Below are 56798 nucleotides of genomic sequence, written 5' to 3' on the forward strand. Positions count from 1 at the left end.
GTACGGCCATGGCCGTACCGCCCGGAAAACGCCAGGAAGGCGAAAGGCGTTCTCAGCGGTTGCGGTGTGACTCGTAGCGCATGGTGCGCGAGACACCGATCCGCACGGTGGTGCCGGGCATGATCGTAACCGGCTCGTTCGGCGGGATGTCGTAGAAGTTGGGGTCACCGGGCGGCTGGATCTGGGTGCCGTTGACAGATCCCAGATCGACCAGGTTGACGTCCCAGCCGTCCAGCGCCACCCGCAGATGCCGGCGGGAGACCGAGCCGTCGGGGCTGGTGACCTTGGCCGGGCGCACAGAGCCGTCGGCCACCTCGGGTGCCCGCTCGGGGTCGCGGCCCACCAGATAGTCGGTGTCGAGCCGCAGCGTGAGGCCGTCGTCCAGGAGCAGGACCCCCAGCGGCGGACGCGGACCCTTGTAGGGAACGAGGGTGCGCTGGACCAGTGCGATACCGCAGACCGCGCAGTAGGGCACGCGAGGGTCATTGAAGTGGTCGTTCTTGCAGTCGACCCCATAGACCAGCGGCCGCGCCTCGGGTTCGGCCCCGGAGTTCGGCGCGGGCGCCGGAGACTCGGCCCCGGACTGTGAACCGCCGGGCGTCAGCAACTCGTACTCGAACGGCTGGTCGCGGACGTCGATGGGATCCCCGCCCATCCCGCTGGCCCTGGCCGTGTCGATGTCCTCGTGACGGACCTCTTCATGGTGGACCATCGCGGGGGCGGGTCCGGTGGAGGGCATCGGCCCCTGCGGGGAGGCCGCGGGGATCGGCTCGGAGTGCCACGCCTGCGGCTGTGGCTCCATCGGCGGCGGGGCGGTGACCGGCGGATAGGGATCCGCCGGGCCCATCGGATAGGGCTCGGCCGGGCCCAGGGGGTAGGGCGCCGGCGGGGCGCCCTCCGGAAGGGCCGACCACTCGGGGGAGGCCGGCCGCTCGGGTGGTGCGGGCATCGGGGTGGGCTCGGGGGCCACGGGCTCCATCCGGGGCGCCTGGTGGACCTGTGACGCGGCGGGCTCCATCCGCGGCATGGCCTGCGGGGCGGCCCCCACCTCCGTCAGGTCGCACCAGACACCGCCCGCGACGATCACTCCGGCGTCCAGCCGGGACAGCGGGTGCGCGGCCCCGGCGTCGGGCAGGCTCAGCTCCACCCGGGTCACCGGGCCGGGAACCAAGCGGTCGGACCAGGTGAGCGCGTCACGCCCGGCGAGCTGGATCTCACCGGCCGCGCCGGTCACCGCCGCGAACGCCGGGCCGCTGACCAGGACGGCCACTCCCCCGCTGACCGGACCGGCGACGGCACACGCCACCGGCTCACCGATCACGACGGCGAGGATCTGGGCGACCCGGCGGGCCAGCGCCCGGCCGTCGCCGCCCGAGGCCGCGGTCTCCCGCAGCGCCCCCAGCAGATCCTCAACGACGGCCTCGGCCGCGTCGCACACCAGCAGCAGGCCGCCCACATAGGCCACCAGCCCGTTGCCCGGAAGCGGACGCACCACCCCGAAGCCCTGGTCGGTCACAGAACTCTCCCTCCCCGGAAACGCCACCGGATGAACGGCACCCGCATGGGGCCGTTCGTCACCAGCCAGATGCATACCCAGACGACCGTGAAGTGCGTCCAGAAGGCGGCCGGCGGAACCGGATCGATAACATCGACTGCACCGGACCGTAGCAAAAAGTACAGCACAAGGCCTTCGGGCACGAGCGTCAGCAGGCCGAACAGGGTCGGCCAGTCCTTCTCCCATCTGAACTGCATCAGGAAGTGATATATCAGCTCCCAGACGATCCCCAGCACGGCTACCGCCGCGAGGACCAGGAACCCGTTGACGTAGCGCTCGGAGAGCGGCCCGGAGGAGCCGGGAAGCACCGGCACGATCAGCAGGGTGATGATCGCGCCAACGGTGGCGAGCATGAAGAGGCGCGTCTGAATACGGCCCCACAGAGTCGGAACCACGGGGGACTACTCCTTACACCGACGAGTTGAAGGCCCATTTGAACCACTGCGAGGTCGAGCGCAGCGGTCCCATCTTTTTGACGAACCCTCGTCTTGCCAGATCGTCGGCTATCTCCTGAGCCGCGATCTGCAGGCCGAGGAAGGTGTCGACACCCGGGAAGTAACCTCCGAGCGTGGCCGATCCCGAGGCGTAGAGGGCACCGTCACCATTGGCCGTCCCCTTCACCTCGAAGTGGCGCTCCACCTCGAGCCTGCCCACCGGATTGCGGAACGCCCCACCGTGCTGGAGCAGGTCCGCGAAGATCCGGTGCTCGGCGATGTCGGCCTCCAGGCCGGTGCAGTCGATGATGTAGTCGGAGACCGGCTCGCGGACGATGCCGTCGCTGCTGCGCACGTAGCTGACCAGTCGCCCGTCCTGGCTGTGCTCCACGCGGTCGACGGTGCCCTGCACAGGGTGGTAGTAACCGCCACTGCGCCCCGCGCGCATCTGCTCCTGCCAGTGCCGCCGGTAGGGGGTGTTGGTGCCGCCCATCTCCTTGTACTTCTTCGCCCGGTCGGTGCCCTCGAGCTTGCGCATCTGCGCCTTGAGCTGACCGCCCCACACCGACTTGGGGTAGTTGAAGCCCTGGTAGGCCCAGCCGTCCCCGCCCTTGCGGCGTGACCAGATGTGCGCGCCGTGGGAGCCGCTGACGAACGTGCGGAAGATGTGGATGATCTGGGTCTGCAGGCCGTACCGCGCCCGATCGTCGAACAGCCGCTGGAGCACCCGGGAGGCGACGATGCCACCGCCGCGAATGACCACGGTGCCCGGCCTGGTCTTCAGGAACTCGTAGACCTGCTCATGCGGCTCGTAGGCGTTGACGACGTGCTGGTAGTCACCGTGCTTGGTCCGGAACTCCTGCAGGTCGGGCAGGAACTTCAGGCCCGGGTAGCCGATCGCGATGTGCACGAAGCGCGAGCGGAAGATGATGCGCTTGGTCGCCGCCGCGCCGTCCGGCGGGGTGACCACCGTGAAGTAGCCGCCGCCGGCCCGGCGGCGGACCATCCGCACCTGTCCCTTGACCAGCATGTCCCAGTAGTTGATGCGTTTGGCCTCGCGCTCCAGGTTCTCGAAGACCGTGCCCGCGCGCGGGGTCCAGTAGTCGTTCATGATCGGCTCGGTGAGGATCTGCCACAGGTACGACGGCTTCTTCTCCTTCCACGCCTCTTCCAGGGCGTAGGAGGGGAACCCCCACAGGTTGTCCGGGCGAGAGGAGGAGTCGGAGCGGATCCGCTCCCCACGGGGGATCTGCGAGCACCTGGTGAGGAACTCGTAGGTCTGCCATGGGTGATCGATATTGGAGACCACCCGCATCTGCGAGGTGGGGACGCCGTAGATCCTCAGATAGTCGAGCGTCACGAAGGAGCCCATGCCGCCACCAACCGTGAGGAAGGGGATGTCGTACATGGGTATGCCCGCGGCGGCGACCATCTGGTCGGTCCATTCGGGCGCGCCGAGGAGATCCGGCGTCAGATCGCCGGCCGGAGCCGGCGTGTGGGGGGGTGCCAATTGACGTCCCTTAAGCTACATGGCCAGCCAGTTCACTAGCCAAAACCCTAGTCCTGGTACGAGCCGAAAACGAGTAGGACAAACAGGGATGATTTTCCCTGGTCGTCCTGTCTTCGGCGAGTATTCAGTGAGACGCCTGCAAGTGACATGTGGTTCGCTTAAACTCCGCTGAACACTCGATTCACGTCAGACGTCGCGAGCACACCGAAGATCTCGCCACCACGCTCCACCAGGAGATACTCACCCGCCGGGGATTCACGCATGGCGTCGATCAACGGCTCCCCCTCCAGGTCGGCGGCCAGCACCAGCGACGGTTCGAGGCTGCGCGAGAGCGAACCCGTCGTCACCCAGGGGCGGCGGCTCTCCGGAGTGGCCTCCACCGCGACCTCGTTGACGATGCCCGTGGGGTGGCCCTCATGGTCGACGACCACCATCGCCCCCGCCTGCGCCTCCGCCGCCCGGCGCAGGGCCTCGGCCAGCGGCACGTCACCGGTGACCGCGATGGCCCTCCTGGCCAGGGCGCGGGCGTTGACCTTGGGGATGCGGGCGCGCACCTGGGCACCGCGCAGCGCCTGGGTGGCACCGAACCAGATGAAGGCGGCCAGCAGCACCGACCAGGCGAACGTCATGTCCGGCGCCGACCTGGTCGCCAGCGCCAGCCCGATGGGGATCGCGACCAGGGCTACGGCCAGCCCCCGGCCCGCCCAGGCCGCGGCGATCGTGCCCGTACCGGGCTTGCGGGTGATCTTCCAGACGCCCGCGCGGAGCATGCGCCCCCCGTCGAGCGGCAACCCCGGCAGCATGTTGAAGACACCGACGATCAGGTTGGCGAACCAGAGCTGGAAGACCAGGACGCCAGGGATCGTTCCGGGGTCGATGATCCGGGAGGCGGCGAAACCGAGCCCGGCCAGGCCGAGCGAGAGCAGGGGGCCCGCGAAGGCCACCATGAACTCCCTGCCGGGCGTCTCCGGCTCGCGTTCGATCTCCGAGACGCCGCCGAGCAGGTAGAGCGTGATGCGCCGGACCGGCAGGCCGTACATCCTGGCGACCACGCAGTGCGCCAGCTCGTGCAGGAGCACCGAGACGTACAGCAGCACCGCGAAGACGAACGCGACGACGTACGTGATCGGGATGCTCAGTTCGGGCAGCCAGTAGGCCACCACGCCCTGGAACGAGTAGGTGATGAACGCCGCCACGATGAGCCAGGTCGGCGAGACGTAGACCGGAATGCCGAACGGCCGGCCCATCCGCAGCCCTGAACTGTCCCGGCGTGGGCTGTCGCTGCTCACCGCTGGCTCACCACTCCTCGTTCAACCCGTGTTCAATCCACCCTCAAGCCTCGATGGTACGCGCCGCCGGACCTCCGGCAGACGCCACGAGGGCACCTCGGGCGCAAACTGTCGTCACCGTGACCTACAGTGCGGTCATGTCGCTGACCGAGCCCACGATCATCGGAGCCCTGTCGCCGTCGCGGGCGGGTGACTTCATGACGTGCCCGCTGCTCTACCGTTTCCGGGTGATCGACAGGCTCCCCGAGCCTCCGTCGCCGGCCGCCGTGCGCGGCACGATGGTCCACTCCGTGCTGGAACGGCTGTACGACCTGCCCGCCCCCGATCGCACGGTCGCCGCGGCCCAGGACCTGCTGGAGCCGCAGTGGCACAGGCTGCAGCAGGAGGATCCTTCGTATGCCGGCATGTTCACCGGTGACGACGACCGCGCCGAGTGGCTGGCCCAGGCCCGCGTCATGCTGGAAAGTTACTTCACCCTTGAGGACCCCACCTGCCTGGAGCCCGCCGAGCGGGAACTCTACGTGGAGGCGGTGCTCGGCAGCGGCCTGATGCTGCGGGGCTACATCGACAGGCTGGACGTGGCGCCCAGCGGCGAGGTCCGCGTCGTCGACTACAAGACCGGCAGCGCCCCGGGGCCCGCCTTCGAGGCCAAGGCGCTGTTCCAGATGAAATTCTACGCGCTGGTGCTGTGGCGGCTGCGCGGCTCGGTGCCCCGCCTGCTCCAGCTGATGTATCTGGGAGGTGGCGGCGAGGTCCTGCGCTACGCACCCGACGAGGCCGACCTGCTGGCCACCGAGAGGAAGGTCCAGGCCCTGTGGCAGGCCATCGAGCGGGCGCTGGAGACGGGTGAGTGGCGGGCCAGGCCCAGCAGACTGTGCGGCTGGTGCAGCTACAAGGACCTGTGCCCGGAGTTCGGCGGCACTCCCCCACCGGTGCCCGAGCGCCAGCCAGGCGACACCGTCCGCAGCAACCGCCGTCCTGCCAAGACCTCAAGGGCCGCCACCGACGAGCTGTAGCGGCTGTGTCGATCGCGACACTGCGCGTCGCGGTAAGGACGCTTGAACCCGCCCAACGTCACAAGAGGCGCCGTTGACCCGCCCCAGGAAGCATCCCTGGGATGTGCCCGTGATCTGACCTTTAGGAACTTCCGTGAGGCCGCGCCGGGGACTGGACTGAGGAGCGAAGGAGCGAAGCGGATGAGCGACGAGGGAAGGAGCCGGATCCCAGCGGCCGAACCGCGACGCGCAGCGTCGCCAACAACAGGTGTCGCAATTGGCACAGTCCTACGTGTGGATGAGGGGGATATCCGCCTGTGGCAGGGTGGCTGGGCAGGAAGGGCACCTAAGTTGGTTGTGTGCGCAACACCATCGGTAGCCTGCGGGCCTGGTTCCGCGGGCATCCGCTGATCCCTGATCTGCTCCTCGGGGGGACGCTGGCGGCCGCTTCGGTTCCCTTCGCCCGCGTCGCCCAGGTTTTCGGCGATCCGGCCCGTCTCGGGGAGCCGGACGCGATGAGCCTCGGCCTGATCGTGACCGGTTGCCTGTCGGTGGCGCTGCGCCGCCACTGGCCTTTCCTGCTGCTCTGTCTGGTCTGCCTGATCGAGATCACGCTGGCCGCGGCGGGACGGAACCCCTCCCTGCTCTGGCTCGCCGCCCTGGTGCTGGTCTACACGATCGCCGTCCGGCGCGGCCTGGCGGTCAGCCTGTGCGCTCCCGCACTGGCCCTGGCCGGCCACTTCCTGTCTGCGGCGGCCGGCGGCGGGCTTGGTGAGTGGAGCACCCACCTGCTGATGGTCGTCTTCGCCGTCTCCCTGTGGATCGCCGGCCGGAACGTGCGGCTGCGCCGGGCCTACCAGGCGGAGCTGCACGACCGGGCACGGCGCATGGAGCACATCCGGGAGGCCGACACCCGGGCGGCCAGGGCCGAGGAGCGCTCCCGCATCGCCCGTGAGCTGCACGACGTGGTGGCCCATCACGTGAGCGTGATGACCGTCCAGGCCGCCGCGGCACGCCGGGTGCTGGCCGGAAACCCCGAGGGGGCCCGGGAGGCCCTGTCGGCGATCGAGGAGCTTGGCCGGACCGCGATGTCGGAGATGCGCAGCCTCGTGGGCGTGCTCAGAACCGACGCGGCGCCCGCCGAGCGCAATCCGCAGCCGGGGATGCGTGAGATTCCCGCCCTGGTCGACCAGATGCGCGAGGCGGGGCTGCGGACACAGCTGTGGATCGAGGACGAGCGCGGGATCACGGGGGCGCTGCCGCCCGGGGTCGACCTGGCCGCGTACAGGCTGGTGCAGGAGGCCCTGACCAACAGCCTGCGGCACGCGGGGCCGCAGGCACGAGCCTGGGTGACGGTGCGGCACGAGTCAGGCGAGCTGGCCGTGCGGGTCACCGACGACGGCCTCGGCCAGAAAACGGGCGAAACGAGCGAGGGGGCGACCGGTCACGGACTGGTGGGCATCCGCGAACGCGTTGCCCTCTATGGTGGACTTCTGAGGATCGGCCCACGTCCCGAGGGCGGATTCGAGGTTGATGCCCGGTTCCCCCTCAAGGACACATAATGACGATCAGAGTGCTGCTGGTGGACGACCAGCCACTCCTGCGCACCGGTTTCCGCCTGATCCTCGAGGCCGAACCCGACCTCACCGTGGTCGGTGAGGCGGGGGACGGCAAGGCCGCGCAGGACCAGTCGCGGGCACTGCTGCCCGACGTGGTGCTGATGGACATCCGGATGCCGGGCGTGGACGGCATCGAGGCGACCCGCCGGATCGTACGGGAGGCCGCCGGAGGTGCGCACGTGCCCCGGGTGCTGGTGCTGACCACCTTCGACCTGGACGAGTACATCGTGGAGGCGCTGCGCGCCGGAGCCAGCGGCTTCCTGCTGAAGGACGTCCCGCCGGAGGAACTGGTACAGGCCATCCGGGTGGTGGCGGCCGGCGACGCCATCGTCGCGCCGAGCATCACCAGGCGGCTGCTGGACAAGTTCGGCGCACACCTGCCGACCCACCGGCAGTCCACCCCCACTCGCCTGGAGCGGCTGACCGAGCGTGAGCTGGAGGTGCTCAAGCTGATCGCCAAGGGCATGTCCAACGCGGAGATCGCCGCCGAGCTGGTGGTGAGCGAGACGACGGTCAAGACCCATGTCGGCAACGTGCTCACCAAGCTGAGCCTGCGCGACCGCGTCCAGGCCGTCGTCCTCGCCTACGAGACCGGTCTGATCACCCCCGGCTCGCCTCCCTGACCCGGCACCCGGCGCGAACGGGTGCGCCCGCGCACCGACCGTCACCACGGCGAGTGCGCGGGCCTGGGCCGGGATCGGTCAGTCCGAGACGGCCTGCAGGGGCGGCTGCTCCTTGGAGGCGTTCTCCGGGAAGTGACAGGCCACCTGGTGGCCCGCCGCCAGCTCTGCCAGCGGCGGTTCCACGGTCTTGCAGATCTCCTGGGCCTTCCAGCACCGGGTGTGGAAGCGACAGGCCGGCGGGGGGTTGAGCGGGCTGGGCACGTCGCCCTGGAGGCGGATGCGCTCGCGCCCCTCACGCCGCTTGACGTCCGGGATGGGGACCGCGGACATCAGCGCGGTGGTGTAGGGGTGCATGGGCGACTCGTACAGGTTCTTACGGTCCGCCAGCTCGACGATCTTGCCGAGATACATGACCGCGACCCGGTCGCTGATGTGCCGGACCACCGACAGGTCGTGCGCGATGACCACGTAGGTCAGGTCGAGCTCGTTCTGCAGGTCTTCCAGAAGATTGACGACCTGGGCCTGGATCGACACGTCCAGCGCGGACACCGGCTCGTCGGCGACGATGAGCTTGGGCTTGAGCGCGAGCGTGCGGGCGATGCCGATGCGCTGGCGCTGGCCACCGGAGAACTCGTGCGGGTAACGGTTGTAGTGCTCGGGGTTGAGACCGACCAGGGCGAGGATGTCCTGGACTTCCTTCTTGATCCCCTGTTCGGTCTTGATCCCCTGGATACGGAACGGCGCACCGACGATGGCGCCGACCGTGTGGCGGGGGTTGAGCGAGGAGTAGGGATCCTGGAAGATGATCTGCATGTCGCGCCGGAGTGGCCTGATCTTGGGCTGCGACATGTGAGTGATGTCGTGGCCCTCGAAGACGACCTTCCCGCCGGTCGGCTCGATGAGCCTGGTGATCATGCGACCCGTCGTGGTCTTGCCACAGCCGGACTCGCCCACCAGGCCGAGGGTCTCCCCCTTGAGGACGTCGAAGCTGATCCCGTCAACCGCTTTGACCGCACCGACCTGGCGTTTGAGCAGGCCCTTGGTGACTGGGAAGTGCTTCTCCAGCCCTTGCACTGACAGAATTGGCTCGGTCACAGACTTTCCGTTCGTCGAACGCGCGTCTCGCTCGCTCACGAGGACTCCAGGTTCACTTTGATCTCGTTCTCCCAGATGTCCCGCCTGACCTCGTAGGGCAGGTGGCACCGGACCAGATGGCCGCCGTCACTCTCGAGCAGCTCGGGCACCTCGGTGCTCGACTTCCCTCCGGTGCGGCCGGCATAGGCACAGCGCGGGTGGAAGGCACACCCGGTGGGCAAGTTGATCAGCGAGGGGGGACTGCCCTTGATCGGCAGCAGCCGCTCGGTCCGCTCCCGGTCCAGACGTGGCATCGATCCCAGCAGGCCCCACGTGTAGGGATGTTCGGGCCGCTCGAAGATGTCCTCCGCCGTGCCGTACTCGATGCCCTTCCCGCCGTACATCACCAGGATGTCGTCCGACAGCTCCGCGACGACACCCAGGTCGTGGGTGATGACGATCAGCGCGGCGTTGAAGTCACGCTGCAGGTCACGCATCAGGTCCAGGATCTGTGCCTGGACCGTCACGTCCAGAGCCGTGGTCGGCTCGTCCGCGATCAGCAGTTCCGGATCGCAGGAGAGCGCCATGGCGATCATCGCGCGCTGGCGCATGCCGCCGGAGAACTCGTGCGGATAGCTGTCGACGCGCTTTTCCGGCTGCGGGATGCCCACCCGGCCCAGCATGTCGATGGCGTGCTTGCGCGCGACCTTCTTGCTGACCTGGTGGTGGATCCGGTACGCCTCCACGATCTGCGCACCCACCGTGTAGAAGGGGTGCATCGCCGAGAGCGGATCCTGGAAGATCATCGCCATCTTCTTGCCGCGCAACGTCCGGACGTGGTCGGCGGAGGCGGTGACGAGTTCCTCGCCGTCCAGCCAGATCTCACCGGAGATCTTCGCCCGGCCGCCCTTGTGCAGGCCGAGGATGCCCAGCGAGGTGACGCTCTTGCCGGATCCGGACTCGCCCACGATGCCGAGCGTCTTACCGCGCTCCAGCTGGAAGGAGAGCCCGTCGACGGACCTGACCAGGCCGTCGTCCGTCGGAAAGTGAATCCGCAGGTCCCTCAGTTCGAGAAAGCTCGACGGAGCGCTCATCCCAGCCTCACCCTCGGGTCGACCACCGCGTACAGCAGGTCGACGATCAGACTGGCCAGCACGACGAAGAGCGCCGCGACCATGGTGACACCCATGATCTTCGGAAGGTCGTTCGTCACGATGGCCTGGACGGCGTAGTCACCGATGCCCTTCAGCGAGAACGTGCTCTCGGTGAGCACCGCGCCACCGAGCAGCAGGCCGAGGTCCAGACCGAAGATCGTCAGGATGGGGGTCAGCGCGGCGCGCAGGCCGTGCCTGACGACCACCCTGGACTCCTGCATGCCCTTGGCCCTGGCCGTGCGAATGTAGTCCTCGCTCATGGTCTCCAGCATTCCCGCCCTGGTCAGACGCGCATAGGACGCGGCATTGAGGAATGCGAGGGTGATCCATGGCAGGAGGAGGTTGTAGGCCCATTCCGCCGGATTCTCCAGGAACGGCGTGAAGCTGCCGCCCGGCGCGGTGATGCCTAACCCGTAGCTGAAGACGACGAGGGAGACGATGCCGGTGAAGAAGATCGGCAGGGAGACCCCGGCGAGCGCGATGCTCATCGCCGCCCGGTCGAAGATCGTGCCTTTTCGCAGCGCGGACAGCACGCCTATCGCGACGCCACTGAGCAACCAGATGACCGACGCGCCCAGGGCGAGCGAGAAGGTCACCGGGATGCGATCCACCAGGTCGGGCCAGACCGGCTGCCTCTTGATGAAGGAGTAGCCGAAACAGGGAGCGGGGCACTCCTCGATGGCGGCGCCGGTGTCGAACTCCGAGCCGACGAAGACACCTGAGATCCAGCGGCCGTACTGCACGGGAATCGGATCGTTGAATCCGAGTTTTTCCGCCGTGACCGCGATCATCTCCGCGTCGGCGGATCTGCCCATGTAACGGCTGGCGAAGTCCTCAGCCGTGGCACCCGCGATACGGGGAACCACGAAGAAGATCGAGAACGTGACCATGCTCACGATGACGAGCATGAGCACCGCGCCGATCAGGCGCCGGATGATGTAAGTGACCACAGTCCCCCCGGCTCCAGGGGCCGGCCTTGTGGGCCGGCCCCTTCAAGCCTCGACTAACTGAACAGGATTTCCGACGGTTACTGGACGCCCAGGTTCAGGTAGTCGTACATGTCGAACGCACCGGTGACGAAGACGTTCGTCGCGCCCTGGGGACGGACGAGGACGCTCTTGGACCAGACCGAGGGCAGCACGTAGGCCTGCTCCATGACCCTCTGGTCGATCTCGCCCCAGAGCACGTCACGCTTGGCGACATCGGTCTCCGTGAAGATCTGGTCGATCTTCGCGTCGATTTCCTTGTCCTTGATGCTCATGTTGTAGTTACCACCCGACGCGCGGATGGTGCGGCTGTCGACGATCTGCGACATGAAGCCGAAGCCGTCGTTCCAGTCGGCGCCCCAGCCGTTGGTGGCCAGGCCGATGCCGTTCTTCTGCACGAAGTCCGGCTTGCCGGCGTAGAGCGCGAAGTAGTCACCGGTGGGGTAACCCTTGAGCTCCAGCTTGATGCCGACCTTGGCCAGCGCCTGCTGGAGCGACTCGGCGGTCGCCTTCTCCTTGGGACGGTCGGCGCGGTAGGCCATGACGGTCTCGAAGCCGTCAGGCTTGCCACAGGCGGCGAGCGCGGCCTTGGCCTTCTCCACGTCGCCGGTGCCGGACGGGTAGAGGTCCAGCTTCTTCCAGCCGCCGATCGACGGCGGCAACAGACCGGTCGCGATCTCACCGCCGGCGAACTCGCCGCCGTAGGCGTTCTGCAGACCCACCCGGTCGGCGCCGTAGATGATCGCCTTGCGGCACTCCACGTTGTCCAGCGGGGCCACGTCGGAGATGATCGAGGTGTACCAGGTGCGGGCGCCGGTGGGGTTGTCCGCCCGGGCCTTCAGCGCCGGGTCGCTCAGCACGCGACCGAGCGCGGCGGGCTGGACGCCCGAGCCGGCGAGGTCGATGTGCAGGTCGCCGGAGAGGATCCGGTTGTCCAGGTCGTCGGCGTTGACACCCAGGGAGACCTCGTAGCTGTCCGGCAGCGCCTTGCGGATCGGGTCGGTCGCCGGGTCCCAGTGCTCGTTGCGGACCAGGGTGTACTGCTTGCCGGCCTCGACCTTGTCGAACTTGTAGGGGCCGGAGGCCACCACGTGCTCGCGGTACTTGACGCCGGTGTCCTTGTCCTTGGGAACCGGGATCGTGCCGGGCAGGGCCGCGAAGTTGTCGAAGCCGCCGTAGGCCTTCTTCAGGTGGAAGATGATCGTCTGGTCGTCCGGCGTCTCGATCGCGGAGTCGGTGTTGACGTCCGGGGTCTTGTAGACGCTCTTGAAGTCCTTCGGCAGGTCCAGCCAGTCGTTGAAGTACGTCGGGCCGTTGACCAGCGTCTCCTTGTCCATGGAGCGCAGGACCGCGTACTTCACGTCCTTGGACGTGATCGGCGTGCCGTCCTCGAACTTCAGACCGGCGCGGAGCTTGTAGGTCCAGGTCTTGCCGCCGTCACTCGACTCGCCCAGGTTCTCGGCCAGGTCGGGGGAGAGCTTTCGGCCCTCGGCACCGGGAGCCGGGGTGTAGGTCACCAGCGAACGACCGTAGATCCGGACAAAGTTCCAGGAGAGCGCGTAGTAGGTGTCACCGGGGTCCACCGAGTCCCAGTCCTCGGAGATGGCCAGCTTCAGGACGCCCCCCTTCTTGTCAGAAGGGTTGAACACCGCCTCGAGTCCGGCGTTGAACGCGTCCGCGGCCGCCGGCGCGGCCGACGAACCATCGGCCGGCTTCGTCTCGCTGCCGCCGCCGCCACAGGCGGAGAGCCCCAGTGAGAGAGCGGCACCCGCGGCCGCGAAGGCCAGTGCGGATCTCTTGTTCATTTACTTGCACCCCTTGTTAATTCCAGGAGAACGGGAGGTTGAGGGTCAGCGGGACGATTTCGGGTCGAGGGCATCGCGCAGCCCGTCGCCGAAGAGATTGAAGGCCAGCACCGTGATGAAAATCGCCATACCGGGGAAGAACATGAAATGCGGCACGTTGTAGAACTTCACCGCCTGCGAGAGCATGCCTCCCCAGGTCGCCGTGGGCGCCTGGATACCGACTCCCAGGAACGAGAGTGCCGCCTCGAACAGGACATTCGTCGGAATGAGCAACGTCGCGTAGATGAGAATCGGCGCGATCAGATTCGGCAGGATCTCACGGAACAGGATGTACGGTCCGCGGGCGCCCAGGCTACGGGCGGCGTCGACGAATTCGCGTTCCCGCAGTGACAGCGTCTGGCCTCGGATGATCCTGCCGATGTACGGCCAGTTGAAGAAACCGATCACGAAGATCAGCAGGCCGATACGCAGCGTGTCGCCCTTCACCCCGAGGCTCTGCTCGAACTGGCCGAGGACACCGACCAGGGCCATCGCGAAGACGAGGAGGGGGAAGGCCAGGAAGACGTCCATCGTGCGGCTGATCAGGGTGTCGGCCCAGCCACCGAAGTAACCGGCCATCACGCCCATGACGGTGCCGATGACCACCGAGAGCAGGGTGGCGAGGACCGCGATCAGCAGCGAGATCCGCGCTCCGTAGATAACCCTGCTGAAAAGGTCGCGACCGTTGACCGGTTCCACCCCGAACAGGAACTCCCCGCCGATGCCCGTGCCGCCCTTGGGCGTCATGGTGGAGGTGTCGATCATCTCCTGGTGGAACTCGTTCGGCGGGTGACCGAACAGGCCCACGATCAGCGGAGCGAAGATCGCAATGACGATCAGCAGAACGACCACGCCGGCACCGACGAGCGCGACCTTGTCGCGTTTCAGATGCATCCACGCGATCTGCCCGAGCGAGCGGCCTTGGACGGCCTTCACGCCCGCTCCCGCGAGCACTGCCTCCGGCGAGACCTCGGTGGTCTTACCGGGGGCGTCGAGCGGTGCGGTCATACAGTTGGCCCCCTGGATCCCAGACGACGTTGTCCGTCAACGCGTTTCCCGGGTCGGGTAGCGCGCCGTAAGTCTACGGGCCAGTAGTTCGTGGCCCCGTGCGCAGAATCTATGGGCTGAACTGCGCTGACCAGTCCTCTGGGGCGCTATGTGGCTTAACTGTGATTCACGTGAAATTCATTCGTTCTGATCTTGGAGCTAATGTCCGGAAGCCGTTCCGCTTCTGTCTTGGATTCGTGACATGGGAATGAGCCGATTACTCAGCGTCACCCGATCCCGCGACGCTTGAGGATGTCCTCGATATCGGAGAAGTCGTCGTCGGCGGCCGGCTTCGCGGCGGGCCCGGAGGCGGGCGCGGGCGCGGGCTTGTGCTTGGGCAACGGCTGCGTGGCGGCCGTCGCGGCCCCGCCCCGCCCGCCGGGGCCCGCCGCTGCCACAGCGGGCACAGCGGACGCGGAGGACACCGGGGGCGCTGAGGACGCCGGGGACGCCGCGCCCCTGAGGCGGCGGCCACGCAGGAACCCGGAGACCAGGAAGAGCACCACGGCGAGTCCGGTCACCGCCACCCCGGACCACACCACGGGGTTGAACACCAGACCTGTGAGGAAACCGATGATCGCCGTGCCGATCTGCCACAGGGTGGGAAGCGCGCCGGTCAGAAAGGCGGCGACGGGTAGCAGTGACCAGGCCGCGGCGCGTAACCCCGCCGCGACGCCACGGCGCCGCATCAGCAGGAAACTCAGCACCAGCCCCACACCGGTGACCCCGGCGCAGAGCGGCAACCACGCGATCTGATTGAACGACACAGCGGACCGCCCCTCATGTTGACCTATCCGACATCCATCCTGGCACGTCGGATCGGGACGAGCCCTCCTTCTCAAGGAGGGATCATCCCCTAGGGGGTGCGGCCAGGATCGCATGAAAGATCAGGGAGGGGCCCCAACAGGCGCTCTCCCGAAAGGAGCGCACCGGCCGTCCTCATGCCATCCGCCGGACGACAGGGCCGCTCAGCGGGCACCGGCGGACAGTGAGCGCAGGACCTCCACATCGACCTCATGCAGCGACCCGACGACAAGACGGCCCGGCGCACCGGGAATCGGCAGCACGCTCGGCACCGCCACCACCCGGCAGCCCGCCGCGGTAGCCGATGTCACCCCATTCGGGGAATCCTCCAGCGCGACGCAGCGGGCCGGGTCCACGCCCAGCAGACGGGCCGCCGTCAGGTAGGGCTCGGGATCGGGCTTGGTCCTCGCGACATCGTCACCGGTGACCACGTGGTCGAAGTGATGCCTGCCGATGCTCCGCAGGCACGCCTCGGCGATCGGCTGTGCCGAGGAGGTGACCAGGGCGGCGGCCAGGCCCTCCCCGTGCACCCCCGCCAGTAGCTCGGCGGCGCCCGGCATCATCTCCACACCACCGGCGAGCCTGGAGATCATGCCTTCCACCATCCAGCTCTCCACCTCCTCGGGGGCGGCGCTCCCGCCGGAGACCCGGAGCATGTACGCCACGGCCGCCGACATCGAGCCGCCCACCATGTTCTCCTGGTGGGCGGCCCCCCACTCGCCGCCGAGCCGCTCCATCACCTCGGTCTCGACCTGGAACCAGATCTTCTCGCTGTCGACGAGAAGCCCGTCCATGTCAAAGAGAACCGCTTCCATACCCTTGTAGCCCTTCCGGCAGACGGTCACACGTTGAAGTAGTTGGCCTCAGGGTGATGGACGATCAGCGCGGACGTCGACTGTTCGGGGTGGAGCTGGAACTCCTCGGACAGCTCGACGCCGATCCTGGACGGGTCGAGCAACCCCATCAGCTGGACCTGATCCTCCAGATTGGGGCAGGCCGGGTAGCCGAAGGAGTAGCGGCAGCCCATGACGTTGACCTTGAGCATGTCCTCCAGGGACTCGTCACCGCCGATGCCCAGTTCGGTGCGCACCCGCGCGTGCCAGTACTCGGCCAGGGCCTCGGTCAGCTGCACCGACAGACCGTGCAGCTCCAGGTAGTCGCGGTAGGCGTCCTTGGCGAACAGCTCGGCCGCCGCCTCGGAGACCCGGTTGCCCATCGTCGCGACCTGGAAGGCGACGACGTCGACCTCACCGGAGTCCTTGGAGCGGAAGAAGTCGGACAGGCACAGGTGCCGGTCGCGGCGCTGGCGCGGGAAGGTGAACCGGGTGCGCTCGTTGCCCCCCTCGTCCAGGATGATCAGCGAGTCGCCGTCGCTGACGCACGGGAAGTAGCCGTAGACGACCGCCGCCTCCAGCAGGCCCTCGGTCTGCATCCGCTCCAGCCACATCCGCAGGCGCGGCCTGCCCTCGGTCTCGACCAGTTCCTCGTAAGAGGGCCCGTCACCACCGCGGGCGGCCTTGAGGCCCCACTGACCCATGAACGTCGCCCGCTCGTCAAGGAACGCGGCGTACTCCGCGAGCGGTACGCCCTTGATGACGCGCTCGCCGAGGAAGGGCGCCGCCGGCACCGCGTTGTCGACGGCCACGTCGGAGCGGGCCGGCAGCTCCTCCACCGGCGTCCTGACCAGCGTGGCTCCGGTCTTGACCCGGCGCTCGCGCAGCGGCGGCAGGCTCGCGCCCTTCTCGCCGCGCTTGACCGCCATGAAGGCGTCCATCAGGCGCAGTCCCTCGAAGGCGTCGCGGGCATAGCGGACCTCGCCCTGGAAGAGTTCCGCGAGGTCCTGCTCGACGTAGGCACGGGTCAGCGCGGCCCCGCCGAGCAGCACGGGGAACCTGTCGGAGATGCCCCTGGAGTTCATCTCCTCCAGGTTCTCCTTCATGACCACCGTGGACTTCACCAGCAGCCCGGACATGCCGATGACATCGGCCTTCTTCTCCTCCGCGGCCTCCAGGATGACCGACACCGGCTGCTTGATGCCGAGATTGACGACCTCGTAGCCATTGTTGGAGAGGATGATGTCGACCAGGTTCTTGCCGATGTCGTGCACGTCACCCTTGACCGTGGCGAGCACGATGCGGCCCTTGGTCTCGCCCTCGACCCGGTCCATGTGCGGCTCCAGGTAGGCGACCGAGGTCTTCATCACCTCGGCCGACTGGAGCACGAACGGCAGCTGCATCTGGCCGGAGCCGAACAGCTCGCCGACGGTCTTCATGCCGTCGAGCAGCACGTCGTTGACGATCTCCAGGGCGGGGCGCTGGGCGAGGGCCTCGCCGAGGTCGGCCTCCAGGCCCTTGCGCTCACCGTCGACGATGCGGCGCTTGAGCCGCTCCCACAGCGGCAGCGCGGCGAGTTCCTCGGCCTTGCTCGCTTTGAGAGCCGCGGCGTCGACGCCGTCGAACAGCTCCATGAACCGCTGCAGCGGGTCGTAACCCTCCCTGCGCCGGTCGTAGACCATGTCCAGGGCGACCTGGCGCTGCTCCTCGGGGATGCGCGCCATCGGCAGGATCTTGGAGGCGTGCACGATCGCCGCGTCGAGGCCGGCGTTGACGCACTCGTTGAGGAAGACCGAGTTGAGCACGATGCGGGCAGCGGGATTGAGACCGAACGACACGTTCGACAGGCCCAGTACCGTCTGCACTCCGGGGTGGTGCCGCTTGATTTCCTTGATCGCCTCGATCGACTCCAGCGCGTCGCGCCTGGTCTCCTCCTGGCCGGTGGCGATGGGGAAGGTGAGCACGTCGACGAGGATGTCCTCGACGTTCATGCCCCACTTCGTGGTCAGGTCCTCGATGAGGCGCAGCGCGATCCGGACCTTCCAGTCGGCGGTGCGCGCCTGGCCCTCCTCGTCGATGGTCAGCGCCACCACGGCCGCGCCGTACTCGCGTACCAGCGTCATGTTCTTGTGGAAGCGCGACTCGACGCCGTCGCCCTCCTCGTAGTTGACCGAGTTGACGACCGCGCGCCCGCCGAGCATCTGCAGCCCGGCCTCCAGCACGGCGGGCTCGGTGGAGTCGAGGACGATCGGCAGCGTGGAGGCGGTGGCGAAGCGGAAGGCCAGCTCCTTCATGTCGGCCACGCCGTCGCGCCCCACGTAGTCGACGCAGAGGTCGAGCATGTGCGCGCCGTCGCGGGCCTGCGCCCGCGCGATCTCCACGCACTCCTCCCAGTCCTGGGCGAGCATCGCCTCCCGGAATGCCTTGGAACCGACGGCGTTGGTGCGCTCGCCGATGGCCATGTACGAGATGTCCTGGCGGAAGGGGACGCTCTGGTAGAGAGAGGAGGCACCGGCCTCGGGGCGTGGCCGGCGCGGGGCCGTCTCCTGCCCGCGTACCCTCTCGACGACCCGGCGCAGGTGCTCGGGCGTGGTACCGCAGCAGCCGCCGACGAGGGAGAGGCCGTAGTCGCGGGTGAAGTTCTCGTGCGCCGAGGCCAGTTCCTCGGGGCTCAGCGGGTAGTAGGCGCCATCGGAGGTCAGCACGGGCAGTCCGGCGTTGGGCATGCACGAGAGGCGGATCCGGGCGTGGCGGGCCAGGTAGCGGAGGTGCTCGCTCATCTCGGCGGGACCGGTCGCGCAGTTCAGGCCGATCACATCGACGCCGAGCGGCTCGATCGCGGTCAGTGCCGCGCCGATCTCCGAGCCCAGCAGCATCGCGCCGTTGGTCTCGATGGTCACCTGGGCGATGATCGGCACGTCCCGGCCGGCGTCGGCGATGGCCCGGCGTGCGCCGATCACCGCCGCCTTGACCTGGAGCAGATCCTGGGAGGTCTCGATGATCAGGGCGTCGGCGCCACCGCCGACCAGCCCCGCGGCGTTGTCGTAGTAGGCGTCGCGCAGCACGGCGTACGGCTTGTGCCCGAGAGTCGGGAGCTTGGTGCCGGGGCCGATGGAGCCGAGCACGAAGCGCGGCCGCTCGGGGGTGGACCAGGCGTCGGCCGCCTGCCGGGCGACGCGGGCACCGGCCTCCGAGTACTCGAATACCCGTTCGGAGATGTCGTATTCACCGAGAGCCGAAAGGTTGGCCCCGAAGGTGTTGGTCTCGACGCAGTCGACCCCCACCTCGAAGTAGGCCTCGTGCACGGCGCGGACGATGTCGGGGCGGGTGACATTGAGCACCTCGTTGCAGCCCTCGTGGCCCTGGAAGTCGTCCAGGGTGACGTCGTGGGCCTGAAGCATCGTCCCCATGGCCCCGTCGGCGACCATCACGCGCTCGGCCAGGACTTCACGGAAGGACGGGGTGCTTGTCATGAGACAAGAGTACTGGGGTCCACATGGCCGTTATTGTTGTTGACAGCAATTGAACTTCTTGTCCAATTAACACGGCCACCCCTGTGAGGCACCGATGGCGACCTACCGCACCATCCTTGTCGGCACCGACGGCTCCACCTCCTCCTTCGGCGCGGTCTCCTCGGCCGCCTCCCTCGCCGCCGCCACCGGCGCCGACCTGATCCTGGCCTGCGCCTACTCCCCCATGCGCGAGCGCGACCGCAACGCCGCCGCCGACGTCCTCGGCGACCTCTCCTACAAGGTGACCGGCTCCACCCCGGCGGACGACGCCCTGCGCGCCGCCCGGGAGCGCGCGGCCGCCGCGGGCGCCCGGACGATCGAACTGGCCGCCGAGGAGGGTGACGCGGTGGACGTGCTGGTATCGCTCGCCGGCAGGCGCGGGGCCGATCTCGTGGTCGTCGGCAACCGGGGGCTCAACAGCCTGGCGGGGCGGCTGCTCGGCTCGGTGCCGTCCGGCGTGTCCCAGCGCGCGGGCTGTGACGTCCTGATCGTCCACACCACATCCGGAAGGTGACGTGAAGGCCCCCTCACGGCATAGGCTTAGCCGGATAGGACGGTGCGGTGAGAAGGAGGGGCGCGTGATCGAGATCGAAGGTCTGCCCGAGCTCGTCGACCCGGTGATGATCGCCGCGTTCGAGGGGTGGAACGACGCGGGCGAGGCCTCGAGCGGAGTGATCGCGCACCTCGAGGGCGAGTGGAAGGCGACCCCGCTGCTCTCCCTGGACCCCGAGGAGTACTACGACTTCCAGGTGACCCGCCCGATCGTCGAGATGGGCGAGGGGCTGACGCGCTCCATCACCTGGCCGACCACGAAGCTGTCGGTGGCCAGGCCGCCGGGCGTCGACCGCGACGTGGTGCTGCTCCGCGGTATCGAGCCCAACATGCGCTGGCGCGCTTTCTGCGAGGAGATCGTCCTGGTCTGCCGGGAGCTGGGGGTCGAGCTGGCGGTTCTGCTCGGCGCGCTGCTCAACGACTCGCCGCACACCCGTCCGGTGCCGATCGTGGGATCGGCGACCGACGAGGGGCTGGCCAGGGCGATCAACCTGGAGCTGAGCCGCTACGAGGGACCGACCGGCATCGTCGGCGTGCTCCAGCAGTCCCTGGGCGCGGCCGGGCTGCACGCCGTGTCGCTGTGGGCCTCGGTGCCGCACTACGTGGCCCAGCCCCCCAACCCGAAGGCCACCATGGCACTGCTCAGCCGGATGGAGGACCTGCTCGACATCCCGATGCCGCTGGGCGAGCTGGCCGAGGAGTCCCGGGCCTGGGAGCACGGCGTCGACGAGCTGGCCTCTCAGGACAGCGAGGTCGCCGAGTACGTCAAGGAGCTGGAGGAGCGCAAGGACGCCGCCGAGCTGCCCGAGGCCAGTGGTGACGCCATCGCCGCCGAGTTCGAGCGCTACCTGCGCCGGCGCGACCGCGACTCCGACGGCTGAGCCCGCGGCCGGCGGTCACCACCGGCCGTTCCCCTCCGCCAGGACCGGACGCGCGGAGACCAGGCGCCTCCGGTCCGAGTCCAAGGTCACCGGCGCCGGGCACGCCTGGTCGAACCGGGCCCACACCAGCGCGGCCAGATCGGCGTCCACCCCCAGGGGGGCGGCGACCAGGTCGGCACCGGACGTCTCCAGACGGTCCTGGAAGAAGCCCGGGGCCAGGAGGTAGGAGGCGAGCGCGATCCGCGGCGCGGGTCCTGAGCGCAGCCGCTCCAGGGCCTCGGCGATCGAGGGGGTGCCCGTCGCGGCGAAGGCCGCGGTGACGGGGCGGGAGAGCCGGACCGAAAGCAGCCGGGCCGCCGCCCGCACGTCGGCCAGCGCCGCGGGGTCGGACGACCCCGCGGCTCCCAGGATCACCGAGTCCGCCGCCCTCAGCCCCGCGGCGGCCAGTCGTCTGGCGAGCACGGCCGCGAGCAGCGGATGCGGCCCCAGCGGGGCCGTCACCGTGGCGTCCGGCCTGGCCGCGGCCACCACCGCGGGCAGGTCGATGTGGGCGTGGTAGCCGCCCGCCAGCAGCAGCGGGACCACCACGACAGGGCCGGGCACCTCGACGAGCACGTCGGCCAGCGGGGGTGAGCTGATCTCCAGGAACGCCTGCTCGACGCGCGTTCCCCGGCGGCCCTCGCGTACCAGGTCACGCAGACCGGCCAGGGTCTCCTCCCCCCTCGCGCTGCGCGTCCCGTGCCCGGCGAGGACCAGCGTCGTCACAGGCCTTCGCCTCGGTCGCAGGCCAGGCGGTAACCGCGTTTGACGACCGTCTCGACGATTCCCGAGGGGCCGAGCGCCCGGCGCAGGCGGGTGATGGCCATCTCGACCGCGTGCTCGGCCGAGTCCCGCGACGGGCCGCCGGGGAGCACTGTCCGCAGGTCGGAGCGGGCCACCACGTGCCCGGGTTTGTCGGCCAGACGCTTGAGCACCGCCATCGGCGCCGGCGGCAGCGGCTTCAGCTCGCCGTCCACCGCGACGGCGTGACCGCGGATCTCCAGCCGGTGGCCGCCCGCGACCAGGCGGGTGACACTGTGCTCGGGCAGGTGCCTGGCGAGGGTACGGGCCAGCGTGCCCAGGCGGGAGCGCTCGGGCTGCACGGTGGGCACCCCGCGTGCCTCCAGGGGCCCGGCGGTGACCGGGCCCACACAGGCGGCGACGACCGGCCCCGCGAAGGCCGCGACCAGTGCGTCCTCCAGGCCGTCCGCGCGGGCCGAGTTGAGCATGGCCAGCACGGCCGGGGCACTGGTAAAGGCCACCGCGTCCACCCCGCCGGAGATCGCCTGGCTGACCAGGCGGCGCAGCGGCGACACGTCCCTGTAGGGCAGCCACCGGTAGACCGGCACCTCGATGACCTCCGCGCCGGCTTCGCGCAGTGCGGCCACGAAGCCGGTCAGCGGCTCCCCGTGCAGCTGCACGGCGATGCGGCGGCCGCGCAGGTCCTGGGCCAGGAGGTGCTGCTTGACCTCCTCGCACGACTCCGTGGACGGGGTCCAGTGGTCGTTCAGCCCGGCGGCCCTGACCGCGCCGCGGGCCTTGGGCCCGCGGGTCAGCAGCCGTGCGGAGGTCAGGTGCTCGGCGAGGTCGCCCGCCAGCCCCCAGCCCTCGGCGGCGGCCATCCATCCCCGGAAGCCGACGCCGGTGGTGACCACCACGTCGTCGATCGGGGCGGACAGGCCGGCGCGCGTCGCGGCCAGCAGGTCGGCGTCCTCGGCCAGGGGTACCAGGCGGATCGCGGGGGCGCGCACCACCCTGGCGCCCCTGCGTTCCAGCAGCGCGCAGAACTCCTCGCGCCGCCGGGTGGCGGTGACCCCGATCGTGAACCCGGCCAGCGCGTCGGGCGCGGTCTCGGGAGAGTCGACGGGGCTGTCCAGAACGGCGATGCTCATCTGTCGTTCACCACTCCTCGCTTGATCTTCTTCAGGTATCCGGCCGCCTGCGGGCTCACCCCGTGCCCACCTCCACCGTTTCGCCGGTGAGGCGGACCGGGTAGGTCGGCACGGCCGTCGCGGGGTCGTCCAGGCACACCCCCGTCGCAAGGGAGAAAGCCTGCTTGTGCATGGGGGAGACCACCACCGGCTCGCCGGCCCTGGTGCCCATGATCCCGCGGGACAGGACGTGGGCACCGCTGAACGGGTCACGGTTGCCGATCGCGAACAGGGTGCCGTCGAAGGCGCGGAAGAGCGCGATCTGGCGACCACCGACGAGCGCGCACACGCCACGCTCGGGCAGCAGGTCCGGGTAGGAGCAGACCGGCGTCCAGCCGGCCTGCTCCAGCTCTTCGCTCAGGGCGGTCATCGGTGAGTGCCTCTTCTCGGGATGTCGGCGGTGGCGGGCCGGAGCGGGCCTCCCACCGCGCCGGCGGGGGATGTGGGACATGGGGGCGGCTGGTCAGGAACGGACCACCTCCAGTGGGATGAGGACCGGTTTCACCTGGTCACGCTGGGATTCGAAGGCGATCGAGGGGTCCGGCGTGCCGGGGGCGTTGATGAAGGAGACGAACCGCCGTAACCTCTCCGGGTCCTCGATCGTGGCGCGCCACTCGTCGGCGTAGCCGGCCACGTGCCGCTCCATCTGCGCCTCCAGGTCGGCGCAGATCCCGAGGGAGTCCTCCAGGACGACCTCCCTGACGTAGGCCGGCCCCTGTGCCTCCAGCCAGGCGGAGGTGCGCTGCAGGCGGTCGGCGGTACGGATGTAGAACATCAGGAACCGGTCGATGGCGCGGACCAGTTCCTCGGTGCCCAGATCGGAGGCGAACAGGTCGGCGTGGCGCGGGCTGAAGCCGCCGTTGCCGCCCACGTAGAGGTTCCAGCCCCGCTCGGTGGCGATGACGCCGAAGTCCTTGCCCCTGGCCTCGGCGCACTCGCGGGCGCAGCCGGAGACCGCCGACTTCAGCTTGTGCGGCGAGCGCAGCCCCCGGTAGCGCAGCTCCAGCGCGATGGCCAGGCCGACGGCGTCCTGCACGCCGTACCGGCACCAGGCCGAGCCCACGCAGGACTTCACGGTGCGCAGTGCCTTGCCGTACGCGTGCCCGGACTCGAAGCCCGCGTCCACCAGGCGCTTCCAGATCAGCGGAAGTTGCTCCACGCGGGCCCCGAGCAGGTCGATCCGCTGCCCGCCAGTGATCTTGGTGTACAGGCCGAAGTCGCGGGCCACCTCGCCGATCACAATGAGCCCGTCCGGGGTGATCTCCCCACCGGGGACGCGCGGCACCACCGAGTAGGTGCCGTTGCGCTGGATGTTGGCCAGGAAGTGATCGTTGGTGTCCTGCAGGGCGGCCTGCTCTCCGTCGAGGATGTGGCCGCCGCCGAGCGAGGCGAGGATCGAGGCGACCACCGGCTTGCACACGTCACAACCGCGCCCGGTGCCGTGCTCGGCGATCAGCTGGGAGAACGTCGTGATGGCGCGCACCCGGACGATGTCGAACAGCTCCGCCCTGCTGTACGCGAAGTGCTCGCACAGAGCCTTGGAGGGTTCGACGCCCGATTTGACGAGAATCTGGTTGAGCATCGGGACGCAGCTGCCGCAGGTGGTGCCCGCGCGGGTGCAGCCCTTGATCCCGGCGACGTCGGTGAGGCCGTGGTCGGCGATGGCGGCACGCACCTGGCCCTTGGTGACGTTGTTGCAGGAGCAGACCTGCGCGTCGTCGGGAAGCTCCACGCTCGCCGGGCCACCGCTGAACAACAGCTCGCTCGGCGATCCCGGCAGATCGCGGCCGACGAAGGGCTTCAGGGTGTTGTACGGGGTGGCGTCGCCGACGCAGATCCCGCCGAGCAGGGTGCGCGCGTCGTCGCTGACGAACAGCTTCTGGTAGACCCCGCCCACCGGATCCATGAAGGTCACGTCCAGCGCGCCGTCCATGGCGCCGAACTGGGCGACCTCCACACCGAGCAGTTTGAGCTTGGTGGAGAGATCCGCACGGGTGAAGACCGCCCCGCCGCCGAGGATGCGGTCGGCGGCGACCTCGGCCATCGTGAAGCAGGGGCCGACCAGCCCGTAGACCACGCCCTCGTGCGACGCGCACTCGCCGATCGCGTAGATCGCCGGGTCGGCGGTGCGCATCCGGTCGTCCACGACGATCCCACCGCGCCCGCCAACCTCCAGCCCGGCCTGCCTGGCCAGTTCGTCACGGGGCCTGACCCCGGCGGAGAAGACCACGATCTGCGCCTCGACGGTCTCCCCGTCCGGCTTGACCAGGCCCGCCACCCGCCCGTCCGGGCCCGCGACGATCTCCTGCACACCCGCCTCGGTGTGCACCCTCAGGCCGAGCCCCTCCACGTGACCGCGCAGCACCGCGCCGCCGCCCTCGTCGACCTGGCGGGGCATGAGCCAGCCGCCCATCTCCACCACGTGCGTCGACAGGCCCAGGCCACGCAGGGCGTCGGCGGCCTCCAGCCCCAGCAGCCCGCCGCCGACCACGACGCCGCTCGTGGCGGCCGAGGCGGCCTCCCTGATCGCGTCGAGATCGTCGATCGTGCGGTAGGTGAAGCAGCCGTCCAGTTCCCTGCCCGGCACCGGCGGCACGAACGGGCTGGACCCGGTGGCCAGCACCAGCACGTCGTACGGCTCGCGACGGCCGTCCGCGGTGGTGACCTCCTTCGTCCGCCTGTCGATGTCGACGACCCTGGACGACAGGCGCGGCACGACTCCCTCCGGCACCGGGTAGGTGAGATCCTCAACGCTTCTGCCCGCCAGGTAGGAGGTCAGCGCCACCCGGTCGTAGGCCGGTCTGGGCTCCTCCCCCAGCACCGTGATCCGGCCCGTGAACCCCTTGGCGACCAGGGCCTCGACCAGCCGGTGCGATGTCGGTCCGTTTCCCACCACGACAAGTCGTGACATGATCGCGCTCGCCCTTCCGTCCGCTTCGTCTGCCCGTCCCCGATGGATCGCCCCGCTCACCGGGCGGGGCGGCTCCGTGTCCGTCCGGCGCCCGGCCGTTCCCTCGCCTCCAGCGCCGGTCACGCCGAGACTCCTTCCTGCTCGCAGAGCCAGCCGACGATGCCCTCGACCGCGTCGCGGCAGCCACCGCAGCCGGTGGTGGCGCGGGTGGCGGCGGCCACGGCCGTGACGTCCCTGGCGCCCGACTCCCAGCAGGCCCTGATCTGCCCCTTGGTCACGTCGTTGCACTGGCAGACCTTCGCCGCGTCCGGCATCCTGACCGGGCTCTCGGCTACCGCGTTGCCCTGCAGACCGGGGAAGAGCAGACCGGCCCGGTCTCCCGGCAGTGGCCCGCCCCGGTCGAACAACTGGGTGAGGTTGCCCACCGCCGACGTCTCACCGAGGAGGATCACGCCGACCAGGCGGCCGTCGCGGATGACGAGCTTGCGGTAGGTTCCCGCCGCCCGGTGGCTGAACCGCACGACCTCTGCGTCGTCCTCGGTCAGGTGCGTCTCGCCCATCGCGGCCAGTTCCACGCTCCTGGCCTTCAACCGGGTCACCAACCGCGATCCCCGGTATCGGGCGGCCTTGTCGGCCCCCGTGACGATGTCGGCGACCACCGCGGCCTGCTCCCAGGCGGGCGCGACCAGCCCGTAGACCCTGCCCCGGTGCTCGGCGCACTCGCCGATCGCGAAGATCGACGGGTCGTCGGTGCGCATCTCGTCGTCGACGACGATCCCACGCGCCACCTCCAGCCCGGCCTCGCGAGCCAGCCCGGTCACCGGGCGGACCCCGCAGGCGAGCACCACCAGATCGGCCTCGACCGTCTCGTCTCCCGCGAGCCGCACACCGTCGTCGAGGATCTCCTCGACCACGACGCCGGTCCTGGTCCTCACCCCCAGCCCGCCCAGGGTCTGGCCGAGCACCAGCCCGGCCTCGGCGTCCAGCTGACGGTCCATCAGGTGCCCCGCCAGGTGCAGCAGCGTCACCGGCAGGCCGCGCCCGGCCAGGCCACGCGCCGCCTCGACTCCGAGCAGACCACCTCCGATCACCACGGCGTGCCGCGCCGCGCCGGCGGCCCGCAGGATCCTCCTGCAGTCGTCCATCGTGCGGAACGTGACGGCCCTGCCCGCCGCACCCGGTACCGGCGGCACGACCGCCGCGCTGCCTGTCGCCAGCACGAGGACGTCGTACGGCTCGCGCCTGCCCGTGGCGGTGAGCACGGCCCGGTTCTCCCGGTCCACGGCGGTCACCTCGACCCCGGACAGCGCCGTCACCGAATGATCGGCGTACCAGGCCGGGTCGAGTAATCGCACCTGGTCGGGCGGCATCGTCCCGGCCACGACGTTCGACAGCAGCACGCGGTTGTAGGGCTGCGACTCCTCGGCCCCGAACACGGTCAGCCCGACGTGCCGGTCACGGGCACGGATCTCGCTCACCAGACGGGCGCCCGCCATCCCGTTGCCCACGACCACGATCCGGGTCATCCGGCACGCTCCACTCTGACCGCGCAGACCTTGAACTCCGGCATCCTCGACACCGGGTCCAGCGCGGGGTTGGTGAGCAGGTTGACGCCCGGCCAGTGGAACGGCATGAACACGGTGTCCTGCCGGATCGCCGGATTGACCCTGGCCGGCGCCTCGGTCGCGCCGCGCCGGCTGACCACCCGCAGCATCTCCCCCGGGGCCACGTCCAGGTGCTCGGCGAGGTCGGGGTGGAGTTCCACGAACGCCTCGGGTGCCGCCATGTTCAGTGTGGCGATCCGCCGGGTCTGCGCACCGCTCTGGTAGTGCGCGAGCACCCGTCCCGTCGTGAGATGGAGCGGATACTCCGGGTCGACGTCCTCCTCGGGCGGACGGTGCTCGACCGGTACGAACCGGGCGCGCCCGTCGGGCGTGGCGAAGCCGTCCAGGAAAGGCCGGGGAGTACCCGGGTGATCCTCGGCCGGGCAGGGCCAGAACACCCCGGTCTCGGCGGCGATCCGCTCATAGGTGATGCCGGCGTAGTCGGCGATCCCACCTGCCGAGGCCCGGCGGAGCTCATCAAAGACCTCGCGCGGATCGGTGGGGAAACCCTCGGCTCCGGCTGTCCCGCGCAGTCTCGTGGCGAGCCCCCGGAGAATCTCAAGGTCGCTCCGCACCCCTGACGGCGGGGCGGCCGCCTGGCGGCGGAGCAGCACCCGGCCTTCCAGATTCGTCATGGTGCCGCTCTCCTCGGCCCACTGGGTGGTGGGCAGCACGACGTCGGCCGTCGCGGCGGTCTCCGACAGGACCAGGTCCGAGACCACGAGCAGATCCAGTGAGCCGAGCCGCTCGGCGACGTGCCCGGCACGCGGCGCGGAGACCAGCGGGTTGGAGCCGAACAGCAGCAGCGCCCGGGGGCCGCCGCCGGTGCCGAGCGCGTCCAGCAGCTCGTAGGCGGAGCGGCCGGGTCCCGGCAGGTCACCGGGGTCGACGCCCCACACGGCGGCGACGTGGGCGCGGGCCGCCGGATCATCGATCCTGCGGTAGCCGGGGAGCTGATCGGCCTTCTGCCCGTGCTCGCGGCCTCCCTGCCCGTTGCCCTGCCCGGTGACGCAGCCGTAACCCGACCCCTCGCGCCCCGGCAGCCCGAGGGCGAGCGCGAGGTTGACGAACGCGCTGACGGTGTCGGTGCCCTTGGCGTGCTGCTCGGCGCCGCGCCCGGTGAGGATCGCCGCCCGGCTCGCGCCCGCGAGGATCGCGACCGCGTCGCGCATCCGGGCGACCGGCACACCGGTGATCCGTTCCACTCGCTCGGGCCACCAGGCCGCGACCGAGGTGCGGACCGCGTCGAACCCGCTCGTCCTGGCGGCCACGTACGCCTCGTCGACATCACCTTCGGCGACCACGATGTGCAGCAGGCCCAGGGCCAGCGCCAGGTCGGTGCCGGGGGTCGGCTGCAGGTGCAGGTCGGCCTGCCGGGCGGTCGCGGTGACCCGCGGATCGATGACGATCAGCCGGCCGCCCGCCGCGCGCATCGCGGTGAGGTGACGGACGAACGGCGGCATGGTCTCGGCCACGTTTCCGCCCGCGATCAGGACCGCGTCGGCACGGGCGAGGTCGGTGATCGGGAAGGGCAGACCACGGTCCATCCCGAAGGCTCGGTTGGTGGCCGCGGCGGCCGAGGACATGCAGAACCGGCCGTTGTAGTCGATCTGGCTGGTCCGCAACACCACCCGGGCGAACTTGCCGAGCAGGTACGCCTTCTCGTTGGTGAGGCCGCCGCCGCCGAACACGGCCACGCCGTCGGGGCCGTGTTCGGCCTGGACGGCACGTATCCGGTCGGCGACAAAGCCGAGCGCCTCGTCCCAGCCAACCTCCTCACCGTGCAACAGCGGGGTGGTCAGCCGCTCGCCGGTGAGGAGCTCACCGGCGGTCCAGCCCTTCTGGCACAGTCCTCCCGCATTGGCCGGGACGTCGTGACGCGGAGTGATCGTGACGGTCTCGTCCACCGCGACGTTCATGCCGCACTGCAGAGCGCAGTAGGGGCAGTGCGTCGCCGTCCCACCCTTCACAGGTGTCTGGGGGGGAAGTGAGACCGGCATGGGTCCGATGGTGCTTTCAGGCGGTTTCACCGTGAGGTCTCCCCTGTTACCGATGTGCTACAAGCCACTAACCGTGTTCACATTCGCAATGAGGTGGATGTGAGTTATCCGTCGGCCAGGCCGGTGCCGGATGTGAGCACGGCGGGTGCCGGGCCTGGCCGGCGCTCACACCCGGGCCGCCGCCAGGCTCGGCACACTGCCTGCGGCACGCAGGTAACAGGCCCAGGTGATGACCGCGCACACCAGGTAGAAGGAGGCGAAGGAGGCCAGTGCGGCCCCCGCCCCGCCGGTCGCGGCGATGGAGCTGCCGAATCCGCGGTTGATGAAGAACCCGCCGAAGGCACCGATCGCGGAGATGATTCCGATGGCCGCGGAGGCGTCCCGCTTCCCGACGGCCACGGCGGCGTCGTGAGCGGCCGTGCCCGGGGTGACGCCCTCGACCGCCTTGGCCCGGAAGATCGCCGGAATCATCCGGTAGGTGGAGCCGTTGCCGATACCGGTGGTGGCGACCAGGAGCATGTAGGCACAGAAGAACAGCGCGAAGCCGCGCTGGGACAGCCCCTGCCAGACCAGCACCGCCGCGCCCGCCATCGCGGCGAAGTTGACGAACGTCACCCGCGCCCCGCCGAGCCGGTCCGACAGCCAGCCGCCCGCCGGGCGGACCAGGGAGCCGAGCAGCGGACCGAGGAAGGCCAGCCAGACCAGCGAGGCCTGCTCGGGAAACTGGCTCTTGATGAGCAGCGGGAACGCGGTGGAGTAGCCGATGAAGGAGCCGAACGTACCGATGTACAGGACTGACATGATCCAGGTCTGGACCCGGCCGACGACCTTCAACTGGTCCGCGGGACTGGCCTTGGCCGAGGTCAGGTTGTCCATGAAGAAGTAGGCGCCCACCGCGGCGGCCAGGATGAAGGGAATCCAGAACAACCCCGCGGCGGCCAGCCCGAACGCCCCGATCACCAACGGCATGAGGAGTTGGACGGAACTGACCCCGATGTTGCCGCCGGCCGCGTTGAGCCCGAGCGCGGCCCCCTGCCTGTCCCGGGGATAGAAGTGGGTGATGTTGGCCATGCTGGAGGCGAAGTTGCCACCGCCCAGCCCCGCCGTGGCCGCGATGGCGAGGAACACCCAGTAGGGGGTGCCGGGGTCGCCGACCGCGACGGCCAGCAGCACCGCGGGCACGAGCAGGAGCAGGGCGCTGACCACCGTGAAGTTCCGGCCGCCGAACCTAGCCGGGGCGAAGGTGTACGGGATGCGCAGCGCCGAGCCGACCAGGTTGGGCAGGGCGACGATCCAGAAGAGCTGGTCGGTGGAGAAGTCGTAGGAGCCGAGTTGCACGGCCACGATGCTCCAGACGGTCCACAGCGTGAACCCGAGGTGCTCGGCGAAGATGGAGAAGACCAGGTTCCGCCTGGCCACCTTCCGGCCGTGCTCCTGCCAGAAATCCGGATCGTCGGGCCGCCAGTCGCTGATCCAGGGCCTCATCGTCTGTCCTCCTGTGGTTTCGGGGGGCTTCGATCTCCGAAACTAGGAGGGCGGCGTTACGCACATTCACTGTCTGTGATGGTGCACCGGTTACACGTAACTAACCCTGGAAATACGCAATGCACACGCCGCACACTCGCAACACTCCGGAAACCCAGGGGGGTGCGGGAAGCCGGCGACCGTTCGGTCACGAACACGCTCTGTCACGATCCCGCGCCCCCAGGGTAGCGGCGCGGCCGGCTCCTGGAGTGTGATCGCGCTCACGCTCACGCCGCCCAGAGATGCGGGGAGAGGCCGAACGCTCGTGGAGCCGATGTGGCCTGAAGCGAGAGAACGCTCATGCCGTAAGGCGTGGGCCGGTCGGAGCGCGCCTACCGAAGCACACTCACAAGTAACGGCAATGGTTGAGCCGGCGCGACAACGGGAACCGTCACCGGTGCCGATTCATCCGCCTCGGGGAGTGCGCGTGGCCGTCCAGCCAATCCGACTGTTCGACGATCCCGTGCTGCGCACGGTGGCCGAGCCCGTGACCACCTTCGACCGCGCGTTGCGCGTCCTGGTGAAGTCGCTCCAGGCCACGATGCGTGCCGGCACGGGCCGCGCGGGACTCGCCGCCCCGCAGATCGGCGTCCCGCTCAGGGTCGTCGTCTACGAGTTGGACGGCAAGTCCGGCCACCTGGTCAACCCGCGCCTGGAACTGTCCGAGCGGAGGATCGTGGCCGACGAGGCGTGCCTGTCCGCCCCCGGCCACTGGTGGCCACTGGAACGCTCCTACATGGTCACGGCCCGCGGTCGTGACATGTTCGGCAAACCCGTCACCGTCCGGGCCCTGGGCATGCTGGCCCGCGTTCTCCAGCACGAGGCCGATCACCTCGACGGCACCCTCTTCATCGACCGCCTCCCCGAGGAGGAGCGGGAACGCTTCCTCGCCTCGATCTCTTGACTTGCACACCTCACAACTGTCCGATAGAGTATTGCAGTTGCAGTCGTAGTTCTCAGCTTAGCCTTATCATCTCAAGTGCTTATGAGAAGTCCGCCGACAGCGGACGTTACAGTTTCTCCGGATGGTTTCCGCGGGTGCATGGTAGGGTCCGCAACGCAGCCCCGTGCCGCCGACCTGGTGGTTCGGTGAGGCTCCCAATGAGGAGAAGTAGTTTTGTCTGAGGGCACCGTTAAGTGGTTCAACGCCGAAAAGGGCTTCGGATTCATCGCACCGGATGACGGCACCGCCGATGTCTTCGTGCACTACTCGGCTATCAACTCCAGCGGCTACCGCAGCCTGGAGGAGAACCAGCGTGTCAGCTTCGTCACCACGCAGGGCCAGAAGGGCCCGCAGGCCGACAAGGTCGAGCTCATCTGACCTGGTTTGACCTCAAAGGCTTCGGGCTGAGCCCGCACCGCGCAAGCGGTGCGGGCTCAGTCGTTTTTCCGGCCCCTGCTCCCCCGCCGGGGAGTGCCCTCCAGGCGGCCGCCCGAAGAGCACTGACCTCAGAGCGGGCAGGGCGGCTCTCAACGCGGCTCTCAACGCCGCCGAGAGCCCCGGGCAGCGCCAGAGAGGGCCGGACACCCCGCCTTCAGAGCGCGACTCCGAGCAGCGCGTCCGCGATCCGCCCGACAAGGAGCGGCGCGCCCGGGTCGCTGCCGCCCTCCGACAGGGCACGCTCGGCCCAGTCGTCGATGACCGCGAGGGCGCCGGGAGCATCCAGGTCGTCGACCATCCGGGCACGGACCCTGTCGAGCACGACACCGGCGTCGGGGCCGGTCTGCAGGCCCGCCGCCGAGCGCCAGCGCGCCAGCCGCACCTCCGCCAAGGCAAGCTGGTCGGAGGTCCACTCCCAGTCGGAGCGGTAGTGATGCGCCAGCAGGGCCAGCCGGATGGCCATCGGATCGGTCTCCCCGCGCAGGCGGGAGACGAAGACCAGGTTGCCCTTCGACTTGGACATCTTCTCGCCATCCAGGGCGACCATGCCCGCGTGCACGTAGGCCTTGGCGAAAGGCCACTCGCCACACGCCACGTGGCCCTCGTGGGCGCCGCACTCGTGGTGCGGGAAGATCAGGTCGGAGCCCCCACCGGCGACGTCGAAACCACTGGACAGGTTCGCCAGAGCGATCGCGGTGCACTCGATGTGCCAGCCGGGCCTTCCCTGACCGAACGGCGAGGGCCAGGACGGCTCCCCCGGGCGCTCCGCACGCCAGAGCAGCCAGTCGAGCGGGTGCTTCTTGCCTGGGCGGTCCGGGTCCCCTCCGCGCTCGCCGAACAGGGCGAGCATCTGCTCCTCCGGGTAACCGGAGACGGCACCGAACTTGGGGGCCGCGGCCACGTCGAAGTAGACGTCACCCTCCAGGTCGTAGGTGGCGCCCTTGTCACGCAACAACTCGATCAGGGCCGCGACCTGGTCGATCACCTCGGTCACGGCGACGTAGTCGCGCGGCGGGAGGATGCGCAGCGCCTCCATGTCCGACCGGAACAGCTCAATCTCGCGCTCGGCGAGGTCACGCCAGTCGATGCCGGTCTGCTCCGCGCGTTCCAGCAGGGGGTCGTCGACATCCGTGGCGTTCTGGGTGAAGTGCACCTCGTGCCCGGCATCTCGCCAGGCCCGGTTGACCAGGTCGAAGGCGAGGTAGGTGTTGGCGTGGCCCAGATGGGTGGCGTCGTAGGGCGTGATGCCGCAGACGTACATCCGTGCCGTGGGACCCGGCTTTGTCGGGACGACATCTCGCACGGCGGTGTCGAAAAGCCGCAGCGGGACACCGGCACCGGGAAGCCGAGGAACCTTCGGCGCAGACCACGATCTCATAAAGTGAGCCTATCGAGCAGACAGACCACCCCGATCAGCTCGGGGTGGCGGATACAGAGGCATTCGTCTCAACTCCGCGAGGCACCCAGATCATTCCGTGCGGACTTCGCGGAAGGCACCCGGATCACGGGGGGCGGCGGTGAAGTCGTAGCGGACGCCGCCCGGCGCCAGGGCGAGCAGGGTGACGGAGAGAGAGCCGAAGATCCGCCCGTCGGGCAGCTCATGATGAATGATCATGGACCGGAGGTCCTCGGAGGGAATCCCCGCCCCGGTGGCGAGTTCCCGCCACTCCTCCCAGGGGCCGTCGAGTTCCGTGGGACGGCCGGCCTTTGCGAACAGGGGGCGGAAGAACGCGACGCGCTCGTTCTCCTCACCGCGTTCCCAGCCGCTGTTGACGATCATGTGGGTTCCCGGAGGAAGGACGTCTCGCTCCAGCGCGGTCCCATCCCAGTGCCACAGGCAGGCCCCGGTGGGATCGGCGCGCAGCAGGTGGAAGGGGTCATAGCGGTCAAGGTCGCTCTCCACCGGCCGGCCTCCGGCGGCCGCCAGGAGCGGGAGGTCACCGCGTGAGCGGCGCGTCTCCTCCGGGGCGAGCACGCCGTGCCCGTTGAGAAGGGCCCCGACCCTCCTGGCCCGGGGGTCGACGGCCAGCCAGGTGCCGCCGCCCTGAAGGTCTCGACCGCCGATCAGGCCGGGCCGGTCCTTGTGCCAGTGTCCCGCCGGCGGAGCCCAGGGACGGCCGGTGAACTCATCACGCACCCCGACCACGATCAGGGGGATCTCGGCGCTCGGATCGATGCTGACGACAACCGTGCACATGCCCGGAGGCTACGCCTCCGCCACGAGCGGGCGCGGAGCGGGGTCCTTCGCCGGCAAGGAGTCCGAGGTCACGGCACCTGCCATCCGGGGCTCAGATCGGCGGCCACGGGATCGCCGGCCACTCCTTGGAGGGGAGGGGGTGCAGGCCGGTGTCGAGAAGCCTGCGGACCCGCGACCAGGTCGCCTCGACCTCGGGGAGGGTGAGGAGTTCTCGGAGGCGGCGGCCGAGCCGCCCTTGCTCCAGGTCGCGTTCGAGGCGGGTCAGGACGTTCATGGCCTCGCGGGACAGGGGCTTGCCGCGCCACTGCCAGAGCACGGTGCGGAGCTTGTCCTCGGCGGAGAAGGAGACCCCGTGATCGACCCCGTAGACATGGCCGTCGGCGAGCGGCAGCAGGTGGCCACCCTTGCGGTCGGCGTTGTTGACGACGGCGTCGAAGACGGCCATCCGCCGCAGCGAGGGCTGGCGACTGCGGATCAGCACCATCAGGTCGATCTCGGGGTCGGTGTCGATCCAGAGCTGGCACATTCCCGGGCCGAACGGGCCGTCCCGGTAGACGGTGGGCGGCACGATCCGCCAGCCGATCGCCGCGGAGACCTCGTAGGCGGCGACCTCGCGGGCGGCCAGGGTCCCGTCGGGGAAGTCCCAGAGCGGGCGCTCCCCCCGTACCGGCTTGTACACACAGGCCGCCGCGAGCCCGCCGAGCCGGACCGAGCAGTAAAGCGTCATGTTGGTCGCCTCGACCAGGCGACCCGCCACATCCAGCCGTCCGTCACGGAGCAGACGCATCGCGGTCTCGTCATCCAGCCCCGCGGCCGGCGCCGTACTCAGCGTCGGCTCGCTCTCAGCGCTCATTCGCCTCCTCCACCAGATGAAGCGCTACTACCCCGGTAACCGTTGAGCCGCACACAAATATGCCCTTCGGCATCGAGAGGCTGGGCGCAGAGCGGGCAGGGCGGACGCCCGGCGGCGACGAGTGCCATGGCCCGCTTGGTGAAGGCCCTGGCGGCGCTTGGGCTGATGTGCACGCGCAGCACCGTGAGATCGGCGGGCGAGGACGGCTCGAACTCCTCCTCGACCCCGGCCTCCTGGGCCTCGATGACCACCTGGTCGGCCTCGGGGTCCCAGGCCAGGGCCATGGTGCCGACGCGGAAGTCCTCACTGATCGGCACGTCGAGAGGGGCGTTGTCGGCCAGCGCGGCCGGAGCGGCGGCGGGCACCGGGACACCGGCCTCGCCGCGCCGCAACACCTCGTCGAGCAGTTGGTCGAGGCGGTCGGCCAGCGCGGCCACCTGGAACTTCTCCAGCGCCACGGTGGTCAGCCTGCCCTGTCCCCGCGCCTGCAGGAAGAAGGTTCGTGAACCCGGTTGCCCCACGGCACCGGCCACGAATCTCTCGGGTGGATCGTAGTCGAAGACCGGCATAGCCCGACCTTACGTGGTCCCGGATCCGCCGCCGACTGCGGCATCACTCCCGGTGGGATTTTCTCCCCCGTCCTCGCCTTCCGAACCCTCCGCGAGGCGCAATCCAGCCATATCCCCACCCGTGTCGTTGAGCCTGAGCACGAAGGGGCGCAAGGGGGTGTAGCGAATGACGGTGAGCGAGGCCGGATCAGCGGTTATCCGTTGGAACTGGTCCAGATGCAGCCCCATGGCGTCGGCCACGATGGCCTTGATCACGTCTCCGTGGCTACAGACGAGGTAGACCGCCTTCGGGCCGAGGCGCTCGTTCCATTCCCTGACCGCCGCCACGGCGCGGTACTGGACGGCCGGCAGGGATTCTCCCCCGGGGAACGTCACCGCGCTCGGATGGGCCTGCACCACCGGCCAGAGGGGGTCCTTGACGAGTTCGGCGATCGGGCGGCCCGTCCAGTCACCGTAACGGCACTCGCCGAAGCGCTCATCGGTCAGTACCTCCGCCCCCTGTCGCCCCTCGGCGACCGCCTGCGCGGTCTCCTGACAGCGTTCCAGCGGGCTGGAGACGATCGCGTCGAGCTCCAGCGAGGTCAGCCGGGTGGCGAGGGCCTTCGCCTGGGCCTGTCCCGCGTCGCTGAGGTGAACATCCGGGGTCCATCCCGCGAGGACCGGACCGGTGAGGTGGGTAAGGCCGTGTCTGGCCAGCAACAAGGTCGTCACGCGGGCAAGTCTTGCAGCCCTCACTCCACTACTTTTAAGTGGCCGAGCGGTAATCTGGCCGGATCATGGAGCAGCGCTATGTGGGCCGGAGCGGCTTGTCGGTGTCCCGCCTGGGACTGGGGACGATGACGTGGGGGCGTGACACCGGCGCCGAGGAGGCCGCGGCGCAGCTCCGCATGTTCGCCGAGGCCGGCGGCACGCTCATCGACACCGCCGACGTCTACACGGGCGGCGACGCCGAACGGCTGCTCGGGCGGCTGCTGCGCGACTCGGTACCGCGTTCGGAGCTGGTGCTGTCCACCAAGGCCGTGCTCACCCCCGCCGGGCGCAGACCCCGCGACGCCTCAAGGAAGCACCTGGTCGCCGCGATCGACGCCTCCCTGACCCGCCTGGGCGTCAACGAGGTCGACCTGTGGCAGCTGCACGCCTTTGATCCCGACGTCCCGCTGGAGGAGACCCTGGCCGCCGTGGACGCGATCGTGTCCTCCGGGCGGGCCGCGTACGCCGGGGTGTGTGACTACGCGGGCTGGCAGCTGGCGACCGCCGCCGTGGGGCAACGGGCGGTTCCAGGGCGGGTGCCGATCGTCGCGGCCCAGGTCGAGTACTCGCTCCTGGCCAGAGAGGCCGAGCGTGAGCTGATCCCCGCCGCCGAGCATGTCGGCGCCGGGGTGCTCGCCTGGTCACCGCTCGGGCGCGGGGTCCTCACCGGCAAGTACCGCACGGGTATCCCCGCCGACTCTCGGGCCGCCACCCCGCACTTCGCCGATTTCGTCACGCCCTACCTCGACGAGCGGTGCCGCCGGGTCGTGGAGTCGGTGACGACCGCCGCCGAAGGGCTTGGCGTCTCGCCGCTGTCGGTGGCCCTGTCGTGGGTACGCGACCAGCCGGGGGTGGCCTCCGCCATCGTCGGCGCCCGCACCCACACGCAGCTGTCCGGGGTGCTCCAGGCCGAGGACCTGGCGTTGCCCGTGGAGATAAGGGAAGCACTCGACGACGTGTCGGCCGACTGAGACGCCCAGGACGGAAACCGAACGAGAATTCGCCTCGCGTATCACTAGTCGATACCGAATAGCAACTTTCCGTGAAAAAACCGGGCCCCCCCACAAGACTGTCGAACAGGTGGCGGGGGCACCCGGATGTCGGCAGCACATCACGGCCGATATCCGACCCGGGGGAAGGGAGACGAGTGCGAACCGCGATGTCGGCAGGCGCACTGGCGCTGGTGCTGGGCAGCGGGATCCCGGCGGTCTCGTCGGTGGACACCGCCCGGGAGGACACCGTCACGCAGGTGGACGACTGCGATCACGGAGGGCTGCTGGGCACCGTGACGGGCGGGATCTGCCGGACCGTGGACAACGTGGTGAGCGGCATCACGGGCGACACCTCCCCGCTCGCACCCCTGCTGGCCCCGCTCTCGTCCTCGCCCGCCGGTGACGACACCGCCGGCACCACGGCTCAGACGCCCGCCGCCGAGAAGACGTCCCCCATCGGGGAGGAGGCACCGGCCACCTCGGCCGGCGAAACCCGACCCGCAGAGGGCAAGGAGACCCCCTCCGGCAACGGGCCGCGCCCCGAGGATCCCACCGGCACCTGCCGGCCCACGGCGGCCTCCCCCAAATGCCCGGACCCGTCGGAGAGTCCCCTCTCTCAGGAGGCGGCCCGGCCCAAGCCGTCGCCGAGCCCCTCGCGCGACCACGGCCACCGGCCCGCGCGGAAGGAACCGGTGCCGGTGCCGACCGGCCGGACGCGACAGCCCTCACGGTCGCCGTATCCGGAGGCCGACACACCCACGATCGACGTGGACGCACCGGTGACCTCCGAACCGTCACCCGTGGTCGACGCCGAGGCACCCCGGGTGGAACTGCTCTGGCCGGCCCCGCTGATGCAGGAGTTGCAGCGGCAGATGTCAAACGAACGGCCGGTGACGCCCAGCCGGTCATCCGACACGGCGGGCACCGTGCTCACCACCGCGGTGCTCATTCTGGCCATCCTCGCGGTCCGCCTGCTGTACAGCAGGCGGAAGGTCAAGGAGTCGATCCCCTTCGAGCCGGTGCCGCCGGGCCATCACCGGGTGGCCTAGCCCCCTGCTCTCTGGATCTCTTGCCCACCTCGGTCACGGGCGCCACCTGACCCGCGAGACAGGATCTAGGCTCCGATGGCGTGCACGCCGCCGTCGACATGGACGATCTCACCGGTCGTGGCGGGGAACCAGTCCGACAGCAGGGCGACACACGCCTTGGCCGCCGGAATCGGGTCGTTGATGTCCCAGCCGATCGGGGCCTTGGCGGGCCAGCTGTCCTCGAACTCGCCGAAGCCGGGGATGCTCTTGGCGGCCATGGTCCGGAGCGGACCCGCCGCGACAAGGTTGACCCGGATGCCGTGCTTGCCCAGATCGCGGGCCAGGTAGCGGGAGCAGGACTCCAGGCCGGCCTTGGCCACCCCCATCCAGTCGTACACCGGCCAGGCCTTGGTGGCGTCGAAGTCGAGGCCGACGATCGCGCCGCCCTCCTTCATGAGCGGGAGCGCGGCCACCGCGAGCGACTTGAACGAGTAGGTGGAGACCTGGACGGCGGTCGCCACGTCCTCCCACGAGGTGTTCAGGAAGTTGCCGCCCAGGGCGGTCTGGGGGGCGAACCCGATGGCGTGCACCACGCCGTCCAGGCCGCCGAGGTGTTCGCCGACCCGGTCGGCCAGGGAGTCGAGGTGCTCGGTGCTGGTGACGTCGAGTTCCAGCACCGGCGGCGGCTCCGGCAGGCGCTTGGCGATGCGCTCGACCAGGCTGAGCCGGCCGAAGCCGGTGAGCACGATCTGGGCGCCCTCCTGCTGGGCCAGTTTGGCCACCGAGAAGGCGATGGAGGAGTCGGTGAGCACCCCGGTGACGAGAAGCCGCTTGCCTTCGAGAATTCCCACGTCAGTGCCCCATTCCAAGGCCACCGTCAACGGGGATGACAGCCCCCGTGATGTAGGCGGCGTCCTCGCCGGCCAGGAATCTGACCACGCGTGCGATCTCCTCAGGGCTGGCATAGCGGCCCAGGGGGATGTTCTTCCTGATCTGCTCTTGGTAGGACTCGTCGAGCTCGGCCGTCATGTCGGTCTCCACGAAACCGGGGGCGACCACGTTGACCGTGATGTTGCGCGAGCCCAGCTCCCTGGCCGCCGACCGGGCGAAACCGATCATCCCGGCCTTGGAGGCGGCGTAGTTGCTCTGCCCCGCGGAGCCGAGCATGGCCACCACCGAGGAGATCAGCACGATCCGCCCGCGCTTGAGCCGCAGCATGCCGCGGGTGGCGCGCTTGGCGACCCGGTAGGCGCCGGTCAGGTTGGCGTCGATGACATCGGTGAAGGTCTCCTCCTTCATCATCGGCAGCAGCGTGTCCTTGGCGATGCCCGCGTTGGCGACGAGCACCTCGACCGGGCCGTACTCGGCCTCGACCTTCGCGAACGCGGCGTCCACGTCGGCCGTGCTGGTCACGTCGCAGCGCACGCCGAACAGCCCCTCGGGGGGCTGTCCGGAACGGTAGGTCACGGCGACGGCGTCGCCGGCCTGGGCGAGTTCGCGGGCGATCGCGAGGCCGATGCCGCGATTGCCGCCGGTTACGAGAACAGATCGAGCCATGGTCAGACGGTATCGGCTACTTGGGGGTAACCCTCTTGTCCGGGAAGGACAAGATCACGGGGTTAGGATCGTTGACATGCGCCAGATCGACTCCGACTTTCTCGCCCTGCCGCTGCGGCGGCTGGCGGACGCGGCCCTGCAACGCGCCCGGGACCTGGGCGCCGAGCACGCCGACTTCCGGCTGGAACGCATCCGCGGAGAGACCGTACGCCTGTCCGACGCCGCACTTGAGGGCTCCATCGACGCCGACACCCTCGGCTATGCCGTGCGGGTCGTCAAGAACGGCACCTGGGGCTTCGCCGGAGGCATCGAGCTCACCCCCGAGGCGGCCGTCCGCGTCGCCGAGCAGGCGGTGGAGGTGGCGCTCGTCTCGGCGGCGATCAACCGCGAGCCCGTCGAGCTGGCGCCCGAGCCGGTTCACTCCGACGTCACCTGGGTCTCCTCCTACGAACTCGACCCGTTCGAGGTGCCGATGCGCGACAAGGCGGAGTTGCTCGCCGGCTGGTCGCGCGGCCTGCTGACAGATCCCAGGGTGGACCACGTCCAGGCGTCGCTGATGCAGGTCAAGGAGCAGAAGTTCTACGCCGACACGGCGGGGACCTCCACCACGCAGCAGCGGGTGCGCGTCCACCCCCAGCTGGAGGCGATGAGGGTGCTGGACGGCCGCTTCGACTCGATGCGGACGCTCGCCCCGCCCGCGGGCCGGGGGTACGAGTACCTCACCGGCACCGGCTGGGACTTCCCCGGCGAGCTGGCGCGCATTCCCGAACTCCTTGAAGAGAAGCTCAAGGCCCCCTCCGTCGAGGCCGGCCCCTACGACCTGGTGATCGACCCGTCGAACCTGTGGCTGACGATCCACGAGTCGGTCGGGCACGCCACCGAACTCGACCGCGCCCTCGGCTACGAGGCGGCGTACGCCGGGACGAGCTTTGCCACCTTCGACCAGCTCGGCAAGCTGGTGTACGGCTCGCAGGTGATGAACGTGGTCGGCGACCGCACCGTCGAGCACGGCCTGGCCACGATCGGCTACGACGACGAGGGCGTGGCGACCAGGGAGTTCGACATCGTCTCCGGCGGCGTACTGGTCGGCTACCAGCTCGACCGGCGGATGGCGCTGCTGAAGGGCCTGGGCGCTTCCAACGGCTGCGCCTTCGCCGACTCCCCCGGCAACACCCCGATCCAGCGCATGGCGAACGTGTCGCTGCGACCGGCGCCCGACGGTCCCACCACCGAGGAGCTGATCTCCGGCGTCGACCGGGGCATCTACGTGGTGGGCGACAAGAGCTGGTCCATCGACATGCAGCGTTACAATTTCCAGTTCACCGGTCAGCGGTTTTATCTGATCAAGAACGGCAGGCTCGCCGGGCAGTTGCGCGACGTCGCCTACCAGGCCACGACCACCGACTTCTGGCGGTCGATGGCGGCGGTCGGCGGGCCGCAGACGTACGTGCTCGGCGGGGCGTTCAACTGCGGCAAGGGGCAACCGGGCCAGGTAGCCCCGGTCAGCCACGGCTGCCCGTCGGCGCTCTTCCGCGGCGTGCGCGTCCTCAACACCGCCCAGGAGAGTGGCAGTTGAGCGCGTACGGCGAGCGGGCGGATGAAGGTGGCGGCCGGGCGAGCCGGCAGGAGAGGAGCGGGATGAGCCCCCAGGAGATGATCGAGAAGGCTCTTGAGCTCTCCACGGCCGACGAGGTCGTTGTGATCGTGGACGAGGGGGCGAGCGCCAACCTGCGCTTCGCGGGCAACACCCTCACCACCAACGGCGTGTCCCGCTCCGCGCAGCTCACCGTGATCTCGATCGTGGGGCGGGGTGTGGGCGTGGTGTCACGGGCGGCGGTCCGCCCCGACCAGCTCGACGACGTCGTGGCGGCCGCCGACCACGCCGCGGAGGACGCCCAGCCGTCCGAGGACGCCCGGCCGCTGCTGGAGGGCACCCGATCCGACGGCTGGGACGACCCGGCCGAGCCGACCTCGATAGGGGTGTTCGGCGCCTTCGCCCCCGCCCTGGGCGAGGCCTTCACCGCGGCCGAGGCGAGCGGGCGCAGGCTGTACGGGTTCGCCGAGCACACGGTCACGACGACCTTCGTGGGCACCTCCACGGGCACCAGGCTGCGGCACACCCAGCCCACCGGCCGCCTGGAGCTCAACGCCAAGTCCTTGGACATGAAGCGCTCGGCATGGACGGGCGTGTCCACCCGCGACTTCTCCGACGTCGACGTGGCGGCTCTGGACGCCACGCTGGCCCGGCGGCTCGAGTGGGCGAAGAACCGTGTCGACCTGCCCGCGGGCCGGTACGAGACGCTGCTGCCGCCGACGGCCGTGGCCGATCTGATGATCTACCTGTACTGGACGGCCGGAGCCCGCGACGCCCTGGAGGGACGCACCGTCTTCTCCAGACCCGGCGGCGGCACCCGCGTCGGCGAGGTCCTCTCCGAGTCGCCGATCCGCCTGTACGGTGACCCCGCCGAGCCGGACATCGAGTGCCCGCCGTTCGTGGTGGCGCACGCCTCCAGCCGGGAGAGCTCGGTGTTCGACAACGGGCTGCCGCTGGCGGCCACCGACTGGATCTCCGACGGCAGACTGGCCAACCTGCTGCAGACCCGGCACTCCGCCGAACTGACCGGCCTGCCGGTGACCCCGGCCATCGACAACCTGATCATGCGAGGCCCCGGGGGCGGCCGGTCGCTGGAGGAGATGATCGCCTCCACCGAGCGCGGCCTGCTGCTCACCTGCCTGTGGTACATCCGCGAGGTCGACCCGCAGACGCTGCTGCTGACCGGCCTGACCCGCGACGGCGTCTACCTGGTGGAGAACGGCGAGGTCGTGGGCGAGGTGAACAACTTCCGCTTCAACGAGAGCCCGGTGGACCTGCTCCGCCGCCTCACCGAGGTCGGCGCCTCCGAGCAGACCCTGCCGCGTGAGTGGAGCGACTACTTCAACCGCGCGATCATGCCGGCGATCCGGGTGCCCGATTTCAACATGTCGACGGTCAGCCAGGCCAGCTAGGCCCTGCCTGGCAGACCGTGCCGTGGCGAGGAGGGGGCCTCCACCGGGGGCCCGCCACGGGCGGGCTCAGTCGTCCTCCAGCCGGAATCCGACCTTCATCCCGACCTGGAAGTGCCCGACCTCCCCCTCCTCGATGTGCCCTCTGATCTCGGTCACCTCGAACCAGTCGAGGTGACGCAGGGTCCGGGAGGCGCGGCGGACTCCGTTACGCACGGCCGCCTCGATGCTCTCCCCCGAAGTGCCGACTATCTCGGTCACCCGGTACGTTCGATCTGTCATCTCATGCTTCTTCCCGGAAAGCGATGATTACATGACCGTTCGCCACCAGCCGATATGAGGCCTAGATTGGGAATCGTGAAGGGATGGCACAAGCGCCCGGTGGTTCATCAGGTGACGGATGCTCAGCCCTCCCTGAGTGCCGACATCGGCAAGCGCGAGAAGAGCTACTTCATCAAGATGGGGATCCGGCTGATCTGCCTGATCCTCGCCTTCACCGTGCCCGCTCCGCTACCCGTCCGACTACTGCTCTTCGCCGGTGCGATCTTTTTACCATACATTGCCGTGATCGGGGCCAACGCGCCGCCACGTGGGGTGACGGGAGCCCCTGACGTGGAAGATTCCGGACAGAGCGAGATTCCACGCCACCGACGCGAGATCGGGTCGTGACTAAGTCTTGACGCACTCTAAGGGTTGTAGGTGTACGCTTTAGCCAAGTGCCCTGGTCCCCCGTCGGGGCACTGGTGCCGGCGTTCCGGGCCCCCGTCGGAACGCCGATGAAGCGACGCCGGGTGGTTTGCCCCCGTAACCACCCGGCGTCGCCCTTTTCTTATGACTTTTACTTGTTCTCGCCTTTTCTCTGATGTTATTTCTCACCCTGTGTATCGGTTGTCTGCTCCCAGTTACGCGCCAGCGCGGTCAGCCTTTCCACGACATCCGGCGGCGCCGTGCCCGCCCCCAGCGCCACGCCGAGCAGATAGGCCGTCAGCGGCGCGGCCGGCCGGGCCACCCCGTGCGCGACCTCCTTTGTCAGGTCGAGCACCTCGTCACGATCGACTGTCGCGGGATCGATGCCCAACTCCCGGCAGACCAGCGCGGTCCACTCCGTCAGCACGTTCAACTCTCACTCCTTCTCAGCGGTAGCGCCCGCCTGGGCCCGCGCCCGCTGTAGATCGTCCATGGTGTCGCAATCGAACCACGGCCGCCCGGCGAGATGAAGCGTGACCGGGTCGAGCGGGGCCAGCAGCCCGTGCAGCGACCGTCCCTCGTAGCGGGCGAGCGCCCGCGTCAGGCTCGCCGTATGCCAGACCCCGGCGAGCCACTGCTCGCGGCCACCGTCGTCGACGAGCACCGCTCCCGCCCGTGCCCCCTCCGCGTACGCCACCGTCCCCGCGCCTGCGCCTGCCGCGTCCAGCAGCGCGGACACGTGCTCGGCGGTCAGGAACGGAAGGTCGGCGGCGAGCAGCACCACCCACGGCGCGGTCACCTCGGCCAGCCCCGCCCGCAGCGCCGGAACGGGGCCGCCTCCGGGTGGATCCTCACGGCGGAAGATCGCGCCTGGCAGCCCGGGGCGGGGCGGCCCGACGACGACCAGCCTGCCGGCGCCGGGCACGGCGGCGGCCACCGACTCGACCAGCGGGCGGCCCGAGACGTGCAGGGCGGGCTTGTCCCGGCCGCCGAGCCGTCTCGCGAGACCGCCCGCCAGGACGCAGGCGTCGTGGCGGGCGGTCATCCGCCGATGGCGGACATCGGGCGGGACGGCTGCAGGAAGGCCGGGTCGTCGATGCCGTGACCGGCCTTCTTGATCCGGACCGCGGACCGCCAGCGCTCGACGATCTCGTCGTCGCTCGCCCCCGAGCGCATCGCGCTCCTCAGGTCGGACTCGTCGGTGGCGAACAGGCAGTTGCGGATCTGGCCGTCGGCGGTGAGCCGCACCCGATCGCACGCACCGCAGAACGGGCGGGTGACCGAGCCGATGACACCGACCCTGGCCGGGCCGCCCTCGACGAGGAACAGTTCCGCAGGAGCGCTGCCGCGTTCCACCGGGTCGGCGTCGGTCAGGTCGAAGGCGGCCTGGAGCCGGGCGAGGATCTCGTCGGCCGTGATCATGTTCTCCCGGCGCCAGCCGTGCTGGGCGTCCAGCGGCATCTGCTCGATGAACCGCAGCTCGTACCCCCGTTCCAGGCAGTAGCGCAGCAGCGGCACGGCCTCGTGGTCGTTGATCCCGCGCATCAGCACGGTGTTGACCTTGACGGGACGCAGGCCGGAGGCGTGGGCCGCCTCCAGGCCCTCAAGAACGTCGGCCAGCCGGTCACGGTGGGCGAGCTTCTTGAAGGTCTCGCGGTCGAGGGTGTCGAGGGAGACGTTGACCCGGTGCAGGCCGGCGGCGGCCAGGGCGGCGGCCATCCGGCTCAGCCCGATCCCGTTGGTGGTCAGCGAGACCTGCGGGGTGGGGCCGAGCGCGGTGGTGCGGGTCACGATGTCGACCAGTTCGCGGCGGAGCAGGGGCTCGCCCCCGGTGTAGCGGACCTCGGTGATGCCCAGCCGCTCCACCCCGATGGTGACCAACCGGACGATCTCGTCGACGGTCAGCAGTTCGGGTTTGGGCAACCATTCCAGGCCCTCGGGCGGCATGCAGTAGGAACAGCGCAGGTTACAGCGGTCCGTGAGGGACACCCGCAGATCGGTCGCCACACGACCGAACAAATCCTGCAACACGGGGCGCCACCTCCCAGTCGGTCACCTATTAAGCAGGGGGCCAGCCTATGGCCGGCCCCCCACTTGGCCCCAAACAGGCCTCGACCATTTCAACATCATCGCGAGATGGTTGATTCCTTGGGAGATCGCCAGATCTGTCCGGACGATCCGGTCCCTGAGATCCCTGCGTCCTCATGCCCCTCGAAACGGCCCCGCACGCCCTGGTCGCAGACCGATCGCTCAGCCCTTGACGCAGACCGGCTGCCGCAGGTGCGCGACCACCTCGACCAGGTCGGTCCGCGCGGCCATGACCGACTGGATGTCCTTGTACGCGCCGGGGATCTCGTCGATCACCCCGGTGTCCTTGCGGCACTCGACGCCGGCGGTCTGCGCCTTGAAGTCCTCCAGGGTGAAGGTCTTCTTCGCCTTGTTCCGTCTCATCCGCCCGAAAACCAGTGGGATATCACGTTGGACATGGGCAAGCTGGATCTCGCAACGAAGGAGATCACAATGCCGAACCAGCCCGCACCGAACCTGGTGTCGTGGGCCAGCGAGATCGACGAGGGTACGATCATGCAGGCCGCACGCGCCGCCCGCCTGCCAATCGTCTCCGGACACGTCGCTCTCATGCCCGACGCGCACATCGGTATCGGCGCGACGGTCGGATCGGTGATCCCCACCGAAGGGGCCATCATCCCGGCCGCCGTCGGCGTCGACATCGGCTGTGGCATGGTCGCGACCGAGACGACGCTCACCGCCGCCGACCTCCCGGACACCCTTGAGGCCCTGATGCCGCTGGTGGAGAAGCGGATCCCCGCCGGCGTCGGCAAGGGCCACGACGACCCGTCCATGGACCGCGCACTGAGCGACCTCGGCCGTCCGCACACCGACCTGACTCCTCAGCAGGAGAAGAAGGTGTCCCTGCAGTTCGGCACCCTCGGATCCGGCAACCACTTCGTCGAGGTCTGCCTCGACGAGCGTGACCGGGTCTGGACGGTGCTGCACTCGGGCTCGCGCGGCATCGGCAACCTGCTCGCGACCAAGCACATCGTCGACGCCAAGAAGACGATGAAGAAGCAGGCGATCGGCCTGGAGGACCCGGACCTGGCCTACCTGGTGCAGAACACGCCGGAGTTCACCGCCTACATCGAGGACATGCTGTGGTCGCAGCACTACGCCATGGCCTCACGTGCCCGGATGGACAAGGTGCTGAGCAACGCCCTGTTCCGGGTCGTCGGTAAGGGCCAGCGGCTCCGGACGATCAATTGCCATCACAACTTCACGCAGCAGGAGACGCACGACGGCAAGGACCTGTGGATCACCCGTAAGGGAGCCATCAAGGCCGACACCGGCGACGAGGGCGTGATCCCAGGCTCGATGGGGACGCGCTCATACATCGTGCGCGGGCTCGGTAACCCGATGTCGTACAACTCCTGCTCCCACGGAGCCGGCCGCAGGATGTCGCGCACCCGGGCGAAGCGTGAGCTGACGGCCGCGTCCCTGACCGAGGCGATGCGCGGCCGCACCTGGAACGCGAACCGCGCCGCCGCTCTGGTGGACGAGCACCCGCAGGCGTACAAGTCGATCGACCAGGTGATGGCAGACCAGAAGGACCTGGTCGCGATCCAGCACACGCTGCGCCAGGTGTTCAATTACAAGGGCTGAACCTGCACCTTCTGCGCCCCGTCGCCGATCACAGGCGGCGGGGCGCTGCGTTTACCGACTTCTCAGCCGACGCTCGGGGCACATCAAGGTCTCCGGCAAAGCCGGGGCGGTTCAGCCTTCCCTTTGCGCTACAACTGACGCAGCACCTGCATGGCGTCCTTCTCGATGCGCGAAAGATCGTGGAGGATGACGCCGGCCTGCTCGAGGTACCCCGCGTCGCCGCTCTCTCCAGCCTTCGCGATCAAGGTGGACACGTCCGTCCACAGGACGGCGGCATCGGCGTACAGCCTGTGACCGGCGCGGAGGTTGCCGTTGTCGATCAGCCGGGTGCACTCGTCGAGGAAGTCGCGATAGAGGGCGCGAAACAGGGCACCGCCGGTGCCGCCCTTCTCCATGAGGAGGGCGGCCTGCGGCAGGTCCTGCTGCGGCTCGCCGGCGCGTAGCAGCCATCTGGGCACCTGTTTGCCGGCCTTCTCGATGCCGCGGTGGCCCAGGTTCGCGATGGGAGCGGCGAGGAAGGCGTCGGCGCAGTCTTTGATGGCGGGGATGATCTGGTCCTGCCAGGAAAGCGGGTGAGCCGGCAGGGTGATGGTGAAGGATCGGTTCCTGGCGGTCATCGGGCCGCGTTCGGCCCGCGCCATGGCGAGGCCGGCCCGGCTGGTGCGCACCGCTCCTCCCTGCTGGTCGGTGTCCACAAGGTAGACGTCGTGCTCGTCGTAGCCGTACATGGCGACGACATGACCGCCGAAGTGCACCTTGGAGCGGAAATAGTCCAGGTGGTAGCAGTCGAGCTGGAGGCCGACCGGCCGACCGGCGTCGATGGGGGCGGCCACGTTCTCCCACGCCTTGCGCGGTGAGGTGGTCTCCTCGGCCGTTAACGTCAGCCTCAGCCTGGCGGCCAGGTTCCTGGTGAGGTCGAAAGGCTTGACGCGGCCTCCGAGAAAGGGGAACGCCATGCCCTTGCTGTCCCAATAGATGAAGGACAGGCCCGAACCCAGCCCGAACAGCATGGGCTCGGACAGATCAAGTCCCTCATGCCGTAACAGCACCCCCAGCGCCGTCGTCTCGCAGTGGTGCATGCCACGGGCCTCGATGTCCTTCACGATGGTCATGCGTCGCTCTCCTCATGCTGACGCGGCGAACGGTCACACCGTCCCCATCCCTGATGCCTTCATGATCAATTACTGGGGACCGCTGGGAGTAGCATGAGGCCTCCCACAGTGGGAGAGTCCAGCCGTCGACACTCCGGCAAACCCATGACCGACTCTACGAATTCAACCTGTGTAACAGCTGAACCGCTCGATCATCCATCATCAGAGCGTTCGACGTCGAAGACCCCCTCAAAGATGTACTCGTCCGGATCCTCTTTCGACTGGACGTATCTCTCAAAGCGCCGAAGCGCATCGAACTCGGGATCCTCGCCTGGTTTGTCGACCGCATAGCGGATGGGCCATCGCGAGACCCGCCGACCAGGCGCACTCGACTCTCCACCCGGTAGGAGGCCCGCTCTGCCCCGGCGTGGTCAGTGGCGACCGCCGAGCGACATCCGGCCCGGCCGCCCTCTCGCGAGGGTGGCCCCGCCGGGTGGTCACCGTGGATCGACGGTCAATCGGCCGCGGTTCGGATGTCGAGATCCCGGCGTCCGTTCCGACCCGGCTGTGAGAGGTGCCCTACGGGCGCCTGGACACGTGTAGGACCAAGGAGGGATCTTCATGCGAGAGGTGACGTCGGCCGGGCCCGGCCTTCGAGCGGGGTGGCGGGAGTGGACCGGGCTGACCGTGCTGATTCTGCCCACCCTGCTGGTGGCTCTGGACATCGGCGTGCTGTTCCTGGCACTGCCGCAGCTGAGCGCCGAACTGGGGGCGACCGGTACCGAGCAGCTGTGGATCATGGATATCTACGGGTTCATGCTCGCCGGCTCCCTGATCACGATGGGTACCCTGGGCGACCGCGTCGGCCGGCGCAGGCTGCTGCTGATCGGAGCGGCCGCCTTCGGCGCCGCCTCCATACTGATCGCCTACTCGACCAGCGCCGAGATGCTGATCGCCTCCCGGGCCCTGCTCGGCGTCGCGGGCGCCACGTTGTCGCCCTCGACGCTGGCGTTGATCAGCAACCTGTTCCGTGACGAGCGTCAGCGGGGCGTGGCCATCTCCCTCTGGGCGACCAGCCAGTTCGGCGGTGCCGCCCTCGGCCCGGTCGTCGGGGGGTTGATGCTGGAACACTTCTGGTGGGGGTCGGTGTTCCTGCTCGGCGTGCCGGTCATGTGCCTGCTGCTGGTGGTCGGGCCGATCCTGCTGCCCGAGTATCGCAACCCGGACGCCGGCCGGCTCGACCTGCCCAGCGTCGCTCTCTCGCTGGGCGCCGTCCTGCCCGTCGTCTACGGCTTCAAGGAGTTGATCGCCGGCGACACCGACACACCGGCGGTGGCCGTCGGCGCCATCACGGTCGGCGTGGTCTTCGGAGCGGTGTTCGTTCGCCGGCAGTTCCGGCTGGAGGATCCGCTGTTGAATCTTTCCCTGTTCGCGCTGCCCTCCGTCCGCGCCGCTCTGCCGGCCCTGCTGGTCTCCGCCGGCGCTCTGGCCGGGACCAGCATGCTGACCACCCAGTACGTACAGAGCGTGGTCGGGCTCTCTCCCGGTGAGGCGGGGCTGTGGCAGGCTCCCACGGGGCTGGGCATCGCGGCGGGCACCCTGCTGGCTCCGCTGGCGCTGCGCCGGCTGAGGCCGGTCACCACCATGACGGCCGGGCTGGTGCTCTCGTCGATCGCACTCGCCGTGATCACCCAGGCGGACAGCTCCGGCTGGCTGGTCCCCGTGGTGGTGGCCATCGCGGTCACCGCCTTCGGGGTGGGACCGCTGTTCGTGCTCGGCACCGGCATGGTCGTCGGCTCCGCCCCGCCGGAGAAGGCCGGGTCGGCGGCGTCGTTGTCGGAGGCCGGCAACGTGCTCGGCTCCACGTTCGGCCTGGCCGTGCTGGGTAGCGTCGGAGCCCTGGTCTACCGCCACCTGATGGCCGATAGCGCTCTCGAGGGAATCCCGGCCGAAGCCGTCGACAGTGCCGGGGAGAACGTGGCCACCGCCATCGCCGTGGCCGATCGACTGCCGGCCGGAGCCGGCGGGGACCTGCTCGACGCCGCCGGTGAGGCCTTCACCGGCGCGATGAACGTGGCCGCCGGAATCGGCGCCGTCGTCTTCGCCGCTCTCGCCGTCCTCCTCGCCACCGCCCTGCGCCGGAAGGACGGCGCCCAGGCTCCGAGCGCGGCGGCTCGGGAAGGTGTGGTCGCCGACGAGAAGTCCCCGGCCGAGGTGGCAAGGTGAGATCTCTTCCGAAGCCTTTCCGGCGGCATGTCGAGAACGCGCCCGCGGCGCCGACTGTGCTGTGCACACCGACCACGATTCTCAAGGAGACCCGAACGTGGAAGCCATGAAGACGGATGCCCTGAAGGTGCCGGGCGCGACCCTGCACTACGAGGTCCGCGGCGCGGGCCCCGTCCTGCTGCTGATCTGCGGCGGGGTCTACGACGCCGCCGGATACGCGGCCCTGGCCGGGCAGCTCGCCGACCGGTACACGGTGGTGAGCTATGACCGGCGCGGCAACTCGCGCAGCCCCCTGGACGGGCCGCCGGAGCAGCAGAGCATCGAGGTGCACGGCGACGACGCGCACCGGGTGCTGGCGGCGGTGGGCGTCACGGCGGACGAGCCCGCCTACGTGTTCGGCAACAGCTCCGGCGCGATGATCGGCCTGGAGCTGACCGCCCGCCACCCCGGGCAGGTGCGTGCCCTGGTCGCCCACGAGCCGCCGCTCTTCGAGATGCTGCCCGACCGCGACCACTGGCGCGACGTCATCCGGAACGTGCGGGACACCTTCGCCAAGGAGGGGGCCGAGGCCGCGGGGCAGGTCCTCACCGCCGGATTCGAGATGAGCAGCGGGCCGGCGCGGGACGACGCGGCCGCCGACGAGCAGCAGCGCGTTCCGGGGGGCGGACAGGGGCCGCAGGGGGAACCCGAGCCGGAGATGCTGGAGATGATGGCGCGCCTGGCGAGGAACATGGAGTTCTTCATCGGCTACGAGGTGCCGCCGTTCGCCACGTACGTCCCCGACGTCGCCGCGCTCCTGGCGTCCTCGGTGCGGGTGGTGGCGGCGGTGGGCGAGGCGTCGGAAGGCGAACCCCCGTACCGGGGCGCCCTCGCCGTGGCCGAACAGCTGGGAATCGGGCACGTGGTGTTTCCCGGCGACCACGGCGGCTTCGGCGCCCAGCCCGTGGCGTTCGCCGCGAAACTTCACGAGGTGCTTTCGAACTCGTAGAACGGCGGCTTGGCTGGAAATCGCGCAGCCCCGCGTTCAGGGGCTGCGCACCGTCCTGGGTCGGCCGGCCGGATGAAGACCGGATCTCGGCGAGGAGCCGCCACCCGGAACCTTCCTGGCGGTCGTGGCACCGTCCCCGCGAACTCCTCCCGCATCGCGCGGGCGCCCCTCGGCGTTCACCGGACCCGGCGCTAGAGGCGGAAGTCCCAGTCGATCAGGCCCGCGCGCAGGTCGTCGGCGAGGCCTCGGACATAGTCGAGTTCGGCCTTGAGCACGGCCCGCTGGTACTCGGTCTCCACCAGGAAGAGGCGCGGGAGGAACTTCGCCCCCTCGGTCAGGTCGCGGCCCAACTCCGACAGTCGCGCCTCCAGGGAGATCAGGCGCTCGTCGAGCGCCGCACGGACCTCATCGGGCGGCAGCACGGGCATGAAGGCGAGTGCGGCGGGGAACTCCGGGAACTCGCGGGCCCGCACGGAGAGCATCGTCCGCATCCACTGCCGCAGCGTGTCACGGCCCGCGTCGGTGGGCTCGTAGACGGTCCGCTCGGGCCGGTTCTCCTCGCGCGAGGTCTCACGGACCGCGATGAGCCCGTCGCGGAGCAGCCTGTCGATGGTCTGGTAGACGCTGTTGCGCTGCGCGACGTTAACGACGTCGTCCTTGTGCCGCTCCTTGATCATCCGCTGCATCTGGTACGCGTGCATCGGCGCCTCACAGACCAGCGAGAGCAGCGCCATGGCCAGGGGGGATCGCCTCGTAGACATGGTGCACATCGTAACGGCCTACCAAATAATAGTTATTCTATGTATAGTCATCTTATGACTAAAAAAGCCCTGATAGTCGGCGGGGGCATCGCCGGCCCGGTGACAGCGATGGCCCTGCGGCGCGCCGGCATCGACAGCGAGGTTTTCGAGGCGTACGACCAAGGTTCCGATGGCGTGGGCGCCTTCCTCACGCTCGCGGTCAACGGGCTGGAGGCGCTACGCCCCCTCGACCTGCACGATCTCGTCGGCGACCTGGGCATGGACTCCTCGCGGATGCTGATGTTCAACGGGCGCGGCAGGCCACTCGCCTCCGTCTGGCAGCCCAGCCGGACGCTGAAGCGCGCCGATCTCTATCGGGTGCTGCGCGACGAGGCCGTACGGCGCGGCGTGCGGATCCACTACGGCAGGCGCCTCACCGACGCCTCGATCACCGCGGGCGGGGTGCGCGCGGTCTTCGCCGACGGCAGCGCGGCCGAAGGCGAGCTGCTGATCGGCGCCGACGGGCTCCACTCGCGGACCCGCACGATCATCGACGCCGGGGCGCCTCGCGCCCGGCACGTCGGTCTGCTGAACACCGGCGGTTTCGCGCACGGCGTCAAGGTGCCCGGCGAGCCGGGAACGAGCCACTTCATCTTCGGCAGAAGATGCTTTTTCGGCTACCTGATCCATCCGGACGGAGCGGTGTGGTGGTTCGCCAACCCGCCGAGCCCCAGGGAGCCGACTCCGGAGGAGCTCGCGGCGATCACCCCGGCGCAGTGGCGCACCAGGCTGACAGAACTGTTCGGCGATGACAGCGGGCCGATGCTCGACATCATCGGCGCGACCGACCACATCATGGCCGGCTGGAACACCTACGACTTCCCGACCGTGCCGAAGTGGTTCAACGAGCGCATGGTGATCCTGGGCGACGCCGCGCACGCGACCTCGCCCTCCTCCGGCCAGGGGGCGTCCATGGCGATCGAGGACGCCGTGGTGCTGGCCAAGTGCCTGCGGGACGTCCCCGGCACCCGCGACGCGTTCGCCACCTTCGAGGCGGTGCGGCGCAAGCGGGTGGAGCGGATCGTGGAGCACGGCAGACTCAACGGGAGCGGCAAGGCGCAGGGAGCCGTCGGCGCCTTCTTCCGCGATCTCACACTACCGATGATCATGCGGCAGGTGGACAGGAGGAACGCGCTGGCCTGGATGTACGACTACCGGATCTCCTGGAACGAGCCGGCCTCCGCGACCTCCGGCTGAGAGGCACCCGGCCTGCGGGGTCAGGATGCGGTGATGGCGGTGCCGCGCGCGAGGAGCAGCAGGACGGCGACCGCGGCGACGGCGACCGCCACGGCGAAGGGAACGCGCGGCGAGGTTCGGCCCAGCGCCACCCCGCAGGCGGTGAAGGCTCCGGCCACCGCCAGCGCCGCCCAGCCCCCCGCGCCCGGCGACCCCGTGGGGCCGAAGACGAGCAGGGCGGTCGCGGCCAGCAGCGGCAGCGGGATCAGGACGCGGACGCGGGCGACACCGAGCCGCTGCGGCCAGCCCCGGACCCCACCGGCGAGGTCCGCGGGGATGTCGGGGAGCACGTTGGCCAGGTGCGCCCCGCAGCCGAGCAGCGCCGCGGCCAGGACCGCCCACCAGGCGGGCCACGGATGTCCCGGCAGGCCCAGGGTCACGAACCCGGGAAGCGAGCCGAAGCCCACCACGTACGGCAGCCAGGAGAGCGCGGTCGCCTTGAGTCCGAGGTCGTAGGCCCAGGCCGCGGCGACGCCGACGAGGTGGACCGCACCTGCCGCCGGCCCCGAGGCCAGGGAGAGCGGCACGCAGAGCGCCAGGGCCGCGATCGCGGCGACCCACACCGTGCGGACGTTCACCGCGCCACCGGCGACAGGCTTGCCGGTGCGGCCCGCGGCGGCGTCCCGCGCCGCGTCCACCGCGTCGTTGCACCAGCCGATCGAGAGTTGCCCGGTCAGCACCGCCGCGGCCACCAGGACGCACCCGGCCGCGTCGCGCCCGCTCAGCGCGGCCAGCGCGGTCACCAGGACGGTGACCGCCGCGCTCGGCCCGGGGTGGCAGGCCAGCAGCAGCCCTCGCGCGGCCCTGAGCACCGGCCCTGTCCCCGGGCACATCGGCCGGCTCGTCGTCACTGATCGATCGTAGGCCGAGGCGCCCAGGAAAGCGGGCACCGAACATCTCAAAAAAGCGGACATCGCTACAAGAAACAGACAGCGTTGCGAGGTGAGATGCCCCGAGGAACGGACAGCGAGGCTGTCGCGACGCATGCCGCAGATCCAGCTGGGCAAAAAGCAGATGTCCGCTGTTCACGAGCCGGGGGTCTGTCCTTTGACCTCCTCCCCACGGCTGAAGCCGGGGGATTCCAACCCGCACAGGTCGGATTTCCTGCTTCACCACCAGTCGCCCGCAGGAGGATTCCCCTTTGAGGTCTTACCCCGGCTCCACAGGCGTTTTTCCTCTCCGCCCGCCCGGCGGCGAGGGTGGTGCAGGTCATGCGTGCGGCGGCTTGGTCGTCGCCACCGTTCGAACATGTTGACCATGCGGCGCCGTACCGCGTTTCCTTCCCACGCCTAAAGGCGGGGGTCTCCACGCTGAAGGGATTTAGATGACGCGAATCATCGCTGTCCGCGGCGCGCTCCCACCGAACCGGCACTCCCAGGCAGAGATCACCGAGGCGTTCGCACGGGCGTGCCTGCCCGAAGGTGCCAGCCGCCGGCTGCTCGACCGGCTGCACACCTCCGCGCGGGTGGAGTCACGGCACCTGACGTTACCGCTCGAGCAGTACGCCAAGCTGGACGGCTTCGGTGCGGCCAACGACGCCTTCGTGGAGACTGCCGTGGAGCTGGGCACCGAGGCGCTGGGCGGCGCGCTGGAGGAGGCCGGGGTCCTCCCCGAGGACGTGGACATGATCCTCTTCACCTCGGTGACCGGCGTCGCGGCCCCCTCGGTGGACGCCAGGGTGGCCGGGCGGCTCGGGCTGCGCCCGGACGTCAAGCGGATCCCCATCTTCGGACTGGGCTGTGTCGCGGGGGCGGCCGGAATCGCCCGGCTCCACGACTACCTGCACGGCTGGCCCGAGCAGCTGGCGGTGCTGCTCTCGGTCGAGCTGTGCTCCCTCACCCTGCAGCGCGGTGACGCCTCCGTCGCCAACATGGTGGCGAGCGCCCTGTTCGGCGACGGGGCGACGGCCGTGGTGGCCTGCGGTGACGAGTGGCGCCCCCGGCGTACCGGCTCGCCCGCGACCTCCCGGGCCGGTGCGGTGAGTGGCGCGTCCGCGACGACGCGGCCCGCGGGACCCGCGGGGTCCTCTCCGGCGGCGGGCGCTCCCGCGGCCGCCTGGCCCGCGGGCCCCGCGGGCTCCTCCCCCTCCACCGGCGAGCCGGCCTCCCACCGGCCCTGCGGACGGGCGGCTCCGGCGGTGGTGGCCTCGCGCAGCCATCTGTATCCCGGCTCCGAGCACGTGATGGGCTGGCACGTCGGCGACACCGGCTTCCGCGTGCTGCTCGACGCGAGTGTCCCCGAGGTGGTGCGCACCTACCTGGCCGACGACGTGCACGACTTCCTCGCCGACCACGACCTGAGCAGCGAGGAGGTGACGGCGTGGGTCTGCCACCCGGGCGGCCCCAAGGTCCTGGAGGCGGTGGCCGAGACGCTGCGGCTTCCCGAGGACGCGCTGGACCTCACCTGGCGCTCGCTCGCCGCGATCGGAAACCTCTCCTCCTCCTCGGTCCTGCACGTCCTGCGGGACACGCTCGCCCTGCGGCCACCGCCGCCCGGCACTCCGGGGATGCTCCTGGCGATGGGGCCGGGCTTCTGCTCCGAACTCGTACTGCTGCGCTGGTAGGAGCCCGATGTCCTGGCATCTGTCGTCCTGGTACCTGCTCCTTGTGCTGCTCGTCGGCCTTGAGCGGATCGCCGAACTGATCGTCGCCCGCCGTAACGCGCGATGGAGCACGGCGCGCGGCGGGGTGACGTACGGGCGGGGCCACTACCCGTGGATGGTCGCCCTGCACACCGCTCTGCTGGCCGGATGCCTGCTGGAGGCGGGTCTGGCCGGCCGGCCCTTCGTGCCCGCGCTCGGCTGGCCGATGTTCGCCCTGGTGGTCGCCGCGCAGGGTCTGCGCTGGTGGTGCGTGGTCTCGCTGGGCCCTCAGTGGAACACCCAGGTGATTGTGGTGCCGGGCCTGCCGCTGGTGGAGCGGGGGCCCTACCGGCTGCGCCTGCTCCGCCACCCCAACTACGTGGCGGTGGCCGTCGAGGGGGCGGCGTTGCCGCTGGTGTACGGCGCGTGGGTCACCGCGCTGACGTTCACGGTGCTCAACGCC

51 protein-coding genes and 1 pseudogene (1 of these 52 running past the window's edge) are annotated in these 56798 nt (G+C 69.6%); 18 read left to right on the plus strand and 34 right to left on the minus strand.

Annotated features, from left to right (window positions below; all coding sequences use genetic code 11):
* Positions 1-52 precede the first annotated feature (52 nt).
* The 4 genes from ABZU75_RS14630 to ABZU75_RS14645 all read right to left on the minus strand — a co-directional run bounded on the left by ABZU75_RS14630 (position 53) and on the right by ABZU75_RS14645 (position 4746).
* Complete coding sequence (locus ABZU75_RS14630; RefSeq protein ID WP_355553925.1) at positions 53-1516, minus strand: FHA domain-containing protein; 1464 nt, start codon at positions 1514-1516, stop codon at positions 53-55.
* On the minus strand, positions 1513-1950 hold the full coding sequence (locus tag ABZU75_RS14635; protein WP_350919207.1) for a hypothetical protein: 438 nt from the start codon (positions 1948-1950) through the stop codon (positions 1513-1515). Before ABZU75_RS14635 ends, ABZU75_RS14630 begins: the two co-directional genes overlap by 4 nt.
* A gap of 13 nt (positions 1951-1963) precedes the next feature.
* Positions 1964-3499 carry a hypothetical protein gene (locus ABZU75_RS14640; protein ID WP_355553930.1) on the minus strand — a complete coding sequence of 512 codons (1536 nt, stop codon included), beginning with the start codon at positions 3497-3499 and terminating at the stop codon, positions 1964-1966.
* Positions 3500-3657: 158 nt separating this feature from the next.
* Entirely contained in the window at positions 3658-4746 is a 1089-nt protein-coding gene (locus tag ABZU75_RS14645; RefSeq protein ID WP_355554086.1) for a site-2 protease family protein, read from the minus strand.
* Between the two features lie 179 nt (positions 4747-4925).
* On the opposite strand from ABZU75_RS14645, the gene ABZU75_RS14650 reads away from it, so the two are divergent.
* The 3 genes from ABZU75_RS14650 to ABZU75_RS14660 all read left to right on the plus strand — a co-directional run bounded on the left by ABZU75_RS14650 (position 4926) and on the right by ABZU75_RS14660 (position 8025).
* Complete coding sequence (locus ABZU75_RS14650; RefSeq protein WP_350919201.1) at positions 4926-5804, plus strand: RecB family exonuclease; 879 nt, start codon at positions 4926-4928, stop codon at positions 5802-5804.
* A gap of 338 nt (positions 5805-6142) precedes the next feature.
* Entirely contained in the window at positions 6143-7345 is a 1203-nt protein-coding gene (locus ABZU75_RS14655; protein ID WP_355553935.1) for a sensor histidine kinase, read from the plus strand.
* Positions 7345-8025: a response regulator transcription factor gene (locus tag ABZU75_RS14660; protein WP_350919440.1), complete on the plus strand. Its 681-nt coding sequence runs from the start codon at positions 7345-7347 to the stop codon at positions 8023-8025. Before ABZU75_RS14655 ends, ABZU75_RS14660 begins: the two co-directional genes overlap by 1 nt.
* A 78-nt stretch (positions 8026-8103) precedes the next feature.
* Here ABZU75_RS14660 and ABZU75_RS14665 read toward each other — a convergent pair whose 3' ends face one another.
* From ABZU75_RS14665 to metH, 8 genes are all read right to left on the minus strand, one after another.
* Positions 8104-9120 (minus strand): dipeptide ABC transporter ATP-binding protein, encoded by a 1017-nt coding sequence (locus tag ABZU75_RS14665; RefSeq protein WP_355553939.1) that lies wholly within the window; start codon positions 9118-9120, stop codon positions 8104-8106.
* A gap of 35 nt (positions 9121-9155) precedes the next feature.
* On the minus strand, positions 9156-10193 hold the full coding sequence (locus ABZU75_RS14670) for an ABC transporter ATP-binding protein (RefSeq protein WP_355553942.1): 1038 nt from the start codon (positions 10191-10193) through the stop codon (positions 9156-9158).
* Positions 10190-11203 (minus strand): ABC transporter permease, encoded by a 1014-nt coding sequence (locus tag ABZU75_RS14675; RefSeq protein WP_355553945.1) that lies wholly within the window; start codon positions 11201-11203, stop codon positions 10190-10192. The genes ABZU75_RS14670 and ABZU75_RS14675 overlap by 4 nt, the downstream gene beginning before the upstream one ends.
* A 77-nt stretch (positions 11204-11280) precedes the next feature.
* On the minus strand, positions 11281-13044 hold the full coding sequence (locus ABZU75_RS14680) for an ABC transporter substrate-binding protein (protein WP_355553948.1): 1764 nt from the start codon (positions 13042-13044) through the stop codon (positions 11281-11283).
* Between the two features lie 45 nt (positions 13045-13089).
* Positions 13090-14091 carry an ABC transporter permease gene (locus ABZU75_RS14685; RefSeq protein WP_355553951.1) on the minus strand — a complete coding sequence of 334 codons (1002 nt, stop codon included), beginning with the start codon at positions 14089-14091 and terminating at the stop codon, positions 13090-13092.
* 266 nt (positions 14092-14357) lie between these two features.
* Positions 14358-14897, minus strand: coding sequence for a cellulose synthase (locus tag ABZU75_RS14690; RefSeq protein ID WP_355553953.1), 540 nt, complete (start codon positions 14895-14897; stop codon positions 14358-14360).
* A gap of 201 nt (positions 14898-15098) precedes the next feature.
* Complete coding sequence (locus ABZU75_RS14695; protein ID WP_355553956.1) at positions 15099-15749, minus strand: HAD family phosphatase; 651 nt, start codon at positions 15747-15749, stop codon at positions 15099-15101.
* A gap of 26 nt (positions 15750-15775) precedes the next feature.
* Entirely contained in the window at positions 15776-19240 is a 3465-nt protein-coding gene (metH, locus tag ABZU75_RS14700; protein WP_355553959.1) for a methionine synthase, read from the minus strand.
* A gap of 94 nt (positions 19241-19334) precedes the next feature.
* Between metH and ABZU75_RS14705 the strand changes: the two genes are divergently transcribed.
* Entirely contained in the window at positions 19335-19793 is a 459-nt protein-coding gene (locus ABZU75_RS14705; protein ID WP_355553962.1) for a universal stress protein, read from the plus strand.
* A 64-nt stretch (positions 19794-19857) separates the two neighbouring features.
* Positions 19858-20712 carry a PAC2 family protein gene (locus ABZU75_RS14710; protein WP_355553965.1) on the plus strand — a complete coding sequence of 285 codons (855 nt, stop codon included), beginning with the start codon at positions 19858-19860 and terminating at the stop codon, positions 20710-20712.
* A 15-nt stretch (positions 20713-20727) separates the two neighbouring features.
* On the opposite strand, the gene ABZU75_RS14715 is transcribed toward ABZU75_RS14710, so the two are convergent.
* The 7 genes from ABZU75_RS14715 to ABZU75_RS14745 all read right to left on the minus strand — a co-directional run bounded on the left by ABZU75_RS14715 (position 20728) and on the right by ABZU75_RS14745 (position 30682).
* On the minus strand, positions 20728-21477 hold the full coding sequence (locus tag ABZU75_RS14715) for a CbiX/SirB N-terminal domain-containing protein (RefSeq protein WP_355553968.1): 750 nt from the start codon (positions 21475-21477) through the stop codon (positions 20728-20730).
* Complete coding sequence (locus tag ABZU75_RS14720) at positions 21474-22643, minus strand: uroporphyrinogen-III synthase (protein ID WP_350919164.1); 1170 nt, start codon at positions 22641-22643, stop codon at positions 21474-21476. The genes ABZU75_RS14715 and ABZU75_RS14720 overlap by 4 nt, the downstream gene beginning before the upstream one ends.
* Positions 22644-22698: 55 nt before the next feature.
* The gene (nirD, locus tag ABZU75_RS14725; protein ID WP_350919161.1) at positions 22699-23052 is read right to left on the minus strand and encodes a nitrite reductase small subunit NirD; all 354 of its coding nucleotides are present in this window, start codon (positions 23050-23052) and stop codon (positions 22699-22701) included.
* 93 nt (positions 23053-23145) lie between these two features.
* Positions 23146-25593, minus strand: a complete 2448-nt coding sequence (gene nirB, locus ABZU75_RS14730) for a nitrite reductase large subunit NirB (protein ID WP_355553973.1) — start codon at positions 25591-25593, stop codon at positions 23146-23148.
* 119 nt (positions 25594-25712) lie between these two features.
* Complete coding sequence (locus ABZU75_RS14735; protein WP_355553976.1) at positions 25713-27119, minus strand: FAD-dependent oxidoreductase; 1407 nt, start codon at positions 27117-27119, stop codon at positions 25713-25715.
* Complete coding sequence (locus ABZU75_RS14740) at positions 27116-29197, minus strand: molybdopterin-dependent oxidoreductase (protein ID WP_355553979.1); 2082 nt, start codon at positions 29195-29197, stop codon at positions 27116-27118. Before ABZU75_RS14740 ends, ABZU75_RS14735 begins: the two co-directional genes overlap by 4 nt.
* 165 nt (positions 29198-29362) lie before the next feature.
* Complete coding sequence (locus ABZU75_RS14745; protein ID WP_355553982.1) at positions 29363-30682, minus strand: MFS transporter; 1320 nt, start codon at positions 30680-30682, stop codon at positions 29363-29365.
* A 466-nt stretch (positions 30683-31148) separates the two neighbouring features.
* On the opposite strand from ABZU75_RS14745, the gene def reads away from it, so the two are divergent.
* Entirely contained in the window at positions 31149-31625 is a 477-nt protein-coding gene (def, locus tag ABZU75_RS14750; RefSeq protein ID WP_343961111.1) for a peptide deformylase, read from the plus strand.
* 213 nt (positions 31626-31838) lie between these two features.
* Entirely contained in the window at positions 31839-32042 is a 204-nt protein-coding gene (locus tag ABZU75_RS14755; protein WP_030904638.1) for a cold-shock protein, read from the plus strand.
* Between the two features lie 214 nt (positions 32043-32256).
* Here the strand turns inward: ABZU75_RS14755 and mshC are convergent, their stop codons facing one another.
* The 5 genes from mshC to ABZU75_RS14780 form a co-directional block, all read right to left on the minus strand.
* Positions 32257-33480 (minus strand): cysteine--1-D-myo-inosityl 2-amino-2-deoxy-alpha-D-glucopyranoside ligase, encoded by a 1224-nt coding sequence (gene mshC / locus ABZU75_RS14760; RefSeq protein WP_355553988.1) that lies wholly within the window; start codon positions 33478-33480, stop codon positions 32257-32259.
* Between the two features lie 90 nt (positions 33481-33570).
* A complete protein-coding gene (locus ABZU75_RS14765; RefSeq protein ID WP_355553991.1) occupies positions 33571-34299 on the minus strand; it encodes an NRDE family protein in 729 nt (242 codons plus the stop codon).
* Between the two features lie 91 nt (positions 34300-34390).
* A complete protein-coding gene (locus ABZU75_RS14770; protein WP_355553994.1) occupies positions 34391-35152 on the minus strand; it encodes an SCO1664 family protein in 762 nt (253 codons plus the stop codon).
* On the minus strand, positions 35149-35721 hold the full coding sequence (locus ABZU75_RS14775) for a DUF3090 domain-containing protein (RefSeq protein ID WP_355553997.1): 573 nt from the start codon (positions 35719-35721) through the stop codon (positions 35149-35151). Before ABZU75_RS14775 ends, ABZU75_RS14770 begins: the two co-directional genes overlap by 4 nt.
* 9 nt (positions 35722-35730) lie before the next feature.
* Positions 35731-36432, minus strand: a complete 702-nt coding sequence (locus ABZU75_RS14780) for a histidine phosphatase family protein (RefSeq protein ID WP_355554000.1) — start codon at positions 36430-36432, stop codon at positions 35731-35733.
* Positions 36433-36497: 65 nt separating this feature from the next.
* On the opposite strand from ABZU75_RS14780, the gene ABZU75_RS14785 reads away from it, so the two are divergent.
* Positions 36498-37442, plus strand: coding sequence for an aldo/keto reductase (locus ABZU75_RS14785; protein WP_355554003.1), 945 nt, complete (start codon positions 36498-36500; stop codon positions 37440-37442).
* A 176-nt stretch (positions 37443-37618) separates the two neighbouring features.
* Positions 37619-38512: a hypothetical protein gene (locus ABZU75_RS14790; protein ID WP_355554006.1), complete on the plus strand. Its 894-nt coding sequence runs from the start codon at positions 37619-37621 to the stop codon at positions 38510-38512.
* A gap of 65 nt (positions 38513-38577) precedes the next feature.
* Here ABZU75_RS14790 and fabI read toward each other — a convergent pair whose 3' ends face one another.
* Positions 38578-39342 carry an enoyl-ACP reductase FabI gene (gene fabI / locus ABZU75_RS14795; RefSeq protein ID WP_343961094.1) on the minus strand — a complete coding sequence of 255 codons (765 nt, stop codon included), beginning with the start codon at positions 39340-39342 and terminating at the stop codon, positions 38578-38580.
* A 1-nt stretch (position 39343) separates the two neighbouring features.
* The gene (locus tag ABZU75_RS14800; RefSeq protein WP_350919126.1) at positions 39344-40048 is read right to left on the minus strand and encodes a beta-ketoacyl-ACP reductase; all 705 of its coding nucleotides are present in this window, start codon (positions 40046-40048) and stop codon (positions 39344-39346) included.
* A 76-nt stretch (positions 40049-40124) separates the two neighbouring features.
* On the opposite strand from ABZU75_RS14800, the gene ABZU75_RS14805 reads away from it, so the two are divergent.
* Both ABZU75_RS14805 and ABZU75_RS14810 read left to right on the plus strand, forming a co-directional pair.
* The gene (locus ABZU75_RS14805) at positions 40125-41624 is read left to right on the plus strand and encodes a TldD/PmbA family protein (RefSeq protein WP_355554011.1); all 1500 of its coding nucleotides are present in this window, start codon (positions 40125-40127) and stop codon (positions 41622-41624) included.
* Positions 41625-41686: 62 nt separating this feature from the next.
* Positions 41687-43054, plus strand: coding sequence for a metallopeptidase TldD-related protein (locus ABZU75_RS14810; protein WP_355554014.1), 1368 nt, complete (start codon positions 41687-41689; stop codon positions 43052-43054).
* 66 nt (positions 43055-43120) lie between these two features.
* On the opposite strand, the gene ABZU75_RS14815 is transcribed toward ABZU75_RS14810, so the two are convergent.
* Positions 43121-43333 carry a dodecin gene (locus ABZU75_RS14815; protein ID WP_030904659.1) on the minus strand — a complete coding sequence of 71 codons (213 nt, stop codon included), beginning with the start codon at positions 43331-43333 and terminating at the stop codon, positions 43121-43123.
* A gap of 75 nt (positions 43334-43408) precedes the next feature.
* Here ABZU75_RS14815 and ABZU75_RS14820 point away from each other — a divergent pair, with 75 nt between their 5' ends.
* The gene (locus ABZU75_RS14820; RefSeq protein ID WP_350919120.1) at positions 43409-43720 is read left to right on the plus strand and encodes a DUF3099 domain-containing protein; all 312 of its coding nucleotides are present in this window, start codon (positions 43409-43411) and stop codon (positions 43718-43720) included.
* Between the two features lie 196 nt (positions 43721-43916).
* Here the strand turns inward: ABZU75_RS14820 and ABZU75_RS14825 are convergent, their stop codons facing one another.
* The 4 genes and pseudogenes from ABZU75_RS14825 to ABZU75_RS14840 all read right to left on the minus strand — a co-directional run.
* Positions 43917-44165, minus strand: a complete 249-nt coding sequence (locus tag ABZU75_RS14825) for a DUF6457 domain-containing protein (RefSeq protein WP_350919434.1) — start codon at positions 44163-44165, stop codon at positions 43917-43919.
* Between the two features lie 9 nt (positions 44166-44174).
* Entirely contained in the window at positions 44175-44783 is a 609-nt protein-coding gene (locus tag ABZU75_RS14830; RefSeq protein ID WP_355554019.1) for a molybdenum cofactor guanylyltransferase, read from the minus strand.
* Positions 44780-45769, minus strand: coding sequence for a GTP 3',8-cyclase MoaA (moaA, locus tag ABZU75_RS14835; protein ID WP_355554022.1), 990 nt, complete (start codon positions 45767-45769; stop codon positions 44780-44782). Before moaA ends, ABZU75_RS14830 begins: the two co-directional genes overlap by 4 nt.
* A 219-nt stretch (positions 45770-45988) precedes the next feature.
* Positions 45989-46192 (minus strand): annotated as a pseudogene (locus ABZU75_RS14840) (RtcB family protein); the annotation flags it as partial.
* Between the two features lie 30 nt (positions 46193-46222).
* On the opposite strand from ABZU75_RS14840, the gene ABZU75_RS14845 reads away from it, so the two are divergent.
* On the plus strand, positions 46223-47413 hold the full coding sequence (locus tag ABZU75_RS14845; RefSeq protein ID WP_355554025.1) for an RtcB family protein: 1191 nt from the start codon (positions 46223-46225) through the stop codon (positions 47411-47413).
* Between the two features lie 128 nt (positions 47414-47541).
* Here the strand turns inward: ABZU75_RS14845 and ABZU75_RS14850 are convergent, their stop codons facing one another.
* On the minus strand, positions 47542-48525 hold the full coding sequence (locus ABZU75_RS14850; RefSeq protein WP_355554028.1) for a BtrH N-terminal domain-containing protein: 984 nt from the start codon (positions 48523-48525) through the stop codon (positions 47542-47544).
* Between the two features lie 600 nt (positions 48526-49125).
* Between ABZU75_RS14850 and ABZU75_RS14855 the strand changes: the two genes are divergently transcribed.
* Both ABZU75_RS14855 and ABZU75_RS14860 read left to right on the plus strand, forming a co-directional pair.
* Positions 49126-50730, plus strand: coding sequence for an MFS transporter (locus ABZU75_RS14855; protein WP_355554031.1), 1605 nt, complete (start codon positions 49126-49128; stop codon positions 50728-50730).
* A gap of 106 nt (positions 50731-50836) precedes the next feature.
* Positions 50837-51718 (plus strand): alpha/beta hydrolase, encoded by an 882-nt coding sequence (locus ABZU75_RS14860; RefSeq protein ID WP_355554090.1) that lies wholly within the window; start codon positions 50837-50839, stop codon positions 51716-51718.
* 191 nt (positions 51719-51909) lie between these two features.
* Here the strand turns inward: ABZU75_RS14860 and ABZU75_RS14865 are convergent, their stop codons facing one another.
* Positions 51910-52479 (minus strand): PadR family transcriptional regulator, encoded by a 570-nt coding sequence (locus ABZU75_RS14865; protein ID WP_355554034.1) that lies wholly within the window; start codon positions 52477-52479, stop codon positions 51910-51912.
* A 54-nt stretch (positions 52480-52533) separates the two neighbouring features.
* Between ABZU75_RS14865 and ABZU75_RS14870 the strand changes: the two genes are divergently transcribed.
* On the plus strand, positions 52534-53715 hold the full coding sequence (locus ABZU75_RS14870; RefSeq protein WP_355554037.1) for an FAD-dependent monooxygenase: 1182 nt from the start codon (positions 52534-52536) through the stop codon (positions 53713-53715).
* A 20-nt stretch (positions 53716-53735) separates the two neighbouring features.
* Here the strand turns inward: ABZU75_RS14870 and ABZU75_RS14875 are convergent, their stop codons facing one another.
* Entirely contained in the window at positions 53736-54605 is an 870-nt protein-coding gene (locus ABZU75_RS14875; protein ID WP_355554040.1) for a UbiA family prenyltransferase, read from the minus strand.
* A 473-nt stretch (positions 54606-55078) separates the two neighbouring features.
* Between ABZU75_RS14875 and ABZU75_RS14880 the strand changes: the two genes are divergently transcribed.
* Together ABZU75_RS14880 and ABZU75_RS14885 are read left to right on the plus strand one after the other, a co-directional pair.
* The gene (locus ABZU75_RS14880) at positions 55079-56317 is read left to right on the plus strand and encodes a 3-oxoacyl-[acyl-carrier-protein] synthase III C-terminal domain-containing protein (protein WP_355554043.1); all 1239 of its coding nucleotides are present in this window, start codon (positions 55079-55081) and stop codon (positions 56315-56317) included.
* Positions 56318-56324: 7 nt separating this feature from the next.
* A protein-coding gene (locus ABZU75_RS14885) for an isoprenylcysteine carboxylmethyltransferase family protein (protein ID WP_355554046.1) crosses the window boundary here: on the plus strand, positions 56325-56798 show its 5' portion. Its footprint extends 105 nt past the window's final position; the window shows 474 of its 579 coding nt (coding positions 1-474); the start codon lies at positions 56325-56327; its stop codon lies beyond the right edge, outside the window.

It is taken from the genome of Streptosporangium sp. NPDC005286 (genome assembly GCF_040607515.1).
In the GTDB taxonomy this organism is placed as follows: domain Bacteria; phylum Actinomycetota; class Actinomycetes; order Streptosporangiales; family Streptosporangiaceae; genus Streptosporangium.

Bases quoted from the DNA above. Each gene is read 5' to 3' on its own strand.
- ABZU75_RS14645 (WP_355554086.1), bottom strand. From the start codon at position 4,746: ATGGGCCGGCCGTTCGGCATTCCGGTCTACGTCTCGCCGACCTGGCTC.
- ABZU75_RS14650 (WP_350919201.1), top strand. From the start codon at position 4,926: ATGTCGCTGACCGAGCCCACGATCATCGGAGCCCTGTCGCCGTCGCGG.
- ABZU75_RS14660 (WP_350919440.1), top strand. From the start codon at position 7,345: ATGACGATCAGAGTGCTGCTGGTGGACGACCAGCCACTCCTGCGCACC.
- ABZU75_RS14670 (WP_355553942.1), bottom strand. From the start codon at position 10,193: ATGAGCGCTCCGTCGAGCTTTCTCGAACTGAGGGACCTGCGGATTCAC.
- ABZU75_RS14680 (WP_355553948.1), bottom strand. From the start codon at position 13,044: ATGAACAAGAGATCCGCACTGGCCTTCGCGGCCGCGGGTGCCGCTCTC.
- ABZU75_RS14685 (WP_355553951.1), bottom strand. From the start codon at position 14,091: ATGACCGCACCGCTCGACGCCCCCGGTAAGACCACCGAGGTCTCGCCG.
- ABZU75_RS14695 (WP_355553956.1), bottom strand. From the start codon at position 15,749: ATGGAAGCGGTTCTCTTTGACATGGACGGGCTTCTCGTCGACAGCGAG.
- metH (WP_355553959.1), bottom strand. From the start codon at position 19,240: ATGACAAGCACCCCGTCCTTCCGTGAAGTCCTGGCCGAGCGCGTGATG.
- ABZU75_RS14705 (WP_355553962.1), top strand. From the start codon at position 19,335: ATGGCGACCTACCGCACCATCCTTGTCGGCACCGACGGCTCCACCTCC.
- ABZU75_RS14720 (WP_350919164.1), bottom strand. From the start codon at position 22,643: ATGAGCATCGCCGTTCTGGACAGCCCCGTCGACTCTCCCGAGACCGCG.
- nirD (WP_350919161.1), bottom strand. From the start codon at position 23,052: ATGACCGCCCTGAGCGAAGAGCTGGAGCAGGCCGGCTGGACGCCGGTC.
- nirB (WP_355553973.1), bottom strand. From the start codon at position 25,593: ATGTCACGACTTGTCGTGGTGGGAAACGGACCGACATCGCACCGGCTG.
- ABZU75_RS14735 (WP_355553976.1), bottom strand. From the start codon at position 27,119: ATGACCCGGATCGTGGTCGTGGGCAACGGGATGGCGGGCGCCCGTCTG.
- ABZU75_RS14740 (WP_355553979.1), bottom strand. From the start codon at position 29,197: ATGCCGGTCTCACTTCCCCCCCAGACACCTGTGAAGGGTGGGACGGCG.
- ABZU75_RS14745 (WP_355553982.1), bottom strand. From the start codon at position 30,682: ATGAGGCCCTGGATCAGCGACTGGCGGCCCGACGATCCGGATTTCTGG.
- mshC (WP_355553988.1), bottom strand. From the start codon at position 33,480: ATGAGATCGTGGTCTGCGCCGAAGGTTCCTCGGCTTCCCGGTGCCGGT.
- ABZU75_RS14765 (WP_355553991.1), bottom strand. From the start codon at position 34,299: ATGTGCACGGTTGTCGTCAGCATCGATCCGAGCGCCGAGATCCCCCTG.
- ABZU75_RS14770 (WP_355553994.1), bottom strand. From the start codon at position 35,152: ATGAGCGCTGAGAGCGAGCCGACGCTGAGTACGGCGCCGGCCGCGGGG.
- ABZU75_RS14775 (WP_355553997.1), bottom strand. From the start codon at position 35,721: ATGCCGGTCTTCGACTACGATCCACCCGAGAGATTCGTGGCCGGTGCC.
- ABZU75_RS14785 (WP_355554003.1), top strand. From the start codon at position 36,498: ATGGAGCAGCGCTATGTGGGCCGGAGCGGCTTGTCGGTGTCCCGCCTG.
- ABZU75_RS14800 (WP_350919126.1), bottom strand. From the start codon at position 40,048: ATGGCTCGATCTGTTCTCGTAACCGGCGGCAATCGCGGCATCGGCCTC.
- ABZU75_RS14805 (WP_355554011.1), top strand. From the start codon at position 40,125: ATGCGCCAGATCGACTCCGACTTTCTCGCCCTGCCGCTGCGGCGGCTG.
- ABZU75_RS14810 (WP_355554014.1), top strand. From the start codon at position 41,687: ATGAGCCCCCAGGAGATGATCGAGAAGGCTCTTGAGCTCTCCACGGCC.
- ABZU75_RS14815 (WP_030904659.1), bottom strand. From the start codon at position 43,333: ATGACAGATCGAACGTACCGGGTGACCGAGATAGTCGGCACTTCGGGG.
- ABZU75_RS14830 (WP_355554019.1), bottom strand. From the start codon at position 44,783: ATGACCGCCCGCCACGACGCCTGCGTCCTGGCGGGCGGTCTCGCGAGA.
- ABZU75_RS14845 (WP_355554025.1), top strand. From the start codon at position 46,223: ATGGGCAAGCTGGATCTCGCAACGAAGGAGATCACAATGCCGAACCAG.
- ABZU75_RS14850 (WP_355554028.1), bottom strand. From the start codon at position 48,525: ATGACCATCGTGAAGGACATCGAGGCCCGTGGCATGCACCACTGCGAG.
- ABZU75_RS14855 (WP_355554031.1), top strand. From the start codon at position 49,126: ATGCGAGAGGTGACGTCGGCCGGGCCCGGCCTTCGAGCGGGGTGGCGG.
- ABZU75_RS14860 (WP_355554090.1), top strand. From the start codon at position 50,837: ATGAAGACGGATGCCCTGAAGGTGCCGGGCGCGACCCTGCACTACGAG.
- ABZU75_RS14865 (WP_355554034.1), bottom strand. From the start codon at position 52,479: ATGTCTACGAGGCGATCCCCCCTGGCCATGGCGCTGCTCTCGCTGGTC.
- ABZU75_RS14870 (WP_355554037.1), top strand. From the start codon at position 52,534: ATGACTAAAAAAGCCCTGATAGTCGGCGGGGGCATCGCCGGCCCGGTG.
- ABZU75_RS14880 (WP_355554043.1), top strand. From the start codon at position 55,079: ATGACGCGAATCATCGCTGTCCGCGGCGCGCTCCCACCGAACCGGCAC.